The organism is Paracoccus actinidiae (genome assembly GCF_030863885.1).
In the GTDB taxonomy this organism is placed as follows: domain Bacteria; phylum Pseudomonadota; class Alphaproteobacteria; order Rhodobacterales; family Rhodobacteraceae; genus Paracoccus; species Paracoccus everestensis.
Window position 1 is genome coordinate 4,446,321 of sequence record NZ_CP132956.1, and the last position, 55,310, is coordinate 4,501,630.

Annotated in this window: 51 protein-coding genes, 3 tRNA genes, 2 rRNA genes, 12 pseudogenes and 2 other annotated features (1 of these 70 only partly in view); of the genes and pseudogenes, 30 read left to right on the top strand and 38 right to left on the bottom strand. The window is 61.5% G+C overall.

Going from position 1 to position 55,310, the window contains the following annotated elements:
* The 6 genes from Q5701_RS22075 to Q5701_RS22100 form a co-directional block, all read right to left on the bottom strand.
* Window positions 1–790 carry the 5' portion of a DUF1173 family protein gene (locus Q5701_RS22075; protein WP_306753068.1) on the bottom strand. The gene continues 557 nt to the left of window position 1, outside the view, so only the first 790 of its 1,347 coding nucleotides appear in the window; the start codon lies at window positions 788–790; its stop codon lies beyond the left edge, outside the window.
* Window positions 790–1,320 (bottom strand): thermonuclease family protein, encoded by a 531-nt coding sequence (locus tag Q5701_RS22080; protein WP_306753069.1) that lies wholly within the window; start codon window positions 1,318–1,320, stop codon window positions 790–792. Before Q5701_RS22080 ends, Q5701_RS22075 begins: the two co-directional genes overlap by 1 nt.
* A complete protein-coding gene (locus Q5701_RS22085) occupies window positions 1,317–1,664 on the bottom strand; it encodes a hypothetical protein (RefSeq protein ID WP_306753070.1) in 348 nt (115 codons plus the stop codon). Before Q5701_RS22085 ends, Q5701_RS22080 begins: the two co-directional genes overlap by 4 nt.
* Window positions 1,661–2,908, bottom strand: a complete 1,248-nt coding sequence (gene repC / locus Q5701_RS22090; RefSeq protein ID WP_306753071.1) for a replication initiation protein RepC — start codon at window positions 2,906–2,908, stop codon at window positions 1,661–1,663. The genes Q5701_RS22085 and repC overlap by 4 nt, the downstream gene beginning before the upstream one ends.
* A 260-nt stretch (window positions 2,909–3,168) precedes the next feature.
* Window positions 3,169–3,384 (bottom strand): hypothetical protein, encoded by a 216-nt coding sequence (locus tag Q5701_RS22095; RefSeq protein ID WP_306753072.1) that lies wholly within the window; start codon window positions 3,382–3,384, stop codon window positions 3,169–3,171.
* Between the two features lie 23 nt (window positions 3,385–3,407).
* Window positions 3,408–3,770 carry a hypothetical protein gene (locus Q5701_RS22100; protein ID WP_306753073.1) on the bottom strand — a complete coding sequence of 121 codons (363 nt, stop codon included), beginning with the start codon at window positions 3,768–3,770 and terminating at the stop codon, window positions 3,408–3,410.
* A gap of 551 nt (window positions 3,771–4,321) precedes the next feature.
* Here Q5701_RS22100 and Q5701_RS22105 point away from each other — a divergent pair.
* Window positions 4,322–4,366: pseudogene (locus tag Q5701_RS22105) on the top strand (hypothetical protein); the annotation flags it as partial.
* A 55-nt stretch (window positions 4,367–4,421) separates the two neighbouring features.
* Here the strand turns inward: Q5701_RS22105 and Q5701_RS22110 are convergent.
* Window positions 4,422–4,595 (bottom strand): hypothetical protein, encoded by a 174-nt coding sequence (locus tag Q5701_RS22110; RefSeq protein WP_306755520.1) that lies wholly within the window; start codon window positions 4,593–4,595, stop codon window positions 4,422–4,424.
* Between the two features lie 143 nt (window positions 4,596–4,738).
* Here Q5701_RS22110 and Q5701_RS22115 point away from each other — a divergent pair, with 143 nt between their 5' ends.
* Both Q5701_RS22115 and Q5701_RS22120 read left to right on the top strand, forming a co-directional pair.
* Entirely contained in the window at window positions 4,739–5,329 is a 591-nt protein-coding gene (locus Q5701_RS22115) for a CHRD domain-containing protein (RefSeq protein WP_306753074.1), read from the top strand.
* Window positions 5,330–7,398: 2,069 nt separating this feature from the next.
* Complete coding sequence (locus tag Q5701_RS22120) at window positions 7,399–7,887, top strand: hypothetical protein (protein WP_306753075.1); 489 nt, start codon at window positions 7,399–7,401, stop codon at window positions 7,885–7,887.
* A 396-nt stretch (window positions 7,888–8,283) separates the two neighbouring features.
* Here the strand turns inward: Q5701_RS22120 and Q5701_RS22125 are convergent, their stop codons facing one another.
* From Q5701_RS22125 to Q5701_RS22135, 4 genes are read right to left on the bottom strand one after another with little or no spacing between them, the layout of a single operon-like run.
* Window positions 8,284–8,526: a hypothetical protein gene (locus Q5701_RS22125; RefSeq protein WP_306753076.1), complete on the bottom strand. Its 243-nt coding sequence runs from the start codon at window positions 8,524–8,526 to the stop codon at window positions 8,284–8,286.
* 51 nt (window positions 8,527–8,577) lie between these two features.
* Window positions 8,578–9,060, bottom strand: a complete 483-nt coding sequence (locus tag Q5701_RS22130; RefSeq protein WP_306753077.1) for a hypothetical protein — start codon at window positions 9,058–9,060, stop codon at window positions 8,578–8,580.
* On the bottom strand, window positions 9,026–9,175 hold the full coding sequence (locus tag Q5701_RS23035; RefSeq protein WP_373568590.1) for an HWE histidine kinase domain-containing protein: 150 nt from the start codon (window positions 9,173–9,175) through the stop codon (window positions 9,026–9,028). Before Q5701_RS23035 ends, Q5701_RS22130 begins: the two co-directional genes overlap by 35 nt.
* Before the next feature lie 18 nt (window positions 9,176–9,193).
* Entirely contained in the window at window positions 9,194–9,949 is a 756-nt protein-coding gene (locus Q5701_RS22135; protein ID WP_306753078.1) for an alpha/beta fold hydrolase, read from the bottom strand.
* A gap of 597 nt (window positions 9,950–10,546) precedes the next feature.
* On the opposite strand from Q5701_RS22135, the gene Q5701_RS22140 reads away from it, so the two are divergent.
* On the top strand, window positions 10,547–10,933 hold the full coding sequence (locus tag Q5701_RS22140; RefSeq protein WP_306753079.1) for a septal ring lytic transglycosylase RlpA family protein: 387 nt from the start codon (window positions 10,547–10,549) through the stop codon (window positions 10,931–10,933).
* Window positions 10,934–11,263: 330 nt separating this feature from the next.
* Window positions 11,264–11,881 carry a thermonuclease family protein gene (locus Q5701_RS22145; RefSeq protein WP_306753080.1) on the top strand — a complete coding sequence of 206 codons (618 nt, stop codon included), beginning with the start codon at window positions 11,264–11,266 and terminating at the stop codon, window positions 11,879–11,881.
* Between the two features lie 33 nt (window positions 11,882–11,914).
* Here Q5701_RS22145 and Q5701_RS22150 read toward each other — a convergent pair whose 3' ends face one another.
* From Q5701_RS22150 to Q5701_RS22175, 6 genes and pseudogenes are all read right to left on the bottom strand, one after another.
* Window positions 11,915–12,340, bottom strand: a complete 426-nt coding sequence (locus tag Q5701_RS22150; RefSeq protein WP_306753081.1) for a phosphohydrolase — start codon at window positions 12,338–12,340, stop codon at window positions 11,915–11,917.
* A gap of 429 nt (window positions 12,341–12,769) precedes the next feature.
* A pseudogene (locus tag Q5701_RS22155) lies at window positions 12,770–12,895 on the bottom strand (GTP-binding protein); the annotation flags it as partial.
* Between the two features lie 66 nt (window positions 12,896–12,961).
* Entirely contained in the window at window positions 12,962–15,085 is a 2,124-nt protein-coding gene (gene fusA, locus Q5701_RS22160) for an elongation factor G (RefSeq protein WP_306753082.1), read from the bottom strand.
* A gap of 18 nt (window positions 15,086–15,103) precedes the next feature.
* Window positions 15,104–15,574, bottom strand: a complete 471-nt coding sequence (gene rpsG, locus Q5701_RS22165) for a 30S ribosomal protein S7 (RefSeq protein WP_130991679.1) — start codon at window positions 15,572–15,574, stop codon at window positions 15,104–15,106.
* A gap of 12 nt (window positions 15,575–15,586) precedes the next feature.
* Window positions 15,587–15,958, bottom strand: a complete 372-nt coding sequence (gene rpsL, locus Q5701_RS22170; RefSeq protein WP_042252808.1) for a 30S ribosomal protein S12 — start codon at window positions 15,956–15,958, stop codon at window positions 15,587–15,589.
* A 233-nt stretch (window positions 15,959–16,191) separates the two neighbouring features.
* Window positions 16,192–17,016, bottom strand: coding sequence for a glycosyltransferase (locus Q5701_RS22175; RefSeq protein ID WP_444875302.1), 825 nt, complete (start codon window positions 17,014–17,016; stop codon window positions 16,192–16,194).
* Window positions 17,002–17,237: a sequence feature (16S ribosomal RNA rRNA prediction is too short), on the top strand. (Overlaps the previous gene by 15 nt.)
* Before the next feature lie 166 nt (window positions 17,238–17,403).
* Here Q5701_RS22175 and Q5701_RS22180 point away from each other — a divergent pair.
* From Q5701_RS22180 to Q5701_RS22200, 5 genes are all read left to right on the top strand, one after another.
* Window positions 17,404–17,480 (top strand) — tRNA-Ile (locus Q5701_RS22180).
* A 92-nt stretch (window positions 17,481–17,572) separates the two neighbouring features.
* Window positions 17,573–17,648, top strand: a tRNA-Ala gene (locus tag Q5701_RS22185).
* Window positions 17,649–17,964: 316 nt separating this feature from the next.
* Window positions 17,965–20,802, top strand: a 23S ribosomal RNA gene (locus Q5701_RS22190).
* A gap of 129 nt (window positions 20,803–20,931) precedes the next feature.
* Window positions 20,932–21,046, top strand: a 5S ribosomal RNA gene (gene rrf, locus Q5701_RS22195).
* Between the two features lie 62 nt (window positions 21,047–21,108).
* Window positions 21,109–21,185 (top strand) — tRNA-Met (locus Q5701_RS22200).
* A 146-nt stretch (window positions 21,186–21,331) separates the two neighbouring features.
* On the opposite strand, the pseudogene Q5701_RS22205 reads toward Q5701_RS22200, so the two are convergent.
* Window positions 21,332–22,269: pseudogene (locus tag Q5701_RS22205) on the bottom strand (IS3 family transposase); the annotation flags it as partial.
* Window positions 21,866–21,982 (bottom strand) — a sequence feature (AL1L pseudoknot). (Overlaps the previous pseudogene by 117 nt.)
* A gap of 5 nt (window positions 22,270–22,274) precedes the next feature.
* Window positions 22,275–22,709 carry a hypothetical protein gene (locus Q5701_RS22210; protein WP_306753083.1) on the bottom strand — a complete coding sequence of 145 codons (435 nt, stop codon included), beginning with the start codon at window positions 22,707–22,709 and terminating at the stop codon, window positions 22,275–22,277.
* A 519-nt stretch (window positions 22,710–23,228) separates the two neighbouring features.
* On the opposite strand from Q5701_RS22210, the gene Q5701_RS22215 reads away from it, so the two are divergent.
* Together Q5701_RS22215 and Q5701_RS22220 are read left to right on the top strand one after the other, a co-directional pair.
* Window positions 23,229–23,789 carry a YceI family protein gene (locus Q5701_RS22215; protein ID WP_306753084.1) on the top strand — a complete coding sequence of 187 codons (561 nt, stop codon included), beginning with the start codon at window positions 23,229–23,231 and terminating at the stop codon, window positions 23,787–23,789.
* Between the two features lie 7 nt (window positions 23,790–23,796).
* Window positions 23,797–24,360 carry a cytochrome b gene (locus Q5701_RS22220; protein WP_306753085.1) on the top strand — a complete coding sequence of 188 codons (564 nt, stop codon included), beginning with the start codon at window positions 23,797–23,799 and terminating at the stop codon, window positions 24,358–24,360.
* 159 nt (window positions 24,361–24,519) lie between these two features.
* On the opposite strand, the pseudogene Q5701_RS22225 reads toward Q5701_RS22220, so the two are convergent.
* A pseudogene (locus tag Q5701_RS22225) lies at window positions 24,520–24,789 on the bottom strand (transposase); the annotation flags it as partial.
* A gap of 14 nt (window positions 24,790–24,803) precedes the next feature.
* Window positions 24,804–24,965 carry a hypothetical protein gene (locus Q5701_RS22230; protein ID WP_306753086.1) on the bottom strand — a complete coding sequence of 54 codons (162 nt, stop codon included), beginning with the start codon at window positions 24,963–24,965 and terminating at the stop codon, window positions 24,804–24,806.
* A 403-nt stretch (window positions 24,966–25,368) separates the two neighbouring features.
* Here Q5701_RS22230 and Q5701_RS22235 point away from each other — a divergent pair, with 403 nt between their 5' ends.
* Window positions 25,369–25,602, top strand: coding sequence for a zinc finger domain-containing protein (locus Q5701_RS22235; protein WP_306753087.1), 234 nt, complete (start codon window positions 25,369–25,371; stop codon window positions 25,600–25,602).
* A 34-nt stretch (window positions 25,603–25,636) separates the two neighbouring features.
* Here Q5701_RS22235 and Q5701_RS22240 read toward each other — a convergent pair whose 3' ends face one another.
* From Q5701_RS22240 to Q5701_RS22275, 8 genes and pseudogenes are all read right to left on the bottom strand, one after another.
* The gene (locus tag Q5701_RS22240; RefSeq protein WP_306755471.1) at window positions 25,637–26,167 is read right to left on the bottom strand and encodes an ATP-dependent DNA helicase; all 531 of its coding nucleotides are present in this window, start codon (window positions 26,165–26,167) and stop codon (window positions 25,637–25,639) included.
* Window positions 26,134–27,933 (bottom strand): annotated as a pseudogene (recD2, locus tag Q5701_RS22245) (SF1B family DNA helicase RecD2); the annotation flags it as partial. The pseudogene recD2 and the gene Q5701_RS22240, both read right to left, overlap by 34 nt.
* Window positions 27,934–27,947: 14 nt before the next feature.
* Window positions 27,948–28,238, bottom strand: a complete 291-nt coding sequence (locus Q5701_RS22250) for a CcdB family protein (protein ID WP_306753088.1) — start codon at window positions 28,236–28,238, stop codon at window positions 27,948–27,950.
* A complete protein-coding gene (locus Q5701_RS22255; RefSeq protein ID WP_306753089.1) occupies window positions 28,226–28,480 on the bottom strand; it encodes a type II toxin-antitoxin system CcdA family antitoxin in 255 nt (84 codons plus the stop codon). The genes Q5701_RS22250 and Q5701_RS22255 overlap by 13 nt, the downstream gene beginning before the upstream one ends.
* 153 nt (window positions 28,481–28,633) lie before the next feature.
* Window positions 28,634–28,897, bottom strand: coding sequence for an IS66 family insertion sequence element accessory protein TnpB (gene tnpB / locus Q5701_RS22260; RefSeq protein ID WP_306753090.1), 264 nt, complete (start codon window positions 28,895–28,897; stop codon window positions 28,634–28,636).
* An 89-nt stretch (window positions 28,898–28,986) separates the two neighbouring features.
* A complete protein-coding gene (locus Q5701_RS22265) occupies window positions 28,987–29,976 on the bottom strand; it encodes a tyrosine-type recombinase/integrase (RefSeq protein ID WP_306753091.1) in 990 nt (329 codons plus the stop codon).
* Complete coding sequence (locus tag Q5701_RS22270; protein WP_306753092.1) at window positions 29,973–30,887, bottom strand: tyrosine-type recombinase/integrase; 915 nt, start codon at window positions 30,885–30,887, stop codon at window positions 29,973–29,975. Before Q5701_RS22270 ends, Q5701_RS22265 begins: the two co-directional genes overlap by 4 nt.
* Window positions 30,881–32,110 carry a tyrosine-type recombinase/integrase gene (locus Q5701_RS22275; RefSeq protein WP_306753093.1) on the bottom strand — a complete coding sequence of 410 codons (1,230 nt, stop codon included), beginning with the start codon at window positions 32,108–32,110 and terminating at the stop codon, window positions 30,881–30,883. Before Q5701_RS22275 ends, Q5701_RS22270 begins: the two co-directional genes overlap by 7 nt.
* Before the next feature lie 147 nt (window positions 32,111–32,257).
* Between Q5701_RS22275 and tnpB (Q5701_RS23040) the strand changes: the two genes are divergently transcribed.
* The 3 genes from tnpB (Q5701_RS23040) to Q5701_RS22285 all read left to right on the top strand — a co-directional run bounded on the left by tnpB (Q5701_RS23040) (window position 32,258) and on the right by Q5701_RS22285 (window position 35,927).
* Window positions 32,258–32,422 carry an IS66 family insertion sequence element accessory protein TnpB gene (gene tnpB, locus Q5701_RS23040; RefSeq protein WP_373568591.1) on the top strand — a complete coding sequence of 55 codons (165 nt, stop codon included), beginning with the start codon at window positions 32,258–32,260 and terminating at the stop codon, window positions 32,420–32,422.
* A gap of 121 nt (window positions 32,423–32,543) precedes the next feature.
* Window positions 32,544–34,757, top strand: coding sequence for a multicopper oxidase family protein (locus tag Q5701_RS22280; protein WP_306753094.1), 2,214 nt, complete (start codon window positions 32,544–32,546; stop codon window positions 34,755–34,757).
* A gap of 201 nt (window positions 34,758–34,958) precedes the next feature.
* A complete protein-coding gene (locus Q5701_RS22285; RefSeq protein WP_306753095.1) occupies window positions 34,959–35,927 on the top strand; it encodes an SCO family protein in 969 nt (322 codons plus the stop codon).
* Between the two features lie 120 nt (window positions 35,928–36,047).
* Here the strand turns inward: Q5701_RS22285 and Q5701_RS22290 are convergent, their stop codons facing one another.
* The 4 genes and pseudogenes from Q5701_RS22290 to Q5701_RS22305 form a co-directional block, all read right to left on the bottom strand.
* Window positions 36,048–36,326 carry a hypothetical protein gene (locus Q5701_RS22290; RefSeq protein ID WP_306753096.1) on the bottom strand — a complete coding sequence of 93 codons (279 nt, stop codon included), beginning with the start codon at window positions 36,324–36,326 and terminating at the stop codon, window positions 36,048–36,050.
* 258 nt (window positions 36,327–36,584) lie between these two features.
* A pseudogene (locus tag Q5701_RS22295) lies at window positions 36,585–36,806 on the bottom strand (TCP-1/cpn60 chaperonin family protein); the annotation flags it as partial.
* Window positions 36,807–36,948: 142 nt separating this feature from the next.
* A complete protein-coding gene (locus Q5701_RS22300) occupies window positions 36,949–37,725 on the bottom strand; it encodes an SDR family oxidoreductase (protein ID WP_306753097.1) in 777 nt (258 codons plus the stop codon).
* Window positions 37,725–38,045, bottom strand: coding sequence for a nuclear transport factor 2 family protein (locus Q5701_RS22305; protein WP_306753098.1), 321 nt, complete (start codon window positions 38,043–38,045; stop codon window positions 37,725–37,727). The genes Q5701_RS22300 and Q5701_RS22305 overlap by 1 nt, the downstream gene beginning before the upstream one ends.
* A 102-nt stretch (window positions 38,046–38,147) precedes the next feature.
* On the opposite strand from Q5701_RS22305, the gene Q5701_RS22310 reads away from it, so the two are divergent.
* From Q5701_RS22310 to Q5701_RS22340, 7 genes and pseudogenes are all read left to right on the top strand, one after another.
* Complete coding sequence (locus Q5701_RS22310) at window positions 38,148–39,053, top strand: LysR substrate-binding domain-containing protein (protein ID WP_306753099.1); 906 nt, start codon at window positions 38,148–38,150, stop codon at window positions 39,051–39,053.
* 323 nt (window positions 39,054–39,376) lie between these two features.
* A complete protein-coding gene (locus Q5701_RS22315; RefSeq protein WP_306753100.1) occupies window positions 39,377–39,985 on the top strand; it encodes a DUF2076 domain-containing protein in 609 nt (202 codons plus the stop codon).
* A 128-nt stretch (window positions 39,986–40,113) separates the two neighbouring features.
* A pseudogene (locus Q5701_RS22320) lies at window positions 40,114–40,661 on the top strand (exopolysaccharide biosynthesis protein).
* A gap of 62 nt (window positions 40,662–40,723) precedes the next feature.
* A pseudogene (locus tag Q5701_RS22325) lies at window positions 40,724–41,861 on the top strand (IS3 family transposase).
* A gap of 41 nt (window positions 41,862–41,902) precedes the next feature.
* A pseudogene (locus Q5701_RS22330) lies at window positions 41,903–42,475 on the top strand (integrase core domain-containing protein); the annotation flags it as partial.
* Window positions 42,476–42,490: 15 nt separating this feature from the next.
* Complete coding sequence (locus tag Q5701_RS22335; RefSeq protein WP_373568671.1) at window positions 42,491–42,757, top strand: transposase; 267 nt, start codon at window positions 42,491–42,493, stop codon at window positions 42,755–42,757.
* Window positions 42,758–42,849: 92 nt separating this feature from the next.
* Window positions 42,850–43,164 (top strand): H-NS histone family protein, encoded by a 315-nt coding sequence (locus Q5701_RS22340; protein WP_306753101.1) that lies wholly within the window; start codon window positions 42,850–42,852, stop codon window positions 43,162–43,164.
* An 86-nt stretch (window positions 43,165–43,250) separates the two neighbouring features.
* Here Q5701_RS22340 and Q5701_RS22345 read toward each other — a convergent pair whose 3' ends face one another.
* The 4 genes and pseudogenes from Q5701_RS22345 to Q5701_RS23170 form a co-directional block, all read right to left on the bottom strand.
* Entirely contained in the window at window positions 43,251–43,649 is a 399-nt protein-coding gene (locus tag Q5701_RS22345) for a PIN domain-containing protein (protein ID WP_306753102.1), read from the bottom strand.
* Complete coding sequence (locus Q5701_RS22350; RefSeq protein WP_306755472.1) at window positions 43,639–43,866, bottom strand: AbrB/MazE/SpoVT family DNA-binding domain-containing protein; 228 nt, start codon at window positions 43,864–43,866, stop codon at window positions 43,639–43,641. Before Q5701_RS22350 ends, Q5701_RS22345 begins: the two co-directional genes overlap by 11 nt.
* A 542-nt stretch (window positions 43,867–44,408) precedes the next feature.
* Window positions 44,409–44,593 (bottom strand): annotated as a pseudogene (locus Q5701_RS23165) (DUF736 domain-containing protein).
* A complete protein-coding gene (locus Q5701_RS23170) occupies window positions 44,569–44,730 on the bottom strand; it encodes a hypothetical protein (protein ID WP_507185105.1) in 162 nt (53 codons plus the stop codon). Before Q5701_RS23170 ends, Q5701_RS23165 begins: the two are co-directional and overlap by 25 nt.
* 794 nt (window positions 44,731–45,524) lie before the next feature.
* Between Q5701_RS23170 and Q5701_RS22360 the strand changes: the two genes are divergently transcribed.
* From Q5701_RS22360 to Q5701_RS22390, 7 genes and pseudogenes are all read left to right on the top strand, one after another.
* Window positions 45,525–45,671, top strand: a complete 147-nt coding sequence (locus Q5701_RS22360) for a hypothetical protein (protein WP_306753103.1) — start codon at window positions 45,525–45,527, stop codon at window positions 45,669–45,671.
* 528 nt (window positions 45,672–46,199) lie between these two features.
* Complete coding sequence (locus Q5701_RS22365) at window positions 46,200–48,224, top strand: Y4lR C-terminal helical domain-containing protein (protein ID WP_306753104.1); 2,025 nt, start codon at window positions 46,200–46,202, stop codon at window positions 48,222–48,224.
* Between the two features lie 287 nt (window positions 48,225–48,511).
* Entirely contained in the window at window positions 48,512–48,676 is a 165-nt protein-coding gene (locus Q5701_RS22370; protein WP_306753105.1) for a DUF1127 domain-containing protein, read from the top strand.
* An 871-nt stretch (window positions 48,677–49,547) separates the two neighbouring features.
* Entirely contained in the window at window positions 49,548–50,048 is a 501-nt protein-coding gene (locus Q5701_RS22375; RefSeq protein ID WP_306753106.1) for a DUF2934 domain-containing protein, read from the top strand.
* Window positions 50,049–50,563: 515 nt separating this feature from the next.
* Window positions 50,564–50,971 (top strand): recombinase family protein, encoded by a 408-nt coding sequence (locus Q5701_RS22380; protein ID WP_306753107.1) that lies wholly within the window; start codon window positions 50,564–50,566, stop codon window positions 50,969–50,971.
* Between the two features lie 93 nt (window positions 50,972–51,064).
* Window positions 51,065–51,383, top strand: a pseudogene (locus Q5701_RS22385) (IS481 family transposase); the annotation flags it as partial.
* A gap of 757 nt (window positions 51,384–52,140) precedes the next feature.
* On the top strand, window positions 52,141–53,712 hold the full coding sequence (locus Q5701_RS22390; protein WP_306753108.1) for a Y4lR C-terminal helical domain-containing protein: 1,572 nt from the start codon (window positions 52,141–52,143) through the stop codon (window positions 53,710–53,712).
* 38 nt (window positions 53,713–53,750) lie between these two features.
* On the opposite strand, the pseudogene Q5701_RS22395 reads toward Q5701_RS22390, so the two are convergent.
* Window positions 53,751–54,053 (bottom strand): annotated as a pseudogene (locus tag Q5701_RS22395) (integrase core domain-containing protein); the annotation flags it as partial.
* Window positions 54,054–55,310 lie beyond the last annotated feature (1,257 nt).

Here is a 55,310-nt window from a genome sequence, read left to right on the forward strand (position 1 = left end):
TGGGCTTGCCCGCAACCGGCTGCAGCTTGTGCAGAAAGCGCCGCCGCTCGCCTGCCAGGCGCTCCTTTTCCTCGACGAGATAGGGAGGCGGAACAAGAAGGATGTCCGACAGCGGCCCTGCGCGCGTCCGGGCGCGTGCTGCCGCAAGCGAGAGTTCGCGATGCACGATCCACCAGCTGCGCCGCCCATAGGCCTTGCGCCACGTCGTCAGTCCCGAAGCGTCCCAAAGATAATGCAGCAGGGCAAGAAGCCGCAGCTTGCGCAGGCTGGCGGTCACCGATGCGGCTTCCGCTTCACCCTCGTCGCTGTCCGAGGACTGCCTGCTGCCGCGAAGCGACATCGAAAAGCCGAGCCTGAGCGTCGTGTCACCTGCCTCGTCCGTGACGATCGCCTGCCCCGCCAGCGGCCCAAGGCCTGAAAGTTCCGGGGGTGGATCAAAGGAAGGGCAGGAAAGGTCATGCGCATGCCCCGTTCCGGGCATGCGCTTGAGATGAAACACGCCATTGATCAGCGCCACATACATGGGTGGCTCGGCTTCGCAGCACTGGCAGAGCGGTCGGGCATGCCCTTCATGAGCCCGGGCGAGAATGCCTTGCAGCTCGGGCGCATCGTCGCAAAAGCGGACATGCCCCAGCCGGTAGCAGTTGCCATCAGCGCTCATCTTCTGCTCCCTCCCTTCCCTGCGGGCAGAGCGGTCGGGCATGCCCTTCATGAGCCCGGGCGAGAATGCCTTGCAGCTCGGGCGCATCGTCGCAAAAGCGGACATGCCCCAGCCGGTAGCAGTTGCCATCAGCGCTCATCTTCTGCTCCCTCCCTTCCCTGCGGGTCCCCTGCCCTGCGCCAGTCAACAGACCGCATGAAGCTGCCGGCCCAGATGCCTGTCCGGCTGGCCTCCGCTTCACGCCCGGCCGCCCTGTATCTGGCGCTCTCTTCGCCCGTAGGTATTGCCCATCCCTCGCGGACCAGCCACTCGGCCAGATCGGTGCCGCCCGTGGCGCAGCGTGCAAGGTCGCGGCCGTAGCGATCCTGGCCAGCGACATGGCAGGAAACCTGCTGCCGAGCCACGTGCGCTGCCAAGGCATGTCTGGCGTCCGCGCCGCAATGCCACGTCTGCCCGGCTGCATCCTGACAGGTCTGATCCAGTTCCGGGGCGTCTATGCCGAGGATGCGGATAGACCGCTTGCGGATAGCAATTGTGTCGCCATCGATCACGCTCACGGCCCCTGCCACACGGGTGGCTGGGGCCATCTGTTTCTGCTCACCCAGCAGCAGCATTGCCGCCATGAGCAGAAGCAGTGAGATCCAGGCCGCTTTCCTCATTGCGGCCTCCTGTCTGATGGAGGCTGCGGATCGACCCCGAGGCGCGCACCAAGGCCAAGCGCTGTCGCACGCTGCACGAAGGTCTGGCGCGCGGCGGAAACTGCGCGGCCCCGCACCAGTCCGTCCTGCCAAGCCTGCTCCAGGCATTGGAAATGCTGGGTCAACGCGGAAAAGTACCGCTCGAAATCAGCCGCCACCAGATCGACATAGGCGCGGACATCTTCGTCTCGTTCCGGCACCCAGGGCTCCTCGGGTGGAACGCAGATCGGAGCCTGCGCCTCTGCGGCTGTGGGGATCAGAAGCACCGACAGCAGGGCCGCGGCGATAAGGCGATCATGCGTCACAGCATCTGCTCCCGTCGCCGGCGTTCGCTGAGGCCGATCAGACTGCCCATCAGGTTCAGGTGGCCCTGCAACCAGGCCCGTGTCATGCCGCGCAGATAGCCGCCAGGGCTGATGATCGGCGCCACGGGATCGTCCTTGCGCGCGTCCAGGATCAGCATGGCCACCGTTGCGCCATCCTCGCCCATGGCGGTGCAGGCATCCGACCAGGCTGAGTGGTGAATGCCCAGGTCCAACACGCGCCACTCAGCCGTCCAGATGAAATCGTGAAACCTCAGGCGCTCGGGATCGGCCCGCCCGGAAAGGTAAAACTGCATCTCGGGTGAGGCGAGCCGGAACAGGCGCTCCGGCCCAAGTTTGGTGAGCCATTCGCGTCTAACAGCGTTCGTTCCACTCCCACGCTCGTTCTCGGCGTCTGCTCTTCTGCTCTCTGGCGGCAGGCGAGAAAGTTGGGCGAACGCCGGCTCCGCTGCAGGCCGTCTGTCACCGGCCAAGGCCTCACAAGACAAAGAACAATCTTCGTTTGTATCTTGTAGATGAGACCGCTCGTTTTCGGGCGGTCGATCGCCTGTTTTGGTGAACATTTCGAGCAGATCGAGAGCGTCGCGCGTCAGGGCATCGGCCTCCATCTCGTGCGCGGCAAGCGTATCCAGAGTCATGCCATGCAGCCGGTCGGCGCGAGGCCAGGCAGCGAAAGCAACCTCGATGGCTTGGACACGGGCATCTTGAGAGGCAACCTCGCGTAGGTGCTCCAAGGCTTGGCGGAGGCAGCGCCAATGGGTGCTGCGTTGGCCACGAAGATAAATGGCCTTGCGCCGCGCTGCGGTCAGTTGCGCGTCAAGGGCAAGCAGTTCGGGAAACCGGTCAATGACGGCGCTGAAGAACAGCCCCGTCCCGGCATGGCGGGAGCGGCTGCCGTTTGCCGCAGTCCGTCGCTCGAGAAGCCCTGCTCGTTCGAGCCGGGCGGTATGGGCGCGCAACCGTGTCTCGGAGAGCGCAAGGATCTTCGCCAACTCGGAGGCAGCTGCATAAACAAAAGGCTCCCGGTCCTCTGCTGTCCAGTCAGTCGGTCGGGTCATGGCGGCAAGCCGGGCCCAGGTATGGGCCGCTGCCCGGCCAACACCAAGATGCGGCGCGACCCGCTCCACCAGGTGAATAAAGGTATCGCGCTGCCATCCGGACGTAAGGGCCGGGTAGAGCGTCAGGGCGCGCCGGGATTGGGGCCTTGCTGTGAGAGTGCGTGTCATCTGCTCCTCGGAAACTGGGAGCACGGGAGCCGCCGCCAAAACGCCTTCGTTCGCACGGATGCGTTTTCCATCTTGATTTTTGGGAGAGATTCAATCACGATCGCTCCTAACTCGAAGAGCAATACAGGCCGGCAAACCTGTGTTATCGAACCTCCCCTCGTGCGGACCCCGCGCGGGGGTTTTCTATTTTCTAGTGATCGTTTGTATGAACTCTTTTTCCCTTCTTTCCGTTTTGGACTGCCCAACGGCTGGTTCAGGCATCAGTAGCTGACCCACTCCGTAGAGTACGTGCCGGTGTGATCCCGCATGCGCAGCAAGATGGCCCGAAAGCTCGGTCCGTACTCATTCAGCAGCTTGCTCCCGGTTCTGGCGCGAACTGCGGCATCCAGCCATGCAGGCCAGTCTTCCTCGCTAACGCTTTGCCGCATCAGGCGACCGGACGCATCGTAGGTGCCTTGCACCGTTGTCAGATACATGTCCCGGCCTCCACTGCCACTCGTCACGTGCTTGGCAACTTGCCAGACTGAGAACGGCGGTGAGAAACTAGTCCACGGAAGCGGCGGCATGGAGCTGCTGCGGGCGGCGTAAAAGTCGTCCACCTTTTCCCTTTCTGCGGCAGCAGGGAGGGCGCGAGGATTTTCAGCGTTCGCGGCAGCTCTGCGGGTTCTTCAGTTGAGGGGTCGATAGCGACAATGTTGATCTGGTTCTTGTTGACCAGGTCGAACTGCCTCACCCCGACGGCATAGCTGCCATAGGCTGACAGGGCAGGAGCATTGGGCGCCTGCCCATCGATGCGATTTTGAGCCGCAAGCGGCGTGGCCGCCGCCGCCAAGAGGGCGGCACTAAGAGCGATACGTATCATTGGGGTTCCTCCTCAAGGTAACTTATGACGACATCTGTCTCTTCCGAGGACAGTGACTTGGCAGTGATCCTCGGCGAGACGTCCGGCTCTGCCCCAGCGCCGGGCTATGTGCTGCAAGACGAGGGGTAAATGCTTTCGAAACCATTCGAGCATTCCGTTAAACATGTGAGGGCGTGACCAAGTACATTCGCATTGTGCAGTTGCTTAACGCGTCAACGCGATGGTTGAGTGACGGTGCTGTAAGACATGCGACGATTTCCACAGAGTGCCGATCTTTTCACGTCGAGCCTTTTGCACTTGGTTGGAGGTTGTGATGGCGGTTCACCATCATCAGGCACCAAGGGCATCAGCACCTCCACCCTTGACGTGGCCAATGCGGTGGGGCCGCTGACAGCTACCGTCCCGGCGCAGGGTCCAGCAGTACGGCCGAGGCGGTGTCGATCTCGCTCTGGTTATGCTGACGTGTGCCGTCAGAATTTCCTTCGGCCTATTCCTGTTCAGTCCCCAAGCTGATCCGCATGGCCGGCAGCCAGATCAGCGAGCTGAATTCGATGCACACCTATTGCGTGTCACTGTTGGCGGCCGTGACCGGGACCGTTGCCAGTTGGCAGGGCTTGCCGGTCAGTTCGACCTATATTGCAGTTGGCGCGATTATACCTGCGCTTTGGAGGTGGACCGCGCCGCAAGCTGACTGCGCTGCCCAGCCCAATTCATCGGAAACGGCACCAGCACGCGCGCCAGCGTCACCTCATGGCTCTGTCGCGCCTTCAGGAGCCCTTCGAGGATGTCGGGCGCGAGCAGTGTCAGGCGCAGGACTAGGATCATGTAGGAGAGCTCGATCTCTTCACTTTCGGCTAGTTCGCGATCACTGCAAGGTGAAAACGCTGTGACCGCACGACCTGTGTGTGCTAGTATTGCAACGGGTCCCGGCGCAAGGGGCGCCCCGGTTTCCCGGGAGGAGGCGAACGATGAAAGCCAAGACATGGGTGCTTGCCGCGCTGCTCTGCGGCCTGACTGCCGTTCCCGGGGCCGCGGCAACGCTGACCTTCGTAACGAGCCTTAAGGGGTCAAGCGAGGCGCCGCCAAACGACTCGCCCGCGACGGGTTCAGGCAAGGTGACGATTGATACGGTCGCCGCGACTATGGCGGTCGCATTCGAGTTTGACGGACTGATCGGTACGCTAATCGCCGCGCATATCCACGGTCCGACTGCGGAGCCGCGTACGGGGACCGCGGGGGTGATGACGCAGGTTCCGACCTTTCCGGGCACTCCGTTGGGGGTGACGAGCGGCAGCTACAGCAACATCTTTGACATGACTGATATCGCGAGCTACAACCCAGCCTTCCTGTCAGCGCAGGGTGGTTCAGCGCTATCGGGCTTCGATGCGCTGATCGCGTCCATCACCGGCGGTAGAGCCTATCTCAACCTCCATTCGACCGAATATCCGGGCGGCGAGATTCGCGGCTTCTTGGCGCCAGTCCCGCTGCCGGGGGCAGTCTGGCTGATGCTGGCGGGCGTCGCGGCGCTTGTAGCGGCGGGGCGGCGGAAGATGGGTTGAGAACTGCCGAACTGGGAGGGTGGCCTATAGCGTCCAGTTCGATACACCACCTTCTTGGCGACCATGCTGCCGGTTCTCTTCAACTTCCCGCAGGCGACAGCGCCGTCCGGGATCTAAAGAGTATGCTTTTTCTTCCGGGCAAGCAGCAATGGGTGAAAACCCGCGAAAGGGCCAGATGCCTGCCGTCGTGGCGAACCTCGAGCCAAAGGGGTCCGCAACCCGATCAAGGGCCAACCGACACCAGCCTATATCGCGTTCCGCACTGACCTTCATTCGGATCAGACCTGCTGCGCGGCTCGGACGAAGATACCGACGGACAAGGTCCAGCCCACAGGAAGCTGATGTGTCCTGGCATCGAAGCCGGGCAGTGTCTGAGCGAGATAGGCATCGTGTGAGATCCAGCGTGTCCACAGGCGGGGTCCATATGTAGCCTGTGTCGGTATTCCATAAACGAGCAGCTTCATGATGACACCCACACCTTCCGAGACCCGAGGCCAGATCGTATTTTTAAAACATACTACATGCCCGTTTGGTCGCCGGCGCCACCTGTCTCGCAACTGCCTTGCGGGTACCCGCCGGTCCTCAACCGTCAGCTCTTCGCGGCTTTGTGGATCGGAGCCGCCCGTGATAGTGTTGCATGCGACCGCGTCAGAATGGCGCGCATTTAGGTGGTAAAGTTATGGTTCAGCCTGCGCGAGAACCGCAGCACCAGCCTGCGGCTGATGCTCCGTCTGTCAACATGCTGCCCTACGATCCTGAAGAATGGAAACACCGGGTAGCGGCTGCCCGCGCCCAGCGAGAGGAAGTGCTGCGGCAGCGTGCGGCAGAGCAGCAGCAGGCGGCCGAACGCCGAAGTGTCGGGCCTTCTGAACGCGCGGACCTGCCTATCATGGTACCAACACCGGGCGTGCCAGCACCCATACGCGCTGTGAAAAACGAGCAGCTTGAAGCCGCAGGCGCCATACCCTATTCCTTCGGTCCGCGTCAGGTTCTTGCGGCCTTGGCGCAGATAAGGGGAAAGACCCCCTTTGGCGGTCGTGTGCCTCCGATGCTGTTGGGGCTGGTGATTGGCGGCTTGGCAGGGGCCTCCCTTGTCAGCCTTGGCGCAACCCGCCCCAGCGGCATCGATCCTCAGAGCGAGAGTGCACCGCCGGTTTCCTCGGCTGGTCCTTTCGTGGATGTTGCGCCTTCCTATGCGACACCGGTCAGGGCGCCACCTTTGACGACATGGTCCTCGGGCCTAGGCGTTGTACCGTCTGCCGATGCACAAGAGACTGCCTTTTCATCACTTGATGTGTTGTCTGCCCCGTCATCTCGTGGACTGGAGCTGCCTGCCTTAGCGACAGCGGCTGCTGCGCCCAGCATGCCAGCGATTGCCGCACTTCCTATCGCTTCCGAACAGCCCGGCTCCGGGACGAGCCCCGAGATGGCCACAATGGCACTCGACTCGGCTTCCGGGGAGGCCAAACAGGCACCCTTTGTGCCAAGGCCACAGCTTGCCCGTCCCCCGGTGCCGGCGTCGGATGCCAGCCCTCAGCTGCTGTTGTCGAATGCGGAAAAGCCACCCATGCGCTTGGCCGTGTATGTCCCGGAGCGTCTTGCGGGCGAGCGGCGAAACCAGACGATGATGCAGCTCTCGGAAACAGGATGGTCGCCCGAGGAAGCATCGACACCCTTCACGATCGGTGAGACGCATGTCCGGTATTATCACCCGCAGGATCGGGCGGCAGCCGAAGAGCTGGCAGCTTCGCTGAACACTGAGGCGCGGGACTTCGTCAGCTTTACGCCGTCTCCGGAGGAGGGCTACCTGGAACTGTGGCTGGGCGGCCAAGGAGCGCCTCCAAAGCCCAAGGCTGTCGCCACGCGCAGAGAAGTCGAAGCCCCGAGCCGGGGGAATGGGGCAGGGCGCGGCAGCGAGGTGCCGCAAACGACCTCTGGTGTCCGCAGACGGGCGGCCCCAGGCAGAGGAGACAACGAATGGCTGCGAACCTCGAGCAGCCGCAATCTGGCTGGCGTCAGGAATAGCACCGAAGGCAACAGCGGGAGCAGAAGTGGAGGCGCTCGCGAGGGTGGAGCCAGCGACGTCGGAGGCACTGGCAGCGGCAGCAGCAACGGCGGCAGTGGCAGCGGCGGCGGCAGTGGCAGTGGAAGCAATGGCGGGAGTGGCAGCGCGGGCGGCGGCGGCAGTAACGGGAACGGCGGCGGGAGTAACGGGAACGGTGGCGGCAATGGGAACGGCGGCAGTAACGGGAACGGTGCCGGAAACGGGAACGGTGGCGGCAACGGCAACGGTGGTGGAAACGGAAACGGCGGTGGTAATGGCAACGGCGGCGGCAATGGGAACGGTGGCGGAAATGGAAACGGTGGTGGAAACGGCGGTGGTAATGGCAACGGCGGCGGCAACGGGAACGGCGGCGGCAATGGGAACGGTAGCGGTGGCAATGGTGGTGGGAAGGGCGGCGGAGGCGGAAACGGCGGTGGCAATGGTAACGGTGGCGGTGGGAAAGGTGGCCGAGACTAAACCCAAAACTTGCACCCTTCAAACCTCCTTATTGTAGGCGGCCCTGACCTATAGGGACTCGGTAACCTGACGCATCTTGCACACGACGCTTAGGGGTCGTTCGGGCAGAAATGGGCCATGCGCGTGAACGATCGCTGCATGATCCGCCAGACCGGGCAGGAGGCCTGCCTTGCCTTCGGCAAACACGGGCCATCCAAGCCTTCCTGGATGGTTAGCCGATGCGACTTTCAGGTGCCGTATCGATTTGTGACCGTCTGTACTTCTGCAAGGCCGTGACCCTCAGCGCCGCCTTTCCATGAGCAGTGTTGGCGCGGCACCAAGCCTCGGCTTTCGTCGTCATGGGTTTCTTGCTCATCTTCGCTCCATAAGGGCTACGATGAGCCAAAAACCCTCCATCACGCAATCTGCCTAATCTGTCCCATGGGCGCTGACGTCAGACAATGACCACGAACTCCGCAAACCGCTCGGTCAACTCGGGATGCTCGAGCGGGGACGGGTCAAACTGAAGCCCGGGGATGGCACCCAGACCAACTCCAAGCCCTATACAGACGATCGGCAACGAAAGCGGAAGACGCCGTAGCGCCAAAGGTAGCCACGCAACCAGCGCAATCAGCAAGCCCAAGCCCATCAGAAGGAGGATATAGGGATCCGGGGGCTGGGTCAGATTTTCAAACATATGGTCACTTTCAGAGCCGCGCGCAGAGCATGGCAAGACAGCAGGGTGTGCTTACTCTGCCATCCGTGCACCGCTCAGCGCCAGGGTGATGATCGCACCGCTGTCAGACCAGTTATAAGTGACCGTACCACCCAGCTGGCCCTCGATCGTCTGCTTGACCAGGCTGCTGCCATAGCCAGTCATCTCCGGCCTGGCGTCGACCGGCGGGCCGCCCTGCTCAGTCCAGTTAATCTGCACGTCCTCGCCCTTCATGGACCCCGAAATATCCAGCGTCCCTTCATCGACTGACAGGCTCCCATATTTGACGGAGTTCGTCGCCAGTTCATGGACCGCAAGGGCCAGCGCGGTTGCGGTATCCTGCCCGACGCCCATCCGCGGCACCCCAACCCGGATGCGCCCCGAAAACGCCCCGTCGTCGTCATAGGGCGTCAGCAGCACCGTGAAGATATCGCCAAGAAGCGCCGTTCGGCCCTGGCCACCCGGCAGGGGACGCACCAGATCATGCGCCCGGTCCAACGCTGTGAGCCGGGTCATCAGCTGCCTGGTTGGTCATGTCTTCGATGGAGTGCGAAGAGCGTGAAGTGATCCGCGTCAGCCCCAACGCGATGGCGAGAAGGTTCTTGAAGCGGTGGCTTATCTCGCCAGCCAACAGTTCAAGCCGGCTGCTTCAGGCCGTTGTGGTGCTGCCTGTTGACGCAATCCCCTGCCGGATCAGACGCAGTGCTTCATCCGGTGCATCCCATGAGATGTAGTGGCCGGCCTGATCCACCCAGTGGAGCCGCGCCTCGGGAAACGCCTGCATTGCCTGCTCCGCCTGCCGTGGCAGCAGCAGCCGATCCTTGCGTCCCCAGACGATCGTCACGGGCCCCGGCGTATTCGCGGTTCCTTCCTGTATCGGCCCTTCGGCCAGATCGCGCACCAGGTCCTTGAAGGTCGGGGTGCTTGCAAAGGAACGAAGCTCCCGCAGCGCGGTCTCCTGCGGAACCTGCCCCGGCTTTGCCGAGATTTGTGCCAGAAGGGCAGCGCGACCGGCTTTGTAGCGTGTCAGAAACGGAAGCGCCCGGCGGGCGATCCTCGAGATATTGCCACCAGCAATGAGCGACGCCTTAAGGTACTTCCGCTCCCTGTCATTCCAGAAGCCGCCCGGGCCAAGTGCGACCGTAGCGCCGACAAGGCCGCGGCGGGCCATCTCGAGCACCACTCGTCCGCCCAGCGACATGCCAACGGCAGCGATGCCTTCAAAACCTTCGGCCCGGATGAAGTCGGCCACTTCATCGGCGATGCCACCGAAGGTGCTCGAGCCAGGCGTCACGGGCGACGCGCCATGGCCTGGCAGATCCAGCGCAATGACTTCGTTTGTGTTCGCCAGATCGGCAGCAAGATTGTCCCATGAGGCGATGTTGCCGCCGAGGCCGTGCAGCATGAGTAGCGGCCTTCCCGAGCCTTGCCGGGTGAAGTTGAGTGTCGAGGCGGGATTGGGCACTTGCGGCTGCATCGGGTTTAACGCGGCGAGTGCGGGAAACGATCCAGGCGGGTTCGCATCGGCCGGGATCCGCGACAAGCCCTTATCGGGCGCCGTGTCCCCGCACCGAAGACCCCGTCGACGCCCGCTATGTAATAGCCACACGCGGCGAGCTCTTGTTAGATAGCAGCACGGTCGGCCTGCGTCAGGCTTGGCTGTGCTTCAGCCTGAGCGCCCTGTCCTCCGCAGCGGTTGCTGCCCTCCAGCGTGGAAGGCCACGAGTCTGGGTTTGAATCAGAGGGTGTCATAAGGCCTCACCCATATCTGAAATAGGTGGGCTCAAGGTCATTTCGGGCCCATTCTGTCAAGGAACTGCAGGTAATGATCTAACGACCTGCCCTAGGTGGCGGATACCTGCCTGTCGCGACAAGCGTCGGTGGCGAGGTCTCGCTCGAAGCGGGGGGCGGGTAGAACCAAGGCAATGCTTTCATTGCGCCGGGAGCAGTCAGCGTCCAGACGGCACGTGACAATGAGACATGTCCCATTCCGAGGTGACCCTTGATCAAGCCGAAATTCATTCGCCAAGCTGCAATTGCAGCAGTCACTTCTTTGGCGATGGTACCTGTCGCTTTGGCGCACGAAGGCGGCTCTGCCGGGAAGCAGCAAGCCGGAATGGCTTCCTGGTACGGACCCGGCTTCCACGGGCGCCAGACAGCGAACGGTGAGACCTTCGACATGAACGATCTGACCGCCGCTCACCGGACCTTGCCTTTCGGAACGCGCGTCCGCGTGACGAACGAAGCGACTGACGAGTCGGTTGTGGTGCGGATCAACGATCGTGGTCCTCACGCACGTAGCCGGCTGATCGATCTTTCCAAGGAAGCGGCAGAGGACATTGGCCTCGTTTCGGCCGGGGTCGGCCGCGTGAAGCTCGAGGTGCTTTGAAGCGCTTGACGATGAACCTTTTGTCTGGATCAAGCGGAACTCTCGTTTAGCTGACCGGTACAGGAGAGTGAGGCATAGACGGGCGCTATTATTTTCCGGTGCCCTGGGACGGGTCTGGCATCCAGATCGCCTTTCAATGCGCTTTCGTCCGTGCGGCTCGCATGTCTTATAGCTTTTCCTCTGCCCTATCTGACTCATTTAGCCGTCCCGTTTGGTTGTGCCTTTCGAGACCCACCGCCAACCGGCGCCTACTGCTGTTCAGCACCTGAACCCTATGGATGCCGCTGGGCCCACATTGCCGCATCTCCGTAGACCACCAATCGTGAGCGCTTGGGTATTGCCGATGCTCTGCGCCTGTTAGACATCGCTGGCATGAAGAAGAGCCGTAAAACAAAGCGCCGTGCAGGCCCAAGGGTCTGGCTTGCCGCCATCGCCCTTGTCGCCGTGCTGTTCCTGATCGAAGATGGCAATCCGCAGCTGCGCCAAGCGCTCATAGAGATGCTGCAGGAGGTCATCACCGGCGAGCCTCTGGCCGATCAGCAGGCAGGGAATGCCACTGTCACTGACGGTGATACCCTGGACGTGGCGGGAGTTCGTGTGCGGCTTTTCGGTATCGACGCACCTGAAGCGGGACAAACATGCTGGCGCGCTGGTCGGAACTGGGCATGCGGGGCATATGCCAAGGAGGCTCTTGTTTCTGCCATCGCCGGTCAGGAGGTCAGATGCGAGGAGCAGGACAGGGACCGCTATGGACGGATCGTCGGGATCTGCCGGGCAGGGGCAGAGAACCTGAACGGGTGGATGGTCGAGAACGGATGGGCCGTCGCTTACCGGCAATACGGCGGCCGCATTTATGATCCGGAGGAAGTCGTGGCTCGGGTGGCGCAGCGCGGGATCTGGAGCAGCGAGTTCGTCATGCCGTGGGACAGGCGGAAGGGCGAGCGGTGAGACCCAGTAGGCGTGCCGGAAGGCTCCGCCTCTTTACTCGGGCGACATGCCCAGCGCCCTGAGCGCCTCTACGTATTTCTGCGACCGCTGCACATCGGACTGCGTGGGATTTGCAAGGCGGGTCATGTCGAGGTTGTCGCGCAGGTCCGCGATCTTGGCGGTCCGCGCGATGGGATTGCGCGCCGTGCGGTCCACGAAGTCGACGTAGGTCTCGCCCTTACGCCGGGTCATGGCGTCAACCGCGGCTACCAAGTCTTCTGATAGACCCTCCCTGCGCAGGTCCTCGAGCGTCAACTCGCTGTCCTCGACCAGATCGTGAAGCACAGCCACGATTTGCTCAGTCCTGGTCGAGCAAGCGTTCATTACCCGCAGCGGGTGCAGGATAAACGGCTCTCCTGCCTTATCCCGCTGCCCACGATGAGCACCGGCTGCGATCTCTATCGCGCGCTCCAGATCCATGGCTGCATCCTCCGGCTGACTCGGCGGCCAGTTGTAGAGGAAAAGCGCCCCGCAAGTCACAGCGGGGCCAGTTCCAACAGGGAGTTTTGCTCAACGGTCGGCCTGCCGCCTTGTTCCAGCCAGTTGCAACGAGTGGCACCGACCTTGAGCGGCAGGTGCGAACCGCGAACCGGGTGCGAACCCCAATTTTGGAGGTGCAACTAGAGAATGTGCGGGACAAAGCCCACCGCATACGTGACCGCACCGGAAGGACCCAAAAAGAGCGGGGTCTCAGGTCGAATGCAGGGGGCGGAGCTAAGACTGGAAACAGGAAGGGTCTGTTGAGCGCGGATTGGCATGGGACTTGCATCCCATGCCACTAAGACAAGCACAATTACGCCTTTCTGTTGCGCCTGCTGCGGAGAGCGCCAAGACCTGCGACTGACACCCCCAAGCCCGGAATTCGCCGAAATACTTCGTGATCGCAGCCGTCAGCGTCGTCTTGCCGTGGTCAACATGGCCAATCGTGCCAATGTTGACATGCGGTTTCGTCCGTTCAAACTTTGCCTTTGCCATAGCGCAGGATTCCTCAATTCATCAATTCATGGGGAGATGGGCGGGACCAAGGCCCCGCCCCGCCGGTCAGGCGTATTTCTTCTGGATCTCGTCCGAGATGTTCTGCGGCACGGCCTCGTAGTGGTCGAACTGCATCGTGAACACCGCGCGGCCCGAGGACATCGAACGCAGGTTGTTGATATAGCCGAACATGTTGGCCAGCGGCACGAAGGCGTCGATGACGTTGGCATTACCGCGGGTATCCTGGCCACGCACCATGCCGCGACGGCTGGTCAGGTCGCCGATGATCGAACCGGTGTATTCTTCCGGCGTCACAACCTCGACCTTCATGATCGGTTCCAGAAGCTTCGCACCGGCCTTGCGCAGGCCTTCGCGCATCCCGGCACGGGCCGCGATCTCGAACGCGAGGACCGAGGAGTCGACGTCATGGAAGGCGCCGTCCAGCAGGGCCACCTTGAAGTCGATCACCGGGAAGCCTGCCAGCGGACCCGAGTCCATCACCGACTTGATGCCCTTTTCGACGCCCGGGATGTATTCCTTGGGCACCGCGCCACCGACGATCTTGGATTCGAAGGAATAGCCTTCGCCCGGTTCGGTCGGCGTGATCGCCAGCTTGATGCGGGCGAACTGACCCGTACCGCCGGTCTGCTTCTTGTGGGTGTAGTCGATCTCGGCCGGTTGGCTGATCGTTTCGCGATAGGCCACCTGCGGGGCGCCGATGTTTGCCTCGACCTTGAACTCGCGCTTCATGCGGTCGACCAGGATGTCGAGGTGAAGTTCGCCCATGCCCTTCATGATCGTCTGTCCCGACTCCAGATCGGTTTCGACGCGGAAGGAGGGGTCTTCGGCAGACAGGCGCTGAAGGGCCAGGCCCATCTTTTCCTGGTCGGCCTTCGACTTGGGCTCCACGGCGATCTCGATGACCGGCTCGGGGAAGGTCATGGTTTCCAGGACCACCGGCTTCGCCGGATCGCACAGGGTGTCCCCGGTGGTGGTGTCCTTCAGACCCGCCAGGGCGATGATGTCGCCTGCAAAGGCTTCCTCGATTTCCTCGCGGTTGATCGAGTGCATCATCATCATCCGGCCGACGCGCTCGCGCTTGCCCTTGGTCGCGTTCAGCATCTGGTCGCCCTTCTTGAGCTGGCCAGAATAGATGCGCGTAAAGGTCAGCGAACCGACGAAGGGGTCGTTCATGATCTTGAACGCCAAGCCCGAGAAGGGCTGCGCGTCATCGGCACGACGCTCGATGTCGCGGGTTTCAGTCTCATCGCCCGGTGCAAAACCCAGATAGGCGGGCACGTCCAGCGGCGAGGGCAGGAAGTCGATGACCGAGTTCAGCAAAGGCTGCACGCCCTTGTTCTTGAACGCGGAGCCGGCCGTGACCGGGAAGAACGACAGCGACAGCGTGCCTTTGCGGATCAGGGCGCGCAGGGTCGCCTCGTCAGGCTCATTGCCTTCCAGATAGGCTTCCATCGCGGCGTCGTCCTGTTCGACGACCAGTTCGATCAGGTTCATGCGCCATTCCAGCGCCAGGTCGTTCAGGTCGGCGCGGATCGGCCTGCGCACCCAGGACGCGCCCAGATCCTCGCCTTCCCAGACCCATTCTTCCATCTTGATCAGGTCGATGATGCCTTCCAGCTTGTCCTCGGCGCCGATCGGCAGGGCGATCGGGCACGGGGTGCCGCCGGTGCGGTCCTTGATCATGCGCACGCAGTTGAAGAAGTCGGCGCCGATCTTGTCCATCTTGTTGACAAAGACGATCCGCGGAACCTTGTAACGGTCGGCCTGGCGCCAGACGGTTTCGGTCTGCGGCTCGACGCCGGCATTGGCGTCCAGCAGGCAGATCGCACCGTCCAGAACGGCCAGCGAGCGCTCGACCTCGATTGTGAAGTCGACGTGGCCCGGGGTGTCGATGATGTTGAAGCGGTACTTGGTATCCGAAGTCCCTTCCGAAGAGGGGTCTTCCTGACGCTGCCAGAACGTGGTGGTCGCGGCAGACGTGATCGTGATGCCGCGTTCCTGTTCCTGTTCCATCCAGTCCATGGTCGCGGCGCCGTCATGCACTTCGCCCAACTTGTGCGACTTGCCGGTGTAGAAAAGGATGCGCTCGGTCGTCGTCGTCTTGCCCGCATCGATGTGGGCCATGATGCCGAAGTTGCGATAACGCTGCAGCGGATATTCGCGTGCCATGGGGTGGATCCTTTCGCCTTACCAGCGGTAGTGGCTGAACGCCTTGTTGGCGTCGGCCATCTTGTGCGTGTCTTCGCGTTTCTTGACGGCAGTGCCGCGGCCGTTCACGGCATCGGCCAGTTCGCCGGCAAGGCGTTCTTCCATCGTGTGTTCGTTGCGCTTGGCGGCGGCGGTGATCAGCCAGCGGATGGCCAGGGCCTCGCGGCGGATCGGACGGACTTCGACGGGAACCTGGTAGGTCGCACCGCCGACGCGGCGCGAGCGCACCTCGACCGAGGGCTTCACATTTTCCAGGGCTTCGTGGAAAACCTCGATCGGCTCGCGCTTCAGACGGGTCTGGACACGGTCCAGGGCCGAATAAACGATGCGCTCGGCCACCGATTTCTTGCCGTCAACCATCAGGTTGTTCATGAATTTGGTCAGCACGCGATCGCCGAATTTGGCGTCGGGCAGGACTTCGCGCTTTTCAGCGGCGTGACGACGGGACATGGATGCCTCTCCTTATTTCGGACGCTTGGCGCCGTATTTCGAACGACGCTGGCGACGATCCTTGACGCCCTGGGTGTCCAGCACACCACGCAGGATGTGGTAACGGACACCCGGAAGGTCTTTCACGCGGCCGCCACGGATCAGCACAACGCTGTGTTCCTGGAGGTTGTGCTTTTCGCCCGGAATATAGGAAATGACCTCGAAGCCGTTGGTCAGGCGCACCTTGGCGACCTTCCGCATGGCGGAGTTCGGTTTCTTCGGCGTCGTGGTATAGACGCGCGTGCAGACACCGCGTTTTTGAGGGCAGCCTTGCAGGTGCATCGATTTGGATCGCTGCACTCGCGGCTGCCGCGGCTTGCGGATCAGCTGTTGGATCGTCGGCATTCGGTTCCCCGTCTTGCTCTGTCAATACTCGCAGCAGGTTTGCTGCGCCGCTTCTCGACGGCACGTCGCGCGAATCGCGAAATGCCAAACCCATCCGGCCCCGGTTCAGGGGTGGAGGGAAAAATTCCAGAGGATCGAGGCAGTTACAGGCCCGGATCGTGACCACAAAAGGTTCTGGCCCCCGGCCGGTTTCCCGGCGGGTTTGCGGCGTATAGGGGGAATCGCCCAAGCTGTCAACATGACGGGCCGGTTCCATCCGCTGCGCAAAGGCGCCGGGCCAGCCTGTCCAGGGTTGCGCGGTCCCGGCCAAAACGCAAGCTCAACTGGCGGTCCAGGGCGTCGGGCGCGATATCCCAGGGCAGGCCCGGGCCTATGTCGCCGGAATCGCTGTCGGCATGGATCCCGCGGATGAACATCAAGGGCCGCGTCACGGCCACCCCCGGCATCCACAAGGGCAGCCTTGTGTGGTTGAAATGAAGCGCGGTCTTGGGCTGATCCGGGCGCAGGAAAATGGTCAGGGCCACCCCCATGTTATGGGCGATGCGGGGAACAAAGCCTGCGCCTTGCGCCCCCACCTGCATCATCAGCCCGCGCGAATGATCCAGCGACAAATGGCCTTCCAGACGCCACAAACCCTGGACTTGCGCAAAATCGGCCCGCGCGCGGGCGACGTAATCCAGCGCCACGGCATCATCGTCGTCATGGCGGAAATAACCGATCGCATCTGCCGCCGGATCGACATGGGCCGCGATGGCTGCGCGGCAGGCATCCAGATGGCGGTCCATGGGCGGGACCAGTTCCAGGCGCAGTTGCGGATGGCCCGCCGCCAGATCCCGCAACTGCGACAGATAGGGGTCGGGCAGGTCGGGACCGGTCATGATGACCAGAGTGAAATCGGGATCGGTCTGGGCCAGCCAGCCGGGCAGGGCCAGGGTGGTGAACCACAGCCACCGGCGGGCCAGCCGGGCCGGGTCATACAGAAAGGCGCGCCGTTCCTCGATCCCGGCATGGTCGCGCTGATAGAGCGTGTCGCGGGCATCGAGATTCAGGATTCCCAGCTTGCCTATGATGTGCTTCCCTTCTGCTGAGGCAGGTATGGGGGAGTTGATGGGCAAGCCACATCCAATGGAGCTTCGGACGCGGCCATGGGAGTTGGGTCTACCCGACGGCCGTGCGCTAACCCTTTCGGGGGAGGCAGCGGACCACGGTAGGCTCAGCGACTGGGGTGAAGTCGTAACAAGGTAGCCGTAGGGGAACCTGCGGCTGGATCACCTCCTTTCTAAGGACGATCCTGGCATCATGGCCTGTTCATTCGGGTTCATGATCGTGGATCAACTTAGCAGGCATCCAGATCAGGATGCCACAAGATGACGGCCGGACCGTCCTCATATCCCTTCAGTGTCAGAAAGCCAGGCCCGCCTGTTTGCAGTGGCCGGCCTTGTTATGGGTCGGTAGCTCAGGTGGTTAGAGCGCACGCCTGATAAGCGTGAGGTCGGAGGTTCAAGTCCTCCTCGACCCACCATTCCCCTTGGTCATGGTGGGCCTTGTCGGAGAGTCTTTCGCTTGCGCGTTCCCGGGTCTTCGGGCGTCGCGGGCCTCGACCCCCCTGCTTATGGGGCCTTAGCTCAGTTGGTAGAGCGCCTGCTTTGCAAGCAGGATGTCATCGGTTCGAATCCGTTAGGCTCCACCAATTCCCGTCGACATGATCAGACAGCACCCTTTGGTTCTGTCTCGTCCTGTCGGACGCCGGCTTCCTTCGGGGAAGCCTTTTAACATCGTTCAGAGAGATAATCAGCGTTGTCGGCTGTATCCGCGTGAGGATGCAGCGGCGGAGGGTCTTCGGACCCGATCGCAACGGCGGCGTTGTCCAAGTCAAGTACACTAACCAAAGTCCCTTCTTCAGGAAGGGGCGGGAATAGTATGCATGCGATGCGGAAGCGAACGGGAGCGGGCACACAAAAGGCCGCTTCCTGGAGGACCCACAAAGTCTTTCTTCTTCCGGATCAAATCAAGCGCGATAAGGGCGTTTGGTGGATGCCTTGGCAGCAAGAGGCGATGAAGGACGTGATACCCTGCGATAAGCCATGGGGAGCCGGGAATAGGCTTTGATCCATGGATCTCCGAATGGGGAAACCCACCTGACTGTTTGCTGTTGTTATCCTTTCGGATATCAACAGTGGGCATAACCAGGTATCTTTTACCTGAATACATAGGGTTTAAGAAGCGAACCCGGGGAACTGAAACATCTAAGTACCCGGAGGAAAGGAAATCAACCGATACTCCGCTAGTAGTGGCGAGCGAACGCGGACCAGCCGAGCCTTGAGGATGACCAGAACAGACTGGAAAGTCTGGCCAGAGCGGGTGACAGCCCCGTATGGGAAGTCTGATGGGACATATTAAGTAGGGCGGGACACGTGAAATCCTGTCTGAAGATCGGGGGACCACCCTCGAAGGCTAAGTACTCCTTGCTGACCGATAGCGAACCAGTACCGTGAGGGAAAGGTGAAAAGCACCCCGACGAGGGGAGTGAAACAGTTTCTGAAACCGGACGCCTACAAGCAGTCGGAGGGGCCTTTATTGAGCCCTGACGGCGTACCTTTTGTATAATGGGTCAACGACTTGGTCTATCTAGCAAGCTTAAGCCGTTAGGTGTAGGCGCAGCGAAAGCGAGTCTTAAATGGGCGCATGAGTTAGATGGATCAGACCCGAAACCGAGTGATCTAGGCATGAGCAGGATGAAGGTTGGGTAACACCAACTGGAGGTCCGAACCCACACCTGTTGAAAAAGGTCGGGATGACTTGTGCCTAGGGGTGAAAGGCCAATCAAACTCGGAGATAGCTGGTTCTCCGCGAAAGCTATTTAGGTAGCGCCTCGGACGTATCCCTCGGGGGGTAGAGCACTGCATGGATGATGGGGGCCCACAGCCTTACTGAGTCTAAGCAAACTCCGAATACCCGAGAGGACTATCCGGGAGACACACGGCGGGTGCTAACGTCCGTCGTGGAGAGGGAAACAACCCTGACCAACAGCTAAGGCCCCCAATTCGTGGCTAAGTGGGAAAGCATGTGAGACTTCCAAAACAACCAGGAGGTTGGCTTAGAAGCAGCCATCCTTTAAAGATAGCGTAACAGCTCACTGGTCTAATCAAGAGGTCTTGCGGCGAAGATGTAACGGGGCTCAAGCCACGAGCCGAAGCTTTGGATGTGCATTTATGCACGTGGTAGCGGAGCGTTCTGTGATATAGGACGCTGCCTCTTCTGACCCTTCGGGGGCAGCGGAGGCAATGTTCTGACTGTGAAGCTGGGCCGTGAGGCATCCGGTGGAGTGATCAGAAGTGAGAATGTTGACATGAGTAGCGACAAACAGGGTGAGAGACCCTGTCGCCGAAAGTCCAAGGGTTCCTGCTTAAAGCTAATCTGAGCAGGGTAAGCCGGCCCCTAAGGCGAGGCCGAAAGGCGTAGTCGATGGGAACCAGGTTAATATTCCTGGGCCAGGAGATGGTGACGGATCCCGAGGGTAGTTCGATCTTAACGGATTGATCGGGCTGCTTAGGGGTTCCTGGAAATAGCCCTCCACAAGACCGTACCCTAAACCGACACAGGTGGACTGGTAGAGAATACCAAGGCGCTTGAGAGAACCACATTTAAGGAACTCGGCAAAATACCTCCGTAAGTTCGCGAGAAGGAGGCCCGATTGGTGCGCAAGCATCGGTCGGGGGCACAAACCAGGGGGTGGCGACTGTTTACTAAAAACACAGGGCTCTGCGAAGCCGCAAGGCGACGTATAGGGTCTGACGCCTGCCCGGTGCCGGAAGGTTAAAAGGAGATGTGCAAGCATTGAATTGAAGCCCCGGTAAACGGCGGCCGTAACTATAACGGTCCTAAGGTAGCGAAATTCCTTGTCGGGTAAGTTCCGACCTGCACGAATGGCGTAACGACTTCCCCGCTGTCTCAAATGTGGACTCAGCGAAATTGAATTGTCTGTGAAGATGCAGACTTCCCGCGGTTAGACGGAAAGACCCCATGCACCTTTACTACAACTTCGCACTGGCATCAGGATTGCGATGTGCAGGATAGGCGGTAGACTTTGAAGCGGGGACGCTAGTCCTCGTGGAGTCATCCTTGAGATACCGCCCTTCGCACTCTTGATGTCTAACCGCGGCCCGTTATCCGGGTCCGGGACCCTGCGTGGTGGGTAGTTTGACTGGGGCGGTCGCCTCCCAAACAGTAACGGAGGCGCGCGAAGGTTGGCTCAGAGCGGTCGGAAATCGCTCGTTGAGTGCAATGGCAGAAGCCAGCCTGACTGCAAGACTGACAAGTCGAGCAGAGACGAAAGTCGGCCATAGTGATCCGGTGGTCCCGAGTGGAAGGGCCATCGCTCAACGGATAAAAGGTACGCTGGGGATAACAGGCTGATGATGCCCAAGAGTCCATATCGACGGCATCGTTTGGCACCTCGATGTCGGCTCATCTCATCCTGGGGCTGGAGCAGGTCCCAAGGGTATGGCTGTTCGCCATTTAAAGAGGTACGTGAGCTGGGTTTAGAACGTCGTGAGACAGTTCGGTCCCTATCTGCCGTGGGTGTTGGAGACTTGAGAGGAGTTGCCCCTAGTACGAGAGGACCGGGGTGAACGTTCCACTGGTGGACCTGTTGTCGTGCCAACGGCAGTGCAGGGTAGCTATGAACGGACAGGATAAACGCTGAAGGCATCTAAGCGTGAAGCCCCCCTCAAAACAAGGTCTCCCTTGAGAGCCGTGGAAGACCACCACGTCGATAGGCCGGAGATGTACGTGCAGCAATGCATTCAGTTGACCGGTACTAATGGCTCGATAGGCTTGATTTGATCCGGAAGAAGACAGACTTCCGTGTGCGCAGGCACACAGAACTGAAATCTTCCAACGCATCCTTGGACAACATCGTCCCGCAATCCCCCAAAAGGGCCGCGGGACAACGCTGATCGCCTCTTTCCCGGTCTGGTGGCCCTAGCGCGAGCAAAACACCCGATCCCATCCCGAACTCGGCCGTTAAGTGCCGCTGCGCCGATGGTACTGCGTCTCAAGACGTGGGAGAGTAGGTCACCGCCAGACCTGGAAAGACGCGATAAAATCTCCCTGAAAAACGATGAAAAAACCGACACCGACAACCCTGCCGCGGGGTAGAGCAGCCCGGTAGCTCGTCAGGCTCATAACCTGAAGGCCGCAGGTTCAAATCCTGCCCCCGCAACCAAAAACTGCAACCGTTCTTCTCGACGCGCAACGCCAGGACGCCCGGGTGAATGCAGCGCCGCTCTCGTGCAGCGCTCTGATCTTCGCTTGCCCCTTGCCATGGCAACCTCCTTCAAAAGGGTGTCGCGACGACCGGTTGAGATCGCCCTGGCTGCCGCGATCGCTATGATGGATCAGGTTGTCGGCCTCGCCCGGCGCGCGCTGGCAGATGGCCTGGTTCAGGGCGTCGAGCACGAAACCGGTGGTCATCGAGGTCGAGACACGCCAGCCGACAATCTTGCGAGCGAAGACATCGATGACGAAAGCCACGTAAACCATGCCCTGCCAGCTTGAGACATAGGTGAAATCCGACACCCAGAGCTGGTTCGGCATATCCGCAACGAAGGACCGGTTCACCTTGTCATCGGGACAGGGTTGGGCGGTATCGGGATTGGTCGTGACCACCTTCTTGCCGCGCACAACGCCTTGTAAGCCCATCACCTTCATCAGCCGCTCCACCGTGCAGCGGGCGATGTCGCGTCCTTCGCGGCGCAACTGGTGCCAGACCTTGCGCGCGCCATATCTGCCTCGGCTGCCATCGAAGGCCTGCTTGATGGCGGCCATGTCCAAGCGATCCTGCCTGGCCCGATCCGACGCCAGATCGGGATTACGCTCTACGGCCTTGAAGGCATGATACGTCGATGGTGCGATCCCCAGAACCCGGCAGATCGGCCCGACACCATGGACACAACGGTGATCGTCGATGAACGCGATCATTTGCGGAACGGGCGGTCGAGCTCCGCCGCAGCGAAATACGCGCTGGCCTTCTTCAGGATCTCATTGGCCTGGCGCAGTTCGCGGACCTCGCGCTCCAACTCCCTGATCCTGTCCTTCTCGGCGCTCGTCGGCCCGGTGCGGTGACCGGCGTCACGCTCGGCCTGCTGGCACCAGACACGCAGACTGTCAGGCGAACAGCCAAGCTTCGGCGCGATCGCCTTGCACGCCGCCGTATCGCTGGCATAGCTGGCGCGGTTCTCTCGAAACAGCCGAACACCGCGTTCGCGAAGTTCAGCCGGATAGGCGGGGGTGAATCTCGGCTTTGACATAGGGCTCATCCTTTGAGTGTTTTACTCTCCGGTAAACCCGGCCGGTTCAACCTGACCCAGCTCCTTGTGAACCAAGTGCGTTGCCCAAAGCTCTCATCGAAGCGTTGGGCAAGGACGGGCGCCTCCTTCGCGGACGGCTTTTGCTTCCAAAGCTTCAGATCACGGTAGAGGCACCAGATCTGGTCCCGGACCGTTTCCAGCTTGCGCGTCTGTTCAGGTGTTTTCGGCATCAGCTTTTGCAGCAGCCGCTCGGCTTGCACCCAGCACAGCGCATGATTGGGGATGCGGAACTGTCCGGCATCGTCGGACACGACCACCGTGTTGCCCATCAGGCCGTGGTGGCGCACCGCGCCCCAGAGGGCCGCCTCGGTGATCTCGCGCACCAGGGTGCGGTCGAAGACATCCAGGCGCAGCCTCACCAGATGATCATACCAGGCCATCTGCGAGGCAAATGATTTCTCGGGATGGGCGGCAAGCCGGGTGATGACGTCGTCCGCTGACGTCTACTTCGGGCGCGGCCCGGCCATCCTGGCAAAAAGGGGGAAGATCAAGAAACTGACCATCCAGAACCGGCGCTTGAACCATCAGCGCCAGGCAGCATAACTTCAACCCACAGAGCCAGGGCCCCCCAGACCAACATCAGGCCGCCTGTTCCAAATCATTCGACGACGGACACAGCCCAATACAGTGGGCAAGGCTGAAAGGAAGGCGGCATAGCCCAGCCTCTTGCATTTGTGGTGCAGCTTGATGACGACTACGCCACGGTCTCAAGGTCTGCTCCGGTCCTTTTCCGGACTTTCCATCCCCTGACTCCGCGGCGAGGTACGAAGGTCGCAAGCGCGCTCCAGAGAAGAATGCGTTGTCGGAACTTCCACCCGCCAGAGGAACGTCGGGGGCGGATCTCCAAGTTCTCCGAAATGATGTCGGCATATTCGGGAAAGCGGTGGTATGCTTGGCTCATGCTGCGCGCTCTTCTCTTCCTCCTCTTGATGGTGGCGCCGTTGCCGGCACTCGCGGCTTCGTGGGCGCTCCTGTCGGATACGAAGATAGAAGTTTTGGTGCCATGGCGCGGCCTGACCGTCCGGATCGACTTTCCGAAATACGGAGGGCTCATTGAGTTCGACGAAAAGCGGCCCGAAGCGGCAAAGGCCCGGATCGATGTCTGGGCGGGATCGGCACAGACCGGACTGCCGCCCGCCGACCGGATGGCGCTGTCAGAGCAGTTCCTCGCTGCCGACCAATACCCGATCATCCGCTTCGATCTGGATCGGCTGGTTCTGACATCGCGATCAACGGCAGACATCCATGGGCGGATCACGTTGCGCGACGTGACGCGCCCCATCCTCTTCAAGGCAGAGGTCTATCGCTACGGTCCGTCAGAGGCCGACCCGGACCGCTTCCAAGCCGGGTTCCTGCTCCACGGCGCCATCGACCGGACGGATTTCGGGGCAACGGGGGCGCCTGGCGACGTTCCCGACGTCTTGCGGGTCGAGATCCGGCTGGACATGATCGAGAAGTGAGGCCGCCATGCCGCTGCGGGATACAAAGGCACGCTGGGGCTGGGTTTCGCAACTGTTGCACTGGACGATGGCGGCGTTGATCTTTCTGCAACTCGGAATCGCGGCCTACATCCTGTCGGTCGAGGATCTGGTTAGGCGCTTCGACGCCGATCAGCTGCACAAGAGTTGGGGGGCGGTCATCTTCTGCGTGGCTCTCATCCGTGCCGCCTGGCGCCTCTCGCACCAGGTTTCGCCTCGAATGCCGCCGCACATGCCCGCCTGGCAGGTTCGGGCTGCGCGCCTCAGCCATCTGGCCCTCTACCTGTTGCTCTTCGCGCTGCCGATCTCGGGATGGGTTTATGCATCAGCCTCACCCCTCCAGACGCTGTTGGGCATCGAAAATCGGGTTTTCAACACACTCGTCCTGCCCGACCCGTGGTCCGCGGGCGACCAGGTGGTTGCCGACGTTGCCTATGTCGTTCACCGCGCCTGCGCACTTTGCCTCGTCCTGTGTCTGTCGGTTCACGTCGCGGCCGCCTTGAAACATCACTTCGTGGATCGCGACGGCATCTTGTTGCGCATGCTTCCCTGAAGGCTCACAAGCCGGCTGAACCTGCAAGGCTCTGTCGCAAACGGCGGGACAGGACATATACGGTTGGCGACGTCTTTGGAGCTAGGCGACCAATAGGCAGAACTGCTGAAACGGACGCAGCTCGGGCCTGAACTGGCCCTTTCGGATCATGTTTACTGTGGAGCTGTGCCAGCCGGCACCATCGAGAACGCGGAGCGCGTGTGCACCGGGCGATACCTGCCCGCTGATTTCGGCCAGGTGGGCGTTCATCGCCTCCGTGTTCGCGTAGGGCATGACGAGCGCCGCACCGGTCCTGCGGGCCGGGCAGACCGCCCCGAAGATGTAGGCCCAGGCGTAGCGGCAGTCTTTTGGCGCCCGCGGGCGTGTGCCCTTTCTCGCCCACACGCGTGTCAAGGTTCCCTGCTGGCCCACCCTGGTCTCGTCCTTATATGAGGGTTCAGCAGTCAATCGGTCATTTTTGTTTCCTTCGATCCGTTAAGCGGAACTGTGTTCCTGTCGACGAGGTCCCCGAGGGCATCCGACGTTCCGTCAGTGATGTTGGTGGCGCTGCCCCTCCGGGTGAGTTTGCCCGGAATGGTCGTGCTCGGAATGATCAGCATGATCATGGACCGAGGCCTCGGCCACCTCTTGCGCTTGGCCCAGCAACTCGGTCTGGCCCGACAAGTAATGGATCAGGACGCTGAAAATCCTCGCGCCCTCCCTGCTGCCGCAGAAAGGGAAAAGGTGGACGACTTTTACGCCGCCCGCAGCAGCTCCATGCCGCCGCTTCCGTGGACTAGTTTCTCACCGCCGTTCTCACTCATTAGATTTGCAATGGTTTTGTGGGCAGGCTCCTGCCTATGGTAACCGAAACAGACCATAGCCCTTGCATGGACTGTGGCCCCGACACCCACCGGGGCTGGTCTTCAACTGTGGCCTCAGGTCGAGGCATGAGGCTTTGCCGCAGGATTTCAGCAACCGGCTTCAGACCGTGGCACGCCATCCCCATGAGACAGGGAGGACACGTCCATGCCCGACTTCACCGCGCATCACCATCCGGCCTTGGCAGTCGGCTGTCCCACCTGCGGCAAGGCACCTGATGAATGGTGCTGCGGCGTCATTGGCCAGCCGTCGCGCGATCTGCACCGGGCGCGTCAGGCCGAGGCGGACCGGCAGTTCATCGACCAGCATGGCTACGGGGCAGCCATAATCCAGGCCGCGTCCGGGTGGCTGATCGACCCTCAGGGCTGTGCCCGGGACTGACGGCCCAGGTCCTGGATGCAATAGCTGCGGCCGGTCACAAGGGACCCGCCGCAGCCAGCCATTCGTCGAGCTTCGACCAGCGGCGGCGTCCCGAGACGTTCTTCACGGCCATGGCGACTGCCTTCTTCTGGCCCACGAGCACCACCAGCTTCCGGCCGCGGGTCACGCCGGTGTAGAGGAGGTTGCGTTGCAGCATGGTGAAATGCTGGGTCATCACCGGGATGACCACGGCCGGGTATTCCGAGCCTTGGCTCTTGTGGATGGTGGCGGCATAGGCCGGCACCAGGGTGTCGAGTTCGCCAAAGGCGAAGGTGACGGTGCGGCCGTCGAACTCGACCGCCACCTCGCCTTCGTCAATGTCGACATCCTCGATGGTGCCGATGTCGCCGTTGTAGACATCCTTGTCGTAGTCGTTCTCGATCTGCATGACCTTGTCGCCCGGCGCGAAGGTCCAGCCGAACCGTTCGACCTTTTTCTCTCGATGGTGCCGATGTCGCCGTTGTAGACATCCTTGTCGTAGTCGTTCTCGATCTGCATGACCTTGTCGCCCGGCGCGAAGGTCCAGCCGAACCGTTCGACCTTTTTCTCGCCTGCGGGGTTCAGCACCTTTTGCAGCTCGATGTTGAGCGACCGGGCTCCGACACCGCCCCGGTTCATCGGGCAGAGCACCTGGATGTCCTTGATCGGGTCTAGGCCGAAGCGACGGGGAATACGCCGGCTGACCAGTTCCACGATGCGCGCTACGGCTTCCTCGGGATCGCGGGCCGGCACGAAGTAGAAATCCGCCTCCCCATCCGGAGGTGCGAGGTCGGGCAGGCGTCCGGCATTGATCGCATGCGCGGTGGTGATGATCTTGCTTTGCGCGGCCTGGCGGAACACCTCCGTCAGGCGCACCACCGGCACCGCCCCCGAGCCGATGATGTCCGCCAGCACCTGACCAGGCCCCACAGAGGGCAGCTGGTCGATGTCGCCCACCAGCAGGAGCGCGGCTGAAGGGGGCAGGGCCTTCATCAGCGACTGCATGAGCGGCACGTCGACCATGGAGCTTTCGTCGACCACCAGCAGATCGCAGTCGAGCGGGCTTTCCTCGTTGCGCTTGAAGGCAAAGACCTTGGGATCGAACTCCAGCAGCCGGTGGATGGTCTTGGCCTCCAGCCCGGTGGTCTCGGTCATGCGCTTGGCGGCGCGGCCCGTGGGCGCCGCGAGCAGGAGCTTCACACCCTTGGCCGCGAGGATGCGCAGGATGGCGTTCACGATCGTGGTCTTGCCCACACCGGGTCCGCCGGTGATCACCGTGACCTTGGATCTGAGCGCCAGGCGGATCGCCTCGGCCTGGCTCGGCGCCAGGCTGAGCCCGGTCTTGGTCTCGATCCAGGGCAGGGCGCGATCGGCATCGATGGCAGCCCAGGGCAGGGGGCCTCTTCGCAGCCGTTCGAGGTGCCCGGCGATGGCGCGCTCGGCCTGGTAGAGCCCGGTCAGGAAGATGCAGTCCGCCTCGCCCACCCGGTCTGCGGTGACCGAGCCCTCGGCAAGCTCCTCGCTGATGGCGCTCACGATCAAAGCGGGCGGCACTTCGAGGAGCTTTTCGGCAAGGGCTGTCAGCTCCGCCCGCGGCAGTCCGCAGTGGCCGTCACCCATGGCTTCGCTCAAGGCGAAAGACACGCCTGCACGAACGCGAATAGGGGCCGTCTTCTCGATGCCGAGCTTGCCGGCGATGAGATCCGCAGTGCGAAAGCCGATGCCGCGAATGTCGCGGGCCAGGCGATAGGGGTTCTCGCTCATCACCTGCACGGCGTCCGTGCCGTAGGTCTTGAAGATCCGCACTGCGCGTGCGGTGCCTACGCCATGCTGGTGCAGGAACACCATGATCTCGCGGATGACCTTCTGGTCGGCCCAGCCGGCGGTGATCTTGGCCGCGCGAACCGGGCCGATGCCGCCCACCTCGCGCAGGCGTTCGGGCTCGGCCTCGATAATGTCGAAGACGTCCTTGCCGAAGGCTTTCACCAGACGCCGCGCGTAGACAGGCCCGATCCCGCGGATCATGCCGGAGCCCAGGTATTTCTCGATGCCCTCGATCGAGGAGGGCGAGGAGGTCTTCAGGAACTGCGCCTTGAACTGCAGGCCATGGGTGCGGTCGTTGAGCCACAGACCCGAGGCGGTAATCCATTCACCTGCCGAGATCATCGCGGCATGGCCGACCACCGTGATCAGATCGCGGTGTCCGCGTGCCTTGACCCGCAGGACACAAAAGCCGCTCTCGGAACTGTGGAAGGTGACCCGCTCGACCAGGCCGGCCAGGACTTCCGTTTCGCCCTGGGCCTCTGGCGTCATGGGCTGCACCGTCGCTACACGCCGCCCATCAGGACATCCACGGCGCGGGTGATGTCATCGCCATGCCGGGCGACATTCCCGATGCGACGCAGTCTGGATCGGCGCACCGCCGCGATCAGCCGGGTGGCCAGGACGAAATCCTGATCCTCATGTCGGATGACGGGGTTCAGTTGCCTGACGGCAGGATAGTCGGCAAGAAGCGGAATGACGACGATCGCGGGATCAGGCGGCAGGAGGTCGCTTTCGACAACCACCATCAGGACACCACCATGTTCAGCTATGTCGAAGCGGCTCAGCTTTTCCACGATGCAAGCCCGGGCGATGTCATGATGTCGGCCAATGGATGACCGTTGCGATCATGCCAGTCAGCCTGCGCCGTAAAGGCATCGGCGTTGTCATCAAGCCACTGGCGGCGACGGACATCAGCGACAGCGCGCCTAAGGGCTGTGTCGGCGACTGCCGAGACATTGATCCCTAAATCCCGAGCGGCCTCGAGTGCGGCGGCATCAAGGGACAACGAGGTTTTACGCCGGGAAGCTACAGGCATGCATTTGCTCCTTGCTACCGCATGAAGATACTGCACCCGCAACCGCATCAAAAGAGTGAAATGACATGAGCGGTCAAAGGAACCCTCCGGCGAACTAATGGATTATGCTCCATAACATCGATTATTAGCCCAGGAGGTATAGCCGGGGTGGATTCACAAACGAAGTGCAAATGCCAAAGTAATACAGGTATTTGCATTGAGGTTGACGAATGGCTTCCCACTACCAGCACCTGAGCTTTGAAGAACGTCGCAAGATTGCCAAATGGCATCCCAAGCCAGCAGCTTGATGCGGTCAGCGCGTTTGGAACGGAAGACAAAGACCGCCCCACAGAACGGATCCAGCCCGAACATCTCCTGGACTGCCAGGGCCAGGCCGTCGATACCCTTGCGCTTATGTAGTGCACTACATAACCGCAACTATGCGGGGATCATGATTATGCGGAGTCGAGGACGTTGACGTGCGCATTTCCGGGTCTCACGACATCTGTCGACTCCACATAACTAGGCTATCGCGCAGCGAGCATTGCGATCAATTTGTCCGGCGGGCGGAATTTGCCTGGCTTGATGCCGAGCGGCGCCAAAGCGTCGAGCATCTCGAGTTTTTCGGCCGGGTCAGCGCGCAAGTAGATCTCAGTGCTCTGGAGAGTGGCATGACCAAGCCACAGTGCTACCTTGCGGATATCCCGGGTGGCCTGAAGCATGTGCATCGCGCAGCTATGCCGCAGAACATGAGGCGATATTGGCTTGGCGGTAAGCGAGGGCGCGACCTTCGCAGCTACCGCGGTGTGCTTTGCCAGGATATATTCGAAGCCGGCGCGCGTCATCGCCCGGCCGGCCTTGTTGAGGAAGAGCGCGGTGTCGCCATCCTTGGGTCTGACCGCGACCCAGGCCCGGATTGCGCCGGCGGTCTCCTGCCAGAGTGGCAGCACGCGCTCCCGCCGTCCCTTCCCGATAATATGGATGCTGGCCGGCGACCGTCCATCGAACTGGTCGAGGGCGAGACCCACCAGTTCGGAAACGCGCAGCCCGCCGGCGAAGGCGAGATGCAGCATGGCCCGATCGCGAATGCCCGATGGTGTCCGCCGGTCCGGTGCGTCGAGCAGCGCTTGAACTTCGGCGCGCGAAAGGGAAGCGATCAGCGCCTCGTCGACCTTCTTCATTGGAATGGCGTGCACCCGAAGGGCCTGATCGAGAACCGCGGGGACGCGGTGCTCGAGATAGCGGAAGAAGGACTTCACGGCCGCCAGCCTTGCGTTGCGCGAACGGGCCTTGTTGCCGCGCGCCTCCTCGACATGTTCGAGAAAGGCAAGGATCATCGGCACGTCGAGATCCTCAATCTGCAGCAGGCAAGGCCTCTTGCGCGATCGTCGCGCGGCGAACGTCACCAGCAGCTGGAAGCTATAGGCATAGGCATCGCAGGTATGCACACTGGCGCGTCGTTCGCGGGGAAGGTGTTCGCGAAGGAACGCGGTGAGATGCGGGGCGAGCTGGGTCATGCCGGCACTCCCTGATGCAAGGCCTCGCCGGCCGCCGCCATGTGCGCCATCAGCTCGGGCGTCGCCTCAAGATACCAGTAAGTATCGGTCACATGGGCGTGCCCCAGATAGGTGCTCAGGGCGGTGATATGCCGGGCTACCGCCTGGGCATCGTGCGCACAGCGTTCGAGAGAGCGAACGGCGAATGTGTGACGAAGATCGTGGATCCGTGGTCCTTGTGATCCTGGAGCGCCGCGCAAGCCGATCGATCGAATGATTTGCAGGAAGACAGTTATCACTGTCGGATAGGCGGGCGGCGTTCCCTGATGCGAAATGAAGAGTGCATCGCTCTGGCTCGAGGCCTTCAGGCGAGTGGCGAGGTATCCGTCCAAGGCGCGCCGGGTCGTTGAATGGAGCGGCAGCAACCGGCTCTTTTTGAACTTGGTCTGGGCAATGATCAGCCCATCGTCGGTCACGTCCGGCAGCCGAATGGCAAGCGCCTCCGAAACGCGCATGCCGGTCGCCGCGATCAGCCCGAACATCGTGGCGTAGGTGATCGGTCGGATCGAACCGTCGGGACCAATGTGATGCGCGGCATCGATCAGCCGTCGGATGTCTCTGGGATCGTAGATATAGGGTGTGCGGCGCCGGTGAGTGGCGCGGCCGAAGAGGTCAGCCGAGGGCACCTCATGGCGCGGATCTTCGGCATGCAGCGCGACCGCGAAGCGGCGCACCGTCAGCAGACGGTTGCGTCGTTGCTCGGGCGATGGTGCCTGCAGTGCCCACTCGCGCACGGTCGCCGTCGTGACGACACGCTCACCGCGATGCTCGGCGAAGGCGACAAAGTTGCGCAGCAGGATGCCCGGGGTCCGGAACTTGAATCCCAGTGCACGGTGCAGCGCTGCATGATCGGCAAGGAGTTGACTCAGCATGCCAGCTCCCCCGGCCAGGGCTGGGCAATCTGTTCCAGCATCGCAATGTCGACCTTGGCGTAATGCGCGGTCATATCGAGCGAACGATGACGCAGCACCGTGCCGACAGCCTCGAGCGTGGCGCCCGAGCGCAGCATCGAGGTCGCCGCAGAGTGACGCAGCAGGCTGGCTCCGGTCGATGGAGCATCGGAAATGCCCGCCCGCTTCAGCGCTAGTGCTACGATCGTAGAGATGTGGCTGGACTGCGAGAATGATCGGTAGGGTGCGACCATCATGAGAAAGACCGCCTCTTGATCCACGCGCGGCCGTTCCTGCTCGATGTAGGCGAGGATCGCATCGCCGACGTCCTGCGGGAGCGGCAGCCGAACCTGCCGGCGCGCTTTGCCACTCAAGCGCAGCATGCCAGACGTCCAATCGAGATCGCTGAGTCTGAGTCCAGCGACATCCCCGGCCCGCAGCCCCAGACGTGCGAGCAGGAGCAGGATCGCACGGTCCCGTAGGCGCCCCCTGGTAAGTTGATCGCAGGATGCAACGACGCGTTCGAGATCGGCGGCAGCAAGATACCGTGGCAAAGACGAAAGGCGCCATTGCACGACCGGCGGGATGGCGTGATCAAGGTTGGGGCGACAGAGGCCGGCACCCGCGAGGAAACGAAGATAGCTGCGCAAGGTGCTCGTTATGGTCCGCAGGTTCGCCGGCCCGGTTCGCTCGCGCCACTCGCGGACAACATTGCGGACTAGGGCGGCATCATAGTCGTGGGTCGCCGTGCCAAGTTCCGACAACAACTTATGCAGGTGGCAAAGATGGCGGGCGATCGTCCGTTCCGACAGCCCCCGGTGGACGCGCAACCAGTTCCGATAATCGTCAAGCAGAGGATAGGTCGAGGCGACCTTCACGGATGGGTGCGCGACACCTTTCCTTTGCAGGAAAACAACGAACCGGCCGGCTCGGCGCGAATATTTTGAGGAAATCCGCAGCCATCGCCGCCCACCAGGACATCGACACCGATGTTCGGCAAAGCGACGAACGACATCGTCACCAATGTCATCGATCGCGATACCTGCGCTACCAAGCCAAGCCGCAAAATGACGCGCCGAGGCCGTGTAGCCTTCAATCGTCAGCGGCGTATATCTCTGAGCGGCAAGGTCGGCCGCGAACTGATCGATCCACGACGACAACGGTCCCGGATCGAGGATCCAGTGATTACGACTATTGGCATCCATCTTGCTCTCCTCACGATGATGAACCATCGCGAGGGAGCATAGTTATGCGGAGCGGAAGCCTACTCTCTGGCTACCGAGGTATCGGTAAAAATACCCTAATCTATCGATCAGCAAGGCCAACTCCGCATAATTATGAAAGCCGCATAGTTGCGCTTATGTAGTGCACTACATAACCGCAAGGGTATCGACGGCCTGGCCCTGGCAGTCCAGGAGATGTTCGGGCTGGATCCGTTCTGTGGGGCGGTCTTTGTCTTCCGTTCCAAACGCGCTGACCGCATCAAGCTGCTGGCTTGGGATAGTGGTGCTTCGTGACAAATTGGTGGAGGTTGTTATGTCTTTTCTACCTGAAGATGCATCTCGTGCCAGAATACGCGAGGCAGAAGCTGCCCGACGGAATAGGCTGGAGATTGTTCAGGCCCTCTCGACTGGCCAAGTGTCCAGAAGAGAATTGTTCAAGTGGGGCATCTTCACGGCAGGCGGCGCGCTCGCCTGTATCAACGGTCTAAGCCCTTATGCACCCAGCGTCTATGCCGCAACCTTGCCTACGGGCATTCCCCGAAGCCCTCTGTTCGGGGCCAAGCCTTTTACGCAGCCATTCAGGCGGCTGAACTTGCAAACCCCATTGCCGCTGACACGAAGATTGGAAAACGGGGAAACGGTTCTGGATTTTCCTTCCGGCGGTGAATTGCCGGCCCGTAGGCTGTCATATCATACTGAATTTACGCAAAGTAAGGGTGAAATGTACACCAATCCCTGGAACGACTACGGTCCTCAGGAAGGCCGCCCGCCAGGAGAGTATTTCGCGCACCAGCGTTGGAATGAGTTTCTTCCTGAAGTTGCATATATAATGTCGCTTGCTCCAGTTGAGAGTAACATCTCGTTCCATGACAACTTCCCCGAGCAGGAGGAAAACAAGGTCTGGGGCTTTGGTGAGGGGCGGACTGGAAAATCGACAATGCCACCGCCGCTCATAAAGATGCGCTATGGAGAGCCTGCGATAGTCCGAAGCTATAACATGCTTCCATTGAATCCGAGGGAAAATGGCGGCTTCGGATCGAACAGCCAGGCAACCCACAATCATAATGGACATAATGGTTCTGGCAGCGACGGAGCATCGAATGCTCATCATTATCCTGGCCAGTTCTATGATTATCATTGGACAACCTGTCTGGCCCGCGCCGACATGACCAATACCTCGGCGATGAACAGCAAGGCGTCTGGACCGGACGGCAAGGGCGGTCTCTGGAATGTGGCGGGCGATTATCGCGAGTTGCAGGGGTCGATGTGGTTCCATGACCACCGCTTCTTCTACACGGCCGAGAATGTTTACAAAGGACATCTGGGCGCGCTGAATTACTATAGCGGGCCGGATCGCGGGAACGAGGCGATCGACGACGGTGTCAACCTGAGATTGCCAAGCGGTACGGAACTGGATTGGGGCAACATCGACTTCGATGTGAACTTGATCGTGTCGGACGCCGCACTTGATCAGGACGGGCAATACCAGTTCGACATCTTCAACACCATCGGCTTCATCGCCGACCAGGTTCTGGTGAACTTCACTTACAAGCCGTTCTTCGAGGTCCTGCCCCGGAAATACCGGTTCCGGATCCTTGCCGCCAGCATGTCGCGGTTCTGGAAGTTCGCGTTGGTCAACAGCATGGGCAAGGCCGTGCCGATGACCGTGATCGCAACGGATGGAAACTTCCTTCCCGCGCCGGTTACCGTGACATCGCTCGACTGGCAGAGCGTTGGCGAGCGTTTTGATGTCATCGTGGATTTCTCGGCATTTCCGATTACAAGCCGGCTGCGTCTGGTGAATATGCTGGAACACGAGGATGGCAACAGGGCCAAGGAGCAGCTTAGCCTTGCCGATACGCTTGCGCGCAAATCCAACGATCCCGCGATCGGGGACGTGATGCAATTCCGCGTCGTGGGGCAGGTCGAAAGCGTGGATGCGCCTGGCAAGATACACAAGGCGGGCGATATCGACCGCAGTGTCATTCCACCAAAGCTGACGGATGTCATTCCGATCGAGCAGCCGGTGCGCGAGCGTGTCATCGAGTTCAAGGGCGCGGACGGAGAACTCGACAAGCTGACAGGCGAGTGCTTCCCCGATTGCGGCGAAAAGGAACGGTTCGGCTATACGCTAAAGATCAATGGCGAATCGAACCATTTCCTGAACGCCAACCGGATTTCGATGCTGATCCCCCGTCCCGGAGAGGTGGAGCACTGGACCATCATCAATGGCGGCGGCGGCTGGGACCACCCGATGCACCTTCATTTCGAGGAAGGCCGCACCATCAGCCGGGGCAGCAAGGCTCTGACTGCCTTGGAACGGAACTCGCGCAAGGATGTCTGGCGGCTTGGCGTGAACGGCAAGCTTAAGATCCAGGTGAGATTTGGCGAGTTCGGTGGCGCCTATGTGACGCACTGCCACAACACCGTCCATGAGGATTGGGCGATGGTGATGCGCTATGACATCCTGACGGACCAGAAGAACGACAAGGTTTCCCAGACCCACCGGTCGGTCATCCCAACGCCTAGTCCATCGCCGAACGGGGTCACCTATGTGACGCCGGAGATCCTGCCGGAAGGAAACCCGTTCGCCAGATCCTTCAGGCCGTTTCCAAGCGGCCGGATCTAGGTCCGCAAGGGCGTGTCCTTGATGGCGCCCGACAAGAACCCTAGATGGCTGCCCGTTTTGGGCGGTCATCCGGATCCTTTCTGCCACTGGACAACAACCTGCGGCGTTTTCATCGCTGGCCTGTCGAAAGAGTAGATCATGTCCAACACATATCGCGCTGCATGGGGCCACATAGGGCAGATGCGGCGCTGTCTGCTTGCCTTGGTCGCTGCCGCGGCACTGTCGGCGACCACAATCGGCCCTGCCACTGCGGAATGGGACGAGTCCTACTTTCCGAATGTTGAACTGGTAAACCAGGATGGCGTGCCGCTTCGCTTCTGGGACGACCTCCTGCGCAACAAGATCGTGGTCGTGAACTTCGTCTATACCGAATGCCCGGACATTTGCGGCTTATCAAGCGCGCGGATGGCTCAGGTTGTCGATTGGCTGGGCGAAAGGATCGGCAAGGACATCTTCATTTATTCGATCTCGCTCGACCCCGAAACCGACACGCCACAGCGGCTCAGGGATTATGCGGATGCTTTCGACGCGCCTGACGGGTGGATGTTCCTGACGGGCAGCCCCGAGGATGTGGACATCGTCCGCTTCAAGATGGGAGAGCGCAGCGAAAGCCTGGCCCAGCATCGCTCCGACATGGTCATCGGCAATGCGGCGACCGGAGAATGGCGCCGTGCGTCGCTCATGGGCAGCCTTGTCGTCCTGACCGAGGAGATTCTTTCGCTGGATCCGGCGTGGTCGCGCCCTCCTCCGGCGGCCACCATGTCAGCCATCCCTCAGGAGCAACTGGTCATCAAGGACACCCATGGAGAAGGGCTGTTTCTCGCCGCCTGCGCGGCATGCCACACCATTGGTGAAGGCATACGTGTCGGACCGGATCTATCCGGTGTGACATTGCGCCGAGACAGGGAATGGCTGAAGGCCTATCTGCTCGCGCCCAACCGGCTGCTTGCGCAAGGAGATGCCGTGGCGGTGGCACTCGATAACGCCTTTCCGGCTGTTCGCATGCCGAATCTCCAGCTCAACGACACCGACGTCGAAGACCTGATCCATTACTTGTCGGGCCAGACCGAGTTGCTGGGCCAAGCGCAAGAGGTGGCCGAGGCCTCGGTCCATGATCATGCTGATCATTCCGAGCACGACCATTCCGGGCAAACTCACCCGGAAAACTGACCATCCAGAACCGGCGCTTGAACCATCAGCGCCACGCAGCATAACCTCAACCCACAGAGCCAAAGCCCTCCAGACCAACATCAGGCCGCCTGTTCCAAATCATTCGACGACGGACAACCGTTACAAGGGCTCCTCAAAATCGGCAGGCGGATCGTCGAGGGTGACGGCACCTTCAACATAGATTTCGCTCTCAGGCAGCAGATTTTTTTCTTCGCTGCCGCCGTGGACCCAGTCACCTGCTTGTTCCAGGGCTTGAGGGCGATCGGCGTGTACCCTGCCCATCGGCTGCGCCACCCAGCCATCGGCACAGAACGTGCTGTTCGGATTCGGACTGCAAGCCTGCGCGGAATGGGCCAGCAGGACAATGAACCAGCTTGTGGCTGCGACATTACGAATCATGAATTCCCCCACGGTCTTGGCGCGTGCCGTTGATACCGGGCAATTCTGAACACGGCGTTAAAGGCTGTCCGAAGGCAGGCGCAGGATTGGATGGCAATCAGAAAGACGAAATGCAGGGTCTTGGTGGCTTGAGGGACAAGCGACAAACAAAAAAGGGCGCCATTTAGCACCCTTTTCCGTTTCTGCCGCGGGGCAGAGGGTGAGTACATCATGCCGCCCATGTTTGGCATGCGGCGGCCAGCCTAACCCATCAGGCTATTCGACGATTATAGCTTCGGTGGTAATCAGCAGGCCGGGCACCGAGGCGGCGTCTTCCAACGCGGTGTGGACAACCTTGGCCGGGTCGCTGACGCCGAACTTGAATATGTCGCCATATTCTTCGGTCTGGGCGTTGAAGCCAAAGGCCTTATGATTCTATTCACGCACCTTGCCCGCTACAACGGCACTGTCGACGCCAGCGTTTTGGGCGATCTGGTGCATCGCAAAGCCGCACGCAGCGGCAAGTCAGCAGGTCCCGTCCTACGGTGCAGACCTTCCTCGCAACACACCTCCGCAGCAAAATATGCGCGAGCAATTCATTCCTGAGCAACTCCGCCAGTCAGCCGTTCATCCCCGCAAGGGCTTACGCCGTCGGCACCGTTCCGCCGTCGATGACATATTCGGTTCCGGTGATGCTGGCCGCGCGGTCGGAGGCGAGAAAGGCAATCAGGCTTGCAATCTCGGCCGGCGACGAAGGACGGCCGATCGGGATGCTGCCCAAGCTGTCCATGATGATCCGCCGGCCTCCGGGAAAGCCGGTGCCTGCCTCCGCCGCCACGCGCTCGACCCGCCTGACCGAGGCATCGGTGTCGATCCAGCCCGGAGCAACACGAACCACGCGCACACCCTGGGATGACACTTCTTTCGAGAGGCTTTTGCTATAGACCGACAGTGCAGCTTTCGCAGCGGCATAGGCGGTGGTTGCCTCCGGCAATGGCAGCAGACGTTGGATCGAGGTCACGTGGACGACAACGCCCGCGCCTTGCGCTATCATGCCGGGTACCAGCAGACGATCGAGGCGCACTGCAGGCATGAGGTTCAGGTCCAACTCCGCCTGCCATGCCGCCTCGTCCAAGGCCATGAAGCCGCCGCCAGGGGCGGAGGATCCGCCCAGCATATGGACGATGATGTCGACGCCGTTCATCGGGGTCCGGACCGCGTCGGCGACCGTCTCGCCCCCCCTGAGGGTGGTCAGGTCGGCGGCGACGAACAGGTCGGCGGGCACATTGGTCGGCTTACGGGCCGTGGTCAGGACCTGCGCGCCAAGCTCGCGGAACAGCGCCACGGTGGCCGCGCCCGCGCCCTGCGTGCCCCCGGTGATCAGGGGGCGCTTGCCGACTAAGATCAGGAAGCCAGACATCAGCCGATCTCCAAGGCGGTAATCCGCTCGCCCGCTAGACTGAAGGCGAAGGTCAGCACGGCCGGGCTGCCGGGGAAATCGCCACTCACCCGCGCCCGGACCAACCTCCTGCCTGCATGCTCGGCAACGTCGAGGAGTTCAGCATGATGGTGATACCGGGCTTTGGCAGCCAGCCACCAGTCGCGGATCTCCTGTGGACCGCGGTGGTTTAGGCCCTCGTCACGAACGATGGCATCGGGAGCAAAGGCTACTGCAAAGGCCTCGCTGTCCTCTGGCGCATGTGCCGTAAAATAGGTGTGGATCGAGGCGGGGAGTTGCATGGGACATCCTTTCTGTTCGCAGTCCTGACGAACATAAAGCTGGACGCTGATCCGGATAATCAGGATAAACCGGGATCCGGTGATGATAGGATCGGGACGGTCATGGAGGCGGGGCTGAAGGGGCTGGAGGCCGTGCTGGCCATCGCGCGGCGCGGATCGTTCCGGGCTGCGGCCCTCGATCTGGGCATGTCCACCACGGCACTGTCCCATACCATTGCGCGCCTGGAGGCCGTGCTGGGCGTCAGGCTCTTCAATCGCACGACTCGCAGCGTGTCGCTAACCGGCGCCGGGCGTGACTTTGTCGAGCGCATCGCCCCTGCGATGGCCGAGATCCGCGGCGCGATGGAGAGCGTCCAATCACAGCGGCAGACGCCATCGGGCCTGCTGCGCATCAATGCTTCAGTCCAAGGAGGACGCGAGATTGCGCCGCTGGTGCTGGCCTTCCTCAGGCGTTTTCCGCAGATGCAGGTCGACCTGGTGACCGAAGGTCGCTTGGTCGACATTGTGGCCGAGGGTTTCGATCTGGGGCTCCGACCGGCCGATCTGGTGCCGCAGGATATGATCGCGCTGCCCTTGGGGCGGCCGCAACGCTACGCGGTCGTGGCCTCGCCGAACTGGATTGCGGCCCATGGCGCCCCGCAAACGCCTGCTGACCTGCCGCTGCACGATTGCCTTCGCGTGCGCCTGCCGAATGGTGCGCTGTTTCGCTGGCATTTCGAGCGGAACGGCGAGGTCGTGCAGGTCGAGGCACAGGGCCGCCTGACCTTAGACGAGGCCGCCATCGCCCGCGCCGCTGTCCTGGACGGCGCCGGCATTGGCTTTTTCATCGAGCAAGACGTGACCAAGGATATCGCGTCAGGCCGTCTGCTTCGCCTATTGGAGGAGTGGACCCCGCCGCGTCCAGGCTTCAGCCTGTATTATCCCAGCAGGCGAAACCCCTCCGCAGGCTTCACGGCATTCCTCAGCATGGTGCGTGAGACGGTGGCACAGGATGGGGCTCTTCTATAAGTCACTACTGGCCCATTGCTGCCGGTCAGAGCAGGTAACGGGCTGCACTGCAGCTTCCCGGAACCGGCCATTCATGTTCGCTGCAGAATACCAGGGCGGGGAGTGCGGCCAGCGGTTGCACGCGGGCCCTCAAGGACGTCCGAAATGAACACGTTTGCGCTTTGATGACTTCGATGCCGTCACCGTTCTCAACCGCTCCCCTGGCCAAGGGAGGCTCGTCGAAAGGCCCAGTGTCAAACGACCCGGGGCTCAACCGCAGGGCACGCAAATGCCGCCCTGTGAGCAGGCAGCGACCGCTTTTCAGACAAGAAGGAGAAGACGTCATGGACCATAACGACAGGCAAGCCATCGAGGGGCTGTTTGGCAAGCTCGGCCAGGCCGCCCAAGCCCAGCCTCATCGCGACCCCGAGGCCGAGGCGCTGATCAGTGATCTGATCGCCCGCAACCCCGGCGCGGCCTATTACATGGCCCAGACGGTGATGGTGCAGGAACAGGCGCTGAACGCGGCACAAGACCACATCCAGAAACTGCAGCACCAGCCCCAGCCCCAGCCCCAGCAGGGCGGCGGCCTCCTCGGGCGGCTCTTTGGCGGCGGCCAGCCGCAGGCGCCGCGGCCCATGGCCCATCGCCCTCCGTCTGCCGCCTATGGCCAAACCAGGCAGGGATATAGCCAGGCGCCACAAGGCTATGGCCAGTCTCCGCAGGGCGGCAGTCCCTGGAACAGCGGCCGCCCGGCAGGCGGGGGCGGCGGCTTCATGGCCGGTGCTGCCCAAACAGCCATGGGCGTGGCCGGGGGCGTCCTGCTGGGCAATACCATTGGCGGCATGTTCGCAGGCGACGCCGCTGCGGCGGAAGCCCCCATCGAGGAGCCGATGGACGACGAGGTCGGCTATGACGACGCGGGCTACGACGATGGCGGCGGCGAGGAATGAGCGACGGCAGTCAGCCTGCACTCTCCCCGGCGTCAGAGAAAGATCCCGAGGACGAGGACCGAAGTCGGCAGCCCCTGTCTCGGCTGATTGACCGGCTCGCCGCCCGAAGGGCTTTGGACAGGCTGACCATGACCGATCTGATCGCGTGGTTTCAGGACCGCGCGACCTTGGCATTGTTGATGATCTTCGGCATCCTCAACATCCTGCCGAATCCTCCGGGATCATCCATGATCCCGGAGATGCCCATGCTTTACCTGTCCCTGGCGATGCTTCTCGACCGGCGGCCCTGGTTTCCTCGCGTCATTATGGAGCGAGGGATACCGCCCGCGATGGTGGCCACGATCGCGGCCCGCGCCTCGCTTGTTCTGCGTCGCTGCGAACGCCTGATGAGGCCCCGGCTCACGCTCTGAGCCAAGGGTGGGCATCCCGGCTTTCGGGTCTTCTGTGCCTGATCCTGTCGATCATCCTGATCCTGCCGGTGCCGCTCGGGAACATCCCTCCTGCAGCCTGCATGACGGCACTCGCGCTTGCTTTGGCAATGCGCGACGGGCTAGGGGTGCTGTTGGTCTGGGCCTTGTCGCTGACCTGCCTGGTCCTGATGTCGGGCATCATCGTTGCCACAGTCCTTCTGTCGCCAGAGTTGCGACTGGATTTCTTTCCTGAACCATGGAGTTAGAGGTGGTCGCAGGAATTCGGACCAGTCGCTAAGCTTTGGCGATTGACGAAGGACTGATCCGCATGACGAAACGGAAGCGCTATGGGGCCGAGTTCAAGGCGAAGGTGGCGTTGGAAGCCATTCGCGAGGAGCTGACGACGGCCGAGTTGGCCAAGACATACGACATCCATCCCACCATGATCACGAGCTGGAAGAGAACCGCAATCGAGAACATGGCCTCGGCCTTTGACGGCAAGAATGCCGCTGAACCGGCGATTTCTGCAGGTGAGGTCGAAACGCTGCATGCCAAGATCGGCCAGTTGGTTGTGGAACGCGATTTTTTGTCCGCAGCCTCCAGCCTCATTCTCGGCAATGGAGGCAAAAGCGGTGAAGCAGGACCACCCCGATCTCAGCGTCCGGCGGCAATGCAGACTGCTGTCGCTGGCGCGCTCCGGCCTTTGACTGTCAGCCGCGCGGCGAAAGCGCCGAGAACCTGAAGTTCATGGGCCATCATCGACCGGCAGTTCCCGGAGACGCCATGGTATGGCTCACGGCACATGGAGTGCCATATGCAACGGGAGGGGCACGGATGCGGGCGCCATCGGGTCCGCCGGCTGATGAAGCTCATGCGCCTTGTGCCGATCTACCAAGAGCCCAGGACCAGCCAGAAGCATCCTGAGCACAAGATTTACCCATATCTGCTCAAGAACCCGGCCATCAGCCGGCCCAATCAGGGCAGGTCGCACCGGCATCAGCTACATCCCCATGCGGCGGGGGTTTCTTTACCTGGTGGCGATCATGGACTGGCACAGTTGCAAGATGCTCGGCTGGCGGCTGTCGAACTCCATGGACGCGAACTTTTGCGTCGAAGCCTTGAAGGAGGCACTGGCCCGATATGGCACGCCCGAAATCTTCAACAGCGATCAGGACGCGCAATTTACCAGCACCGAGTTCACCGATGTGCTGCTCGACGCCAAGGTGAAGGTCTCCATGAACGGCCGTGGCCGCTGGATTGACAACCGGATGATCGAAAGGCTGCGGCGATCCCTCACATACGAATGCGTCTACCTGAACGCCTTCGAGACCGGCTCCGAGGCCCGCAAGGGGATCGGCGCCTGGATCAGCTATTACACCGAAAAACGTCCGCACTCATCGCATGGGTTGCTGACGCCAGCTGAGGCCTATAATACCGCCAACCAGAACCTGAAAGCCGCTGTCTGACATGAACCCCATGCCAAGAGCTTAGCGAGGCGGCAAACTGGTCGAAGATCCCGGACCACCTCTATGTGGAGGGCGACAAGCCGAAGTGGTCGAGGTTCAAACGCTACACCATAGGGTTCTTCCACATCGACATTGCCGAGGTTCAGACCGCTGAAGGCAAGCTGTATTAATTCGTCGGCATCAACCGCACGAGTAAGTTCGCAGTGACCCAACTTGTCGACAAAGCCGACAGAAAGACGGCCTGGGAATTCTTGCAGCATATGCTCGAAGCCGTGCCCTACCGGGTCCATACCATTCTCGCCGATAGCGGCTTTCAGTTCGCAGAGCAGCCTCGGAACAGGAACACCATCTATTCCCGGCCAATGCGCTTCGACATGATCTGCGAAGCGAACGGGATCGAGCACAGGCTGACCAAACCCAACCATCCATGGACCAATGACCAGATCGAGCGGATGAACCGCACAATCAAGGACCCGACTGTCAAGCACTTCCATTACGACAGCCACGAGCAACTGCGCACGCATCTTGCGGACTTCATGGCAGCCTACAACTTCGCACGAAGGCTGAAGACACTCGGTGGTCTCACGCCCTATGAATATATCTACAAAATCTGGACAGCCGACCGCGGCCTGCGCGGCGTGAAGCGGGTGATCGCCGATGACCACAAGGGTCTGCGGGCCGCCGCGCGCCGCGTCTGCAACGCAACTCACCAAAGATGGCGGGTTCATTGGATGCGCAACCAGCCTCGGCTTTCGTCGTCATGGGTTTCTTGCTCATCTTCGCTCCATAAGGGCTACGATGAGCCAAAAACCCTCCATCACGCAATCTGCCTAATCTGTCCCATGGGCGCTGACGTCAGACACTCGTGCAAGAGCGTTTATGCGACCGGCAATTAGCGATCGGCGATTGGCCAAAAGAAGAAGCGGGAGCTTTCCCAAAAACGCATCGTGGCGTATCGAAGCGCCACGCAATAAGGAGAACGCCCGCAATGGACATCGACTATAACGCCCTGTCGCTCGATCAACTGAAAGAGATCAACAAAAAGTCGTCCGCGGCGATTGCCAGTTACGAGAACCGTCAACGGAAAGAGGCTGTTTCCAAGGCCACCGAAATTGCCAAAGCCGCAGGTTTCTCGTCGCTCGAAGAGATGATGGCCAGCCAGCCTGCCAAACCCGCCAAAGCCGAACCAAAATACCGCCATCCGGAAAACCCGGAGATGAGCTGGTCTGGTCGCGGACGAAAGCCGTCCTGGATTGTCGAGGCCTTGGAGGTCGGGAAGTCGCTGGACGATTTCGCGATCTGATCAAAAGCCGCTTTCGGTAAGTTATGCCGAAATGCGGCTTTTCCGTCCTTGAGCGCCGAGCGTCATGCCGGGGTTTTCAAGCCTCTTTATTCTTGAAAGGGGTTGAGGATCCGCAGTCGACCCTCGACCAGAAGGCTGTGGTGCATGTCCTCTGAGTACAGCCGCTCACAACCGCTCACCAGGGCGGCCGCGACGATCATCGCATCATAAACGGAAAACCCGTATCGCTCGCCCAAGGCTCGCCCGACATCGTGAACTTGGGCGGACAGGTCGGCCACCCGGCATGCGGCCCGGATCCCACCCAGGAAGTCACCCGCTTCCTGCCAGGACATGCCGGCCTTGCGGATACAGTTGACCAGGACCTCGTTCAGAACCTGCGTGCTGATTGTGCCGCCGCGCGCGATCAGTGCGGCCGCTTTGTCAGCCTTGGCACTGTCGTCGAGCAGGTAAAGGATGATGTTGCTGTCGAAAAAGTCACCGGGCATTCGCGTCGTCGCGGCTCAGCCTTTGTGCCGCAGGCAGCCGTCCGCGGAAGCGGCCGAGATCGGCCAGCACCTCGTCGGTGGAGGGCAAGCGATGAACAGCAAGCCCAGGTTCAGCCCGAGTAATCTGGATCTCGTCACCCGCCTTCAGGCCCAGTTCCTTCACCAACTCCGCAGGCAGACGCACCGCCAGAGAGTTGCCCCATTTCGCAACCTGCATGATCGCCTCCATGGCCTATGATATACCTGCAGGAATGTATATCCTTGAGGCCGGTCCTGCAAGGCAGGATTGCAGGCAGATACTTGCAAGGAGACAGAGCAGCTTCCTCTTTGCGCCAGGGATCGTTGCCCGAATGGGGGAGACTGCGAGCAGGCTCCTGTCTAGAGGACCAGAGCCCGATCCCGGTCTTGCCACGAGGTGCCAGACAAATTTGCTCGAGGACAGCAACGGTCTGTGCAAACATCAAGCAATAGTTCTTTGGCTGAGAAGACTTTCTTGAGGCAACATCCAGCATGATCTGCTTTCGTTCTCTGCGATTTTTGGAGTTGAACGCAGGCCCGTTCCTTGCAGCGCAGGAGTAGAAGAGCTCCCGATCAAAGAACAGGAAAGCCCTTTCGACCAGGTCTGTTTTCTCCTTTTCACTCTGACGTTCTGGATCGCGACCACCGACAAACGCCGGGCAAGCGGCCGCGCCGCTGCACACCGACAGAGGCGAAGGCCCCGGTCTTTCGACCGAAGCCCTTGTTGGCCCGCTATAGGGGTCAGTCCGCTCGGCGGGCGGGGCGCGACCAGATCAGCGAGTGGGTCTCGCCATCCTCGTCGGCGAAAAGGTTCGCGTAGATCGGCGCGGTAAAGCTTGGATCGTCGAGCTTGAGGCCTAGATAGTCGCGGCCCTCGGCGAGCGCTTGGTCCATGCGGCCCCTATCTCCGCCCGGCCGACTTGCACCCGGTGGCTTGGGGCGTTCTCGCCCGTGGCGCGGGGTCGGGGACGATGCGCACGCCGCGGGCCTGCACGCCCAGGGTGACGATCTCACCGGTGAACTCGTGATCGCCGGTCTTCTTGAAGGTGCCGATGGTGGCCATGACCTGTCTCCGTTCGTGTGGTTTCGAGCCCCGCACCATTGCGGCCTCGATGGCGATCGAGAGACCGAAAACGCGGGCGGGCGCACCCCCGCCCCTTGGCGGGGGCCTGACAGCACAGGAGGAACTTTCTTGCCGCGCGAGGAATGACGGTGCCTGCACCGTCAGGGGAAGAAAGTTCGGACGACGCTGTTGCGCCCCAAGCCTGCGAGGCGCAGCCGGTCTTCGGCCAGATCAGGCCATGCACGAGGCCGCAGGGTGAGGGATGAGACAAAAGGGTAGCGGAGATACGATGGCCGCCCTTGAGCATCCTGAAGAACGCGCGAGGCAAAAGACATCACCGGCGCCATCGTCATTCCCGTGTTTCCAGGCCCGGCGCCCATTGCTTGTTCCCGTCTGCGTGCGGTGCGTCGCAAGCCCGAAACACCGGACTAGGGGACCTGGAAGCGGATGCTGTCTGATCCATGCGTCCGACGTGCTGCCACGCACGGCCTCAAGGACGATCCGAGCATCAAGCCTGCCAATCTTGCAGCCCCATCCTGACGATAGCGGGCGAGACACAACGTTCCATCTGGCTCGCACGTCACATACCAGAATGATCCTCCACACGGGCCAAAGTGAGCTTCGGTTGTCAGACGGGGCCTGGGGGTGCAGTGTCGCCGGCCGCCGGAGGGGTCTGACGCAGGCCCCATCCATTGCCGCGCGCGAGAGTTCGTCCCTGCGACAAACGGTGGTTTCGATCACCTCAGGCATGGCGGTTGCCTTCGGGACAGCCGATCGCGGCGGGGACAGGACCTGTGATCGGCTCCATCTTCCCGGTTCGCCCCATCCCCATCCTTGCATTCATGCGTGAAACCATCCCGCAGGAATGGACAAAATTCCGCGACAAGGTCTCCGACAACTTCCGCGTCATAACCCACGAGAACTTTCGGGTTTTGCAGTAGAAGCGGTATAGAACAAACGATGGGTAGTGAAATAGATTAGGTAAATTGGCTCATCGCTGGGCAAGGATGGTGCTTTAACTGAAATTAGCCCTTCAACTTGCGTCGGGGCGCAATGTGGCTCAGCGCCGTTTGTTTCTGCGGACCTGGGTCATCCGCATCATGGCTGCACCGAACGTCAGGGGTGTCATGACCACGGCTATCCGGGGCATTGGGAGTTCGGCAGTTTCAGGCCACCGTGGTTGCTCGCGGCTTTCCGAGAACTGGGGCGCTTCGATCTGTTCCTGGTCAAGCACGACGAACTCCTGGTCTTGTGGGTAAATGAAGGAGCACCTGCGGCGCTTAGGAGGAAACTGTCCTTCGCAAAAACCGGTGCCATCACGAAACCGTAGGATCAGAAGAGGAGAACGCAGCACAACTCACGTGCCGCCGTTGCATGCACGACAACCTTGCTCTGCACGAGGCAGTGCTCTGCCAAGAACAACGGCTGCGACGTTGACCAGATACGCATGGTGCCATAACCCTGCAGGCATGACCGATAGGATCTCTGCCCTGATCGCCGCCATTGCTGACGCCTCTGACGATCAGAAGCGTACATACCTGTTGCGGCAGGCGGCACGATCCCTGCTCTTCCAGCCTACCGCCATGGCGGAGATTGCCAAAGCCGCGCTCGAGCCTGAAGACAGCGCCTCGGCGCAGGCTGCGGTAACATTGCTGTCCTGCGTGCTCGACGAGGCCCGCATGGCGGTGGAGAACGACACGCCAGAAGGCGACGCGCTGCTCGCGGCTGTTGCTAGCGCGCTGATGGCGCAGGACGCTGCTCGTCCCATCGCGCCCGTGGTGCGCCTGCGCCTGGCGCAAGCCTATGCCCGCGCCAGTCTCCCGCCACCGCCCTTCACTATCCTTTCTCCTGACCTCATGGCGGGCGCGGTGCCTTCCGGCGAAAAGCTGCCTGATCTCGGTGAGCTGCTCGATCCCATCCTGAGAGACCTCGGCGACACGCCTCTGCAGGTCCATGTCGCAGTTTCCAAACTCCTGGCCGGCCTTCCTTCCGAGCCCGCTGCTTTGTTGGTGTCGATGGTCATCGCGCGGCCCGGCGCCGTGGAAGCCCGCCTTGGGCTTTACTGGCTGCTCGACCAAAGGGCCGAGATCCGCCTGGCCGCGGCAACGGCCCTGCTGGCCCGTGCGGAGACGGGAACGCTGCCTCCGGAGCTTGCTGCCATCTTGCCGGCAATCCGCAAATGGCTCCCCGATGGCCCGGCGCGTGCCGCCCTCGATGCGGTGATCCGGCGGCAGATGCGTGATGGCGGTCTGCAGAGCCAAGTCTCCGCCGCGACCATTCACCGGGCAGCCGCAAGTCTGCCCGACGGGGCAGGGGCCCAGAGCCTGATCGCAGCCTTCCAGAAAGGCAGCCGCCGCGGCATCGCCATGGCGATGCTGAAACAGGGCCATGGGGTCAAGGACGCCTTTGTTATTCCCTGTGCCAGTGCAAGCGAGCAGAAGCGGATGCTGGTCAGCATCCTGGAAGAACTTGAAACCTTCGATATTCCGCCCGCAGCACTGGCGGACGGACTGGCGCGCGGCCTGGGTGAGGGCATGGCTCTGAGCCTCCTTCCTGCCCTTGGTTTGGTGGAATGGGCAGAGCTTTTGGGTCCAGACGCACTCACCCCCGCTGCGGGCGACGCCAGAGCCATTCTCGCGGCCCTTGGCACCACGGATGCCCACTCGCCAGCCAGTCGTGCGGCGCTCGTCAAGGCCAGTGCAGACTGGATGAACCGCTTCGAACAGAGCGACGCCTGGTTTGAGGACACGACCGATCTGCGAGCCGCCATGTCCCGCGCCCGGACTGAGAACGGGCAGGAGGCAGCGGTCTGGAAACGTCTGGAAACCCGCCGGGAATGGTGGGCGCGGCTCTTCGCGGTTTCGGCGGCCACCCTGAAGGCCGCGGGCGATCAGGAGTTCTGGCCATCCTTCGCGGCAGTGGCGCAGGGGCTGCTTGACGGGTTCCCCCTGAAACGGATCCCGGTCATGGTCGACATCGTCGATATGACGCTGGAGGCGTCCGACGCACGCGAAGGGAACGCTCCGCCTGTGACAGCGGGTGGGGAGGTCGGCGCGCTGCTTGAGCATGCCGGAATAACTGAAGCCTATCTTCAGGGATATCTCGTGGCCCTTGCCGTCGCACCCCGAGAGCCCTCTCCGGAAGCATGGCTGGGCCCGCTCCTGGGCGGGATTGAGTTTCCGGGCGAAGGGTCGGTCAACCAGCTGCTTGGCTTTGTGACGATACAAGCCGAGCTTGCCCATGATCGAGCGAGTGACGCCAAGATCGTGGCGGGATGGCTTGCCACCCTCGACGCGAAAGGCTTGCAGGATTGGGCGACCGGATTTTCCGATCTTGTTTCGGCTTGCCCACGCTCTTGGCGGGAGAAATCGCTGGCGGCCGATGACAAGCGCGTTCTGCCTGAGATCGAGGCGATTGCCAAGGGTGGCGACAACTCAGCCTTGCGCGCCGTACTACCATCCTGGATCGCTCACCGGTATGCCTTGAGGCAGTAGGATCATTGCTACACGACAGAGCAGGGTCGGCCCAGAGCTGCCGGTCAGACTAATATTGTGCTGCTCTGCAGCTTTCCGCCAACCGGCCATTCATAGTCGCCGCAGCAAGGGGAAGGGGTTCAGTGTCGGCAACGGCAGGACAAACCCGACGTAGACAGAGGTGGTCGCAGGAATTCGAACCAGTCGCTAAGCTCTGGCGATTGACGAAGGACTGATCTGCATGACGAAACGGAAGCGCTATTCGGCCGAGTTCAAAGCGAAGGTGGCGTTGGAGGCCCGGCCGTTTGATGGCCGCGATCCAGCACATGCAGGAAAACCGTGCCCGCCGTGCGATCTATCGCCAGACGGTGCGTGAACTGAACGTGCTGACCAACCGCGACCTGGCCGACCTGGGCATCAACCGTGCGATGATCGGTCGCCTGGCCCATGAAGCCGCCTGGGGCGCGAAGTAAGACACACCCTTTCCGGCCCCCCTCCTCCCTGGGGCACGGAACTGGCGGCATCCTCTCCTCCTCCCCCTTGCGAGGATGCCGCCCCAAGACAGCGCAGGAACCCTTTCTCCTCCCTGGGGTTTCCTGCGACAGGCGGCGGCCCCCTTCCTCCTCCCTCATGGGGGTCGCCGCAACCCTGACATAGCCGCCCTGTTTCGCGGCATCCCATGCGACGGACCCCTCCTCCCATTGGTCCGGTCGTTGGCGGCAACGGCCCTTCTCCTCCTTGGCCGTGCCGCACCCCAAACGCGGCCCCTCCCTCCTCCTTGGGCCAGCGTTCCGCGGCAGCACCCCTCCTCCTCCCTGGGTGCTGCCGCTTTTCATTTCAGCCATCACACCTGAGCAAGACCTCAGATCGGCAAGGTCACGGAAGACGGGCCGTGGCCAGGGGAGAGGACCGTCAACGGTGCCAAAGGTGAATGTGGCATCGGCGAGGCTGCTGGGCTGGATCACCGCCTGGCGTGAGAAGGCCGATCCCATTTGTTTGTCCATAAGGACAGCTTCCGAACGGCTCCAGGAACAGACATGTTGGTCTCATTAGCCGGCGCGGCTTTGTGTTGATCATGTTCCCGAGTTTGTGCCGCCCGGCTGAGAGATCCCCATCCCTTTGTGCGCTCCAGAACGAGAGCCGTCCGGTGAGCGTAAAGTGCATTCGGCGGGTGATGGAGACTAAGGCGCCTTCGCAACCCCATCCCTAAGTCTGCACAAGGGAAGCCATTGGCAAGGTTGCATAAATATGCCACCTTCGGATGCACATCTTCAACCGCCAACGATCTCCATCACATTGTGCACGGGGTACGAGAGGCATGCTGTAACGAAGCGAGGACATATCATGGATGAAGAACGTACCCAAAAGATTCGGGACCGGGCGCACGTCCTTTGGGAACAGGCCGGTCGTCCGCACGGCCAGGATGCCGAGCATTGGTCGCAGGCCGAGCAGGAGATTGCCGCAGAGGAGATTGCCCCGTCATCAGCTCCGGCTGCGACCGCCACCAGAAGCGTGGAACGCAAGCCGAGAATGGACGTGGCAGAAGTGGCGGACGCTTCGAAGGCGAAAAAAGGACGCTCCAAAGCGGCAGGCCTGGTTTCCGCAGAGGCGCCGGGAACGACCAAGGGCCGCAAACCGAAAGCGGTGGCTGACACAGGCGCTGAGGCGCCCAAGGCTGCACGAGGCCGGAAGACGAAGGCGGCGTCCGACGAGGCGGCGGTCAACTCAGCGGAAACCACAGGTGGAAAACCTCAGGCTGGTGCCCCGGAAGAGGGCGATGCTCCCAAGGCAAAGCAGGGCCGAAAGCCCAAGGTGGCAACTGAAGGCTCCACGACCACTGAATAAGCGGACTGCTGGATGGCGCTGACCTGCCGCTGGGGTGCCTTTGCAGCCCTTGGTGGGGAAAGGGCACAAGTAGTGGCGGCTCAGGTCTGAGAGCGGGGTGCCGCAGTCTGATGGAGAAAGCTTCAAGTGGCAGTAAGGGCGGGAGGCGGCCTCACGGCGGTGCAGCGTGGCGGCTGCAGAGTTGCGCTGAAGCTGTCATTCGGACGCGAAATATCAAATGTCTCGGGTCGGCAGCCAGCCTGACCGCCTGAGCCGTGGTCCCGGTCACAGCATGCCTCGCTGCCAGGGTGCTCAGCTGGTTCGCCATGTTCCTCCTTGGTGAAATGTGGTTCAGTGCGGAGAAACGCCCAGGAGAGACGTAGTCATGACCACTGGAACCGGCGGTTTGCCTGGAAAGGGTTTGCGATAACTCGGGCGGCGCGCGGCGCCACGCGCATCGACGTTCCGCTCTCCGCCTTTGTCACCGTGATGGCCAAAGCCTATGTTGCCAAGTCCCGCGCGGTGGAGCGTTCAGCATGAGCACCTCCACCCGCAGTCTGCAGCGCGCTGCCGGTGCAGCGTCGGTTCGGGTAACGCCGAACGGCAAGCCGAAGGCGGTTCCTTACGCGCGCTATTCATCGGACAAGCAGAACGACCAGAGTTGTGAGCATCAGCTTGCGCTGGTGCGTGAGACGGCCGCAAAGCTGGGCTTCGAGATCGCGGAGGAGTTTTCCGATCATGCCGTCTCCGGCCGCGGCCTGCTGCGGTCGCGTCCCGGCGTCTGCGCGATGAAGGATCGCGTTGCGCAGGGCGACATCACCGCCGTAATCGTCGAAGGCATTGAGCGGATCGGCCGACGGGCGGTGGACATCGGCGTCATCGCTGACTGGTTCGAGGCGCGCGGCGTCGATCTTTACGCTTCGAACGTGGTGCGTTTCGACTAGATGTTCCATCTCGGATGATCACATAGACCCTCGCCGGTCTTCCCTTTTCATGGCAAGGTCGATCCTGCGCGAGGTTCGGGAGGGGGTGGGAGGATGCTGATTTCTCTGCACAAGCAGGCGACCACGACGCCAAAGATCCGGGCCGCGATCCAGGCGAGCAGCGAACCGGCATGGCTGGTGGCAGAGCGCTACGGGATCTCCGAGCAGACGGTGTGGAAGTGGCGCAGCCGCGATGACGTCCACGACCGCAGCCACACGCCGCACCGGCTTCAGACGACATTGACGCCTGCCCAGGAGGCAGGCCGTCGCGGTTGCACTCCGCAAGGCGCTTCTCTTGCCGCTCGACGAGCGGCTCGCGGTGGTGCGCGCGTTCCTCAACCCGCATGTCTCTCGCTCGGGGCTCGACCGCTGCCCCCCGGCCCGTTGCCTCAGCAATGCGCTGACCCAGTGGGCGGAAGATGTCGCCCCGGCCGACATACCCTCCTATCCCTGCGCCTATAACCTTATCAAGGCGCTGACCATCGCTGCCAAGGCAAAAGGCGCCACGGCTTACGCAGCGCAATGGGCGGGTGCGCAGGCTGCACGGGCGCGCGCGCTTCCGGCACGAGAGCTGGTGGAGGCCTTGGACAAGGAGATGAAGGACAGCGCAAGCCTGATTGGCGGCGGTGATGCAGAGCAAATCTGACGATCAGGTGAAGGCCGTTCCATCAAGACAGAATGACATTAGCCCTTCAACTTGCGTCGCGGCGCAATGTGGCTCAGCGCCGTTTGTTTCTGCGGACCTGGGCCATCCGCATCATGGCTGCACCCAACGTCAGGGGTGTCATGACCATGGCCGTCCGGGGTGCTGCAAGTGCGATAGCTTCAGGTCTCAGTGTTTGCTCGCTGCTTTCCGAGAACTGCGGCGCTTCGATCTGTTCCTGGTCAAGCACGACGAACTCCGGTTCTTGTGAGTAAGTGAAAGAGCACCTGCGGCGCGAGAAGGAAACGGTCCGTCGCCAAAACCGGTACCATCACGAAACCGTAAGATCAGAAGAGGAGAAGGCAGACACAACTCACGTGCCGCTCTTGCATGCACGACAACCCCGAGTTCTGCACGAGGCAGTGCTCTACCAAGAACAACGGTTGCGACGTTGACCGGATAGGCATGGTGCCCTAACCCTGCAGGCATGACCGATAGGATCTCTGCCCTGATCGCCGCTATTGCTGACGCCTCTGACGATCAGAAGCGCACATACCTGTTGCGGCAGGCGGCACGATCCCTGCTCTTCCAGCCTGCCGCCATGGCGGAGATTGCCAAAGCCGCGCTCGAGCCTGAAGACAGCGCCTCGGCGCAGGCTGCGGTAACCTTGCTATCCTGCGTGCTCGACGAGGCCCGCATGGCGGTGGAGAACGATACGCCGGAGGGCGACGCGCTGATCGCGGCTGTTGCTAGCGCGCTGATGGCGCAGGACGCTGCTCGTCCCATCCCGCCTGTGGTGCGCCTGCGCCTGGCGCAAGCCTATGCCCGCGCCGGTCTCCCGCCACCACCCTTCACCATCCTTACTCCGCACGTCATGGCGGGCGCGATGCCTCCCGGGGAAAAGCTGCCTGATCTCGGTGAGCTGCTTGACCCAATCCTGAGGGACCTCGGCGACACGCCTCTGCAGGTCCATGCCGCGGTTTCCGAGCTCCTGGCCGGCCTTCCTCCCGAGCCCGCTGCATTGTTGGTGTCAATGATCATCGCGCGGCCCGGCGCCGTGGAAGCCCGCCTTGGGCTCTACTGGCTGCTCGACCAAAGGGCCGAGATCCGCTTGGCCGCGGCAACGGCCCTGCTGGCCCGCGCGGAGACGGGAACGCTGCCTCCGGAGCTTGCTGCTCTGTTGCCGGCAATCCGCAAATGGCTCCCCGATGGCCCGGCGCGTGCCGCCCTGGATGCGATGATCCGGCGGCAAATGCGTGAGGGCGGTATGCAAAGCCAAGTCTCCGCCGCAACCATTCACCGGGCAGCCGCAAGTCTGCCCGACGGGGCAGGGGCCCATAGCCTGATCGCAGCCTTCCAGAAAGGCAGCCGTCGCGGCATCGCCATGGCGATGCTGAAACAGGGCCATGGGGTCAAGGACGCCTTTGTTATTCCCTGTGCCAGTGCAAGCGAGCAGAAGCGGATGCTGGCCAGCATCCTGGACGAGCTTGAGACCTTCGATAGTCCGCCCGCAGCATTGGCGGACGGACTGGCCCGCGGCCTGGGTGAGGGCATGGCTCTGAGCCTCCTTCCCGCCCCTGGTCTGGTGGAATGGGCAGAGCTTTTGGGTCCGGACGCACTCACCCCCGCTGCGGGCAATGCCAAAGGCATCCTCGCGGCCCTTGGCACCACGGATGCCCAGTCGCCAGCAAGCAGTGCGGCGCTCGTCAAGGCCAGTGCAGACTGGATGGACCGGTTCGAACAGAGCGACGCCTGGTTTGAAGACACGGCCGATCTGCGCGCCGCCATGTCCCGCGCCCGGACTGAGAAGGGGCAGGAGGCAGCGGTCTGGAAACATCTTGAGACCCGTCGGGAATGGTGGGCGCGGCTTTTCGCGGTTTCGGCGGCCACCCTGAAGGCCGCGGGCGATCAGGAGTTCTGGCCATCCTTCGCGGCCGTGGCGCAGGGGCTGCTCGACGGGTTCTCCCTAAAGCGGATCCCGGTCATGGCCGACATCGTCGATATGACGCTGGAGGCGTTCGACGCACGCGAAGGGAACGCTCCGCCTTTGACGGCTTGAACCGCCCCGGGTTTACCGGAGAGTTTGTGGTTCAATGATTAGGCTGCTTTTTCGTCAGCGTTCAAGCTTGCGTAGAAGGCCTCCTCTGCTTCGTTCGGCGTGACGTAACCGATGGCACTGTGCAGGCGCGTCTTGTTATACCAGTCCACCCATTTGAGTGTTTCCCATTCGACCTGACCAACGGACTTCCAGGGGCCGAGGAACTTGATGACCTCGGTCTTGAACAGGCCGATGATGTTTTCGGCGAGAGCGTTGTCGTAGCTGTCCCCGACGCTGCCGACCGAGGTGTCGATGCCTGGCTCAGCCAGCCGTTCGGTGTATCGGATCGACAGATATTGGGCGATCTCAACCGGTCGTCGCAACACCAGCATATTGTGTTCTCGTCATGAGCTCGTCCAGCGCCTCTGCGGGCGTCTTCCAGCCGAGCGTCTTTCTCGGTCTGCCGTTCAGGGCGACTGCGCCTCGGCTTTCGTCGTCATGGGTTTCTTGCTCATCTTCGCTCCATAAGGGCTACGATGAGCCAAAAACCCTCCATCACGCAATCTGCCTAATCTGTCCCATGGGCGCTGACGTCAGACACCCTGCCCTACAGACGCCTATGCTGGCTGACGAGCACGAGCTTCTCACGAAGGCTGCGCGCCGGCGCAGGAAAAACAAGGATCAGCAAGCTGCCCTGCCCCTGCCCGAAGTCAGGCCTACGACCAAAGGAGTCTCGTTGGAAAGCGCAGCTTTGGCGCATCTGCGAGTCGACAAGCTGTCTTCGTTTGTGTCCCAAACGTTGGCGGCGGCATCTTGAGCTACCGGTACTCTACATTATTCCTCAGCGGCTAAATATCCTGCGCTGCGGCGTAATGCCCAGCTCCTACGAAAGGCCGAGCCGCGGAGTGGCTGTACCCTTTCTATCCTCTGAACAATCCACAGAAAATGTGGACAAATGGCCACATATGGCAAACGCCAGGGGTGTTACGGACTGGCTCCGTTGCTATGATGACGGAATGCTCCTCTGTACGCGAAGTAATTTGCAGGTCCGTAAGTATTAAGTGACCCGTCGCGGACGATCAAATAGATCCTCGCCGCTCTGCTCTCTTGGTGGCAAGATCGATCCTGCACGAGGTTCAGAACCGGAGGCGAGCAACCTGATTTCTCTTCACAAGCAGGCGGTGACGACGCTGAAGATGCGGGCTGCGATTCAAAAGGGGCAGCGAGTCTGCCTGGATGGTGGCAGAGGGCTACGGCATCTTTATGCAGACCGTCGAGTATGGAAGCGATGGGCGGTGAGGCAAGGTAGACGAGCAAATTTGCATGCCTCCCTGCGGGGCTTCGCGGGTTGGCGTAGATGGAAAAACGCCCCCTGCCCACCAGGTCGCAATATAGTCTGTCGCACGCTCTTAGATGCTGAAGTGGAAAGCAGCAGGAAAGGTACCAAATAAAAGAAATTAGTATGGTACTATACCATACCAATAGATAAAGTAGCATAATATACTACAGGCAACTGCATAGTCCTCGCAAGTAGCGCTTTCCCAATGACGATGCCGCATAGCTGGGGCAAGTACCCTAGCATTCTATACCAAAGACGTTGGTACTACACGGTACCCTTG

Excerpts from the sequence above, each read along its gene's own strand:
- Q5701_RS22080 (WP_306753069.1), bottom strand. The coding sequence starts at position 1,320 with ATGAGGAAAGCGGCCTGGATCTCACTGCTTCTGCTCATGGCGGCAATG.
- repC (WP_306753071.1), bottom strand. The coding sequence starts at position 2,908 with ATGACACGCACTCTCACAGCAAGGCCCCAATCCCGGCGCGCCCTGACG.
- Q5701_RS22095 (WP_306753072.1), bottom strand. The coding sequence starts at position 3,384 with ATGTATCTGACAACGGTGCAAGGCACCTACGATGCGTCCGGTCGCCTG.
- Q5701_RS22100 (WP_306753073.1), bottom strand. The coding sequence starts at position 3,770 with ATGATACGTATCGCTCTTAGTGCCGCCCTCTTGGCGGCGGCGGCCACG.
- Q5701_RS22110 (WP_306755520.1), bottom strand. The coding sequence starts at position 4,595 with ATGATCCTAGTCCTGCGCCTGACACTGCTCGCGCCCGACATCCTCGAA.
- Q5701_RS22115 (WP_306753074.1), top strand. The coding sequence starts at position 4,739 with ATGAAAGCCAAGACATGGGTGCTTGCCGCGCTGCTCTGCGGCCTGACT.
- Q5701_RS22125 (WP_306753076.1), bottom strand. The coding sequence starts at position 8,526 with ATGTTTGAAAATCTGACCCAGCCCCCGGATCCCTATATCCTCCTTCTG.
- Q5701_RS22130 (WP_306753077.1), bottom strand. The coding sequence starts at position 9,060 with ATGACCCGGCTCACAGCGTTGGACCGGGCGCATGATCTGGTGCGTCCC.
- Q5701_RS22135 (WP_306753078.1), bottom strand. The coding sequence starts at position 9,949 with ATGCTGCACGGCCTCGGCGGCAACATCGCCTCATGGGACAATCTTGCT.
- Q5701_RS22150 (WP_306753081.1), bottom strand. The coding sequence starts at position 12,340 with ATGGATCTGGAGCGCGCGATAGAGATCGCAGCCGGTGCTCATCGTGGG.
- fusA (WP_306753082.1), bottom strand. The coding sequence starts at position 15,085 with ATGGCACGCGAATATCCGCTGCAGCGTTATCGCAACTTCGGCATCATG.
- rpsG (WP_130991679.1), bottom strand. The coding sequence starts at position 15,574 with ATGTCCCGTCGTCACGCCGCTGAAAAGCGCGAAGTCCTGCCCGACGCC.
- rpsL (WP_042252808.1), bottom strand. The coding sequence starts at position 15,958 with ATGCCGACGATCCAACAGCTGATCCGCAAGCCGCGGCAGCCGCGAGTG.
- Q5701_RS22210 (WP_306753083.1), bottom strand. The coding sequence starts at position 22,709 with ATGGCCTGGTATGATCATCTGGTGAGGCTGCGCCTGGATGTCTTCGAC.
- Q5701_RS22215 (WP_306753084.1), top strand. The coding sequence starts at position 23,229 with ATGCTGCGCGCTCTTCTCTTCCTCCTCTTGATGGTGGCGCCGTTGCCG.
- Q5701_RS22220 (WP_306753085.1), top strand. The coding sequence starts at position 23,797 with ATGCCGCTGCGGGATACAAAGGCACGCTGGGGCTGGGTTTCGCAACTG.
- Q5701_RS22230 (WP_306753086.1), bottom strand. The coding sequence starts at position 24,965 with ATGATCATGCTGATCATTCCGAGCACGACCATTCCGGGCAAACTCACC.
- Q5701_RS22235 (WP_306753087.1), top strand. The coding sequence starts at position 25,369 with ATGCCCGACTTCACCGCGCATCACCATCCGGCCTTGGCAGTCGGCTGT.
- Q5701_RS22255 (WP_306753089.1), bottom strand. The coding sequence starts at position 28,480 with ATGCCTGTAGCTTCCCGGCGTAAAACCTCGTTGTCCCTTGATGCCGCC.
- Q5701_RS22265 (WP_306753091.1), bottom strand. The coding sequence starts at position 29,976 with ATGACCCAGCTCGCCCCGCATCTCACCGCGTTCCTTCGCGAACACCTT.
- Q5701_RS22270 (WP_306753092.1), bottom strand. The coding sequence starts at position 30,887 with ATGCTGAGTCAACTCCTTGCCGATCATGCAGCGCTGCACCGTGCACTG.
- Q5701_RS22275 (WP_306753093.1), bottom strand. The coding sequence starts at position 32,110 with ATGGATGCCAATAGTCGTAATCACTGGATCCTCGATCCGGGACCGTTG.
- Q5701_RS22290 (WP_306753096.1), bottom strand. The coding sequence starts at position 36,326 with ATGATTCGTAATGTCGCAGCCACAAGCTGGTTCATTGTCCTGCTGGCC.
- Q5701_RS22300 (WP_306753097.1), bottom strand. The coding sequence starts at position 37,725 with ATGTCTGGCTTCCTGATCTTAGTCGGCAAGCGCCCCCTGATCACCGGG.
- Q5701_RS22305 (WP_306753098.1), bottom strand. The coding sequence starts at position 38,045 with ATGCAACTCCCCGCCTCGATCCACACCTATTTTACGGCACATGCGCCA.
- Q5701_RS22310 (WP_306753099.1), top strand. The coding sequence starts at position 38,148 with ATGGAGGCGGGGCTGAAGGGGCTGGAGGCCGTGCTGGCCATCGCGCGG.
- Q5701_RS22315 (WP_306753100.1), top strand. The coding sequence starts at position 39,377 with ATGGACCATAACGACAGGCAAGCCATCGAGGGGCTGTTTGGCAAGCTC.
- Q5701_RS22340 (WP_306753101.1), top strand. The coding sequence starts at position 42,850 with ATGGACATCGACTATAACGCCCTGTCGCTCGATCAACTGAAAGAGATC.
- Q5701_RS22345 (WP_306753102.1), bottom strand. The coding sequence starts at position 43,649 with ATGCCCGGTGACTTTTTCGACAGCAACATCATCCTTTACCTGCTCGAC.
- Q5701_RS22350 (WP_306755472.1), bottom strand. The coding sequence starts at position 43,866 with ATGCAGGTTGCGAAATGGGGCAACTCTCTGGCGGTGCGTCTGCCTGCG.
- Q5701_RS23170 (WP_507185105.1), bottom strand. The coding sequence starts at position 44,730 with ATGGCCACCATCGGCACCTTCAAGAAGACCGGCGATCACGAGTTCACC.
- Q5701_RS22365 (WP_306753104.1), top strand. The coding sequence starts at position 46,200 with ATGACCGATAGGATCTCTGCCCTGATCGCCGCCATTGCTGACGCCTCT.
- Q5701_RS22370 (WP_306753105.1), top strand. The coding sequence starts at position 48,512 with ATGGCCGCGATCCAGCACATGCAGGAAAACCGTGCCCGCCGTGCGATC.
- Q5701_RS22375 (WP_306753106.1), top strand. The coding sequence starts at position 49,548 with ATGGATGAAGAACGTACCCAAAAGATTCGGGACCGGGCGCACGTCCTT.
- Q5701_RS22380 (WP_306753107.1), top strand. The coding sequence starts at position 50,564 with ATGAGCACCTCCACCCGCAGTCTGCAGCGCGCTGCCGGTGCAGCGTCG.
- Q5701_RS22390 (WP_306753108.1), top strand. The coding sequence starts at position 52,141 with ATGACCGATAGGATCTCTGCCCTGATCGCCGCTATTGCTGACGCCTCT.